This window comes from Niabella hirudinis (genome assembly GCF_051201075.1).
Lineage (GTDB): Bacteria > Bacteroidota > Bacteroidia > Chitinophagales > Chitinophagaceae > Niabella > Niabella hirudinis.
In genome coordinates this window covers 403,701-461,371 of the sequence record NZ_JBPEHJ010000004.1, presented here as the reverse complement: position 1 = coordinate 461,371, position 57,671 = coordinate 403,701, and the positions used below count along the sequence as shown (strand labels likewise).

General features: G+C 48.0%; 52 protein-coding genes (2 of these 52 cut by a window edge). 23 read left to right on the top strand and 29 right to left on the bottom strand.

What is annotated here, in order from left to right; translation table 11 throughout:
• The 4 genes from GGU45_RS10855 to GGU45_RS10840 form a co-directional block, all read left to right on the top strand.
• On the top strand, window positions 1-840 hold the 3' end of the coding sequence (locus GGU45_RS10855) for a RagB/SusD family nutrient uptake outer membrane protein (protein ID WP_435224629.1). It extends 927 nt beyond the left edge of the window; 840 of the gene's 1,767 nt are visible here — the last part of the coding sequence; its start codon lies off the left edge, out of view; its stop codon occupies window positions 838-840.
• 29 nt (window positions 841-869) lie between these two features.
• On the top strand, window positions 870-1,880 hold the full coding sequence (locus GGU45_RS10850; RefSeq protein WP_435224628.1) for a nucleoside hydrolase: 1,011 nt from the start codon (window positions 870-872) through the stop codon (window positions 1,878-1,880).
• A gap of 98 nt (window positions 1,881-1,978) precedes the next feature.
• Window positions 1,979-3,523 (top strand): alpha-N-arabinofuranosidase, encoded by a 1,545-nt coding sequence (locus tag GGU45_RS10845; RefSeq protein WP_435224626.1) that lies wholly within the window; start codon window positions 1,979-1,981, stop codon window positions 3,521-3,523.
• A 51-nt stretch (window positions 3,524-3,574) separates the two neighbouring features.
• Window positions 3,575-5,947, top strand: coding sequence for a beta-L-arabinofuranosidase domain-containing protein (locus GGU45_RS10840; protein ID WP_435224624.1), 2,373 nt, complete (start codon window positions 3,575-3,577; stop codon window positions 5,945-5,947).
• A 111-nt stretch (window positions 5,948-6,058) separates the two neighbouring features.
• On the opposite strand, the gene GGU45_RS10835 is transcribed toward GGU45_RS10840, so the two are convergent.
• Complete coding sequence (locus GGU45_RS10835; RefSeq protein ID WP_435224622.1) at window positions 6,059-7,147, bottom strand: acyltransferase family protein; 1,089 nt, start codon at window positions 7,145-7,147, stop codon at window positions 6,059-6,061.
• Window positions 7,148-7,421: 274 nt separating this feature from the next.
• On the opposite strand from GGU45_RS10835, the gene GGU45_RS10830 reads away from it, so the two are divergent.
• Window positions 7,422-9,878 (top strand): glycoside hydrolase family 2 TIM barrel-domain containing protein, encoded by a 2,457-nt coding sequence (locus GGU45_RS10830; protein WP_435224620.1) that lies wholly within the window; start codon window positions 7,422-7,424, stop codon window positions 9,876-9,878.
• Window positions 9,879-9,892: 14 nt separating this feature from the next.
• Here GGU45_RS10830 and GGU45_RS10825 read toward each other — a convergent pair whose 3' ends face one another.
• The 4 genes from GGU45_RS10825 to GGU45_RS10810 form a co-directional block, all read right to left on the bottom strand.
• Window positions 9,893-10,264, bottom strand: a complete 372-nt coding sequence (locus tag GGU45_RS10825; protein ID WP_435224618.1) for a co-chaperone GroES — start codon at window positions 10,262-10,264, stop codon at window positions 9,893-9,895.
• Between the two features lie 31 nt (window positions 10,265-10,295).
• On the bottom strand, window positions 10,296-11,984 hold the full coding sequence (locus tag GGU45_RS10820) for a M56 family metallopeptidase (RefSeq protein ID WP_435224617.1): 1,689 nt from the start codon (window positions 11,982-11,984) through the stop codon (window positions 10,296-10,298).
• A 3-nt stretch (window positions 11,985-11,987) separates the two neighbouring features.
• The gene (locus GGU45_RS10815) at window positions 11,988-12,392 is read right to left on the bottom strand and encodes a BlaI/MecI/CopY family transcriptional regulator (RefSeq protein WP_435224615.1); all 405 of its coding nucleotides are present in this window, start codon (window positions 12,390-12,392) and stop codon (window positions 11,988-11,990) included.
• Window positions 12,393-12,460: 68 nt separating this feature from the next.
• Window positions 12,461-12,820, bottom strand: coding sequence for a hypothetical protein (locus GGU45_RS10810; RefSeq protein ID WP_435224613.1), 360 nt, complete (start codon window positions 12,818-12,820; stop codon window positions 12,461-12,463).
• A 442-nt stretch (window positions 12,821-13,262) separates the two neighbouring features.
• Here GGU45_RS10810 and GGU45_RS10805 point away from each other — a divergent pair, with 442 nt between their 5' ends.
• Entirely contained in the window at window positions 13,263-13,898 is a 636-nt protein-coding gene (locus GGU45_RS10805; protein ID WP_435224611.1) for a hypothetical protein, read from the top strand.
• 16 nt (window positions 13,899-13,914) lie between these two features.
• Window positions 13,915-14,280, top strand: a complete 366-nt coding sequence (locus tag GGU45_RS10800; RefSeq protein ID WP_435224609.1) for a hypothetical protein — start codon at window positions 13,915-13,917, stop codon at window positions 14,278-14,280.
• Window positions 14,281-15,304: 1,024 nt separating this feature from the next.
• Here GGU45_RS10800 and GGU45_RS10795 read toward each other — a convergent pair.
• Window positions 15,305-16,162 (bottom strand): transglutaminase family protein, encoded by an 858-nt coding sequence (locus tag GGU45_RS10795; RefSeq protein ID WP_435224607.1) that lies wholly within the window; start codon window positions 16,160-16,162, stop codon window positions 15,305-15,307.
• Between the two features lie 406 nt (window positions 16,163-16,568).
• On the opposite strand from GGU45_RS10795, the gene GGU45_RS10790 reads away from it, so the two are divergent.
• The 3 genes from GGU45_RS10790 (at window position 16,569) to GGU45_RS10780 (ending at window position 20,063) form a co-directional block, all read left to right on the top strand.
• Window positions 16,569-17,438: a mechanosensitive ion channel family protein gene (locus GGU45_RS10790; protein WP_435224606.1), complete on the top strand. Its 870-nt coding sequence runs from the start codon at window positions 16,569-16,571 to the stop codon at window positions 17,436-17,438.
• A gap of 51 nt (window positions 17,439-17,489) precedes the next feature.
• Window positions 17,490-18,845, top strand: coding sequence for a sulfatase-like hydrolase/transferase (locus GGU45_RS10785; RefSeq protein WP_435224604.1), 1,356 nt, complete (start codon window positions 17,490-17,492; stop codon window positions 18,843-18,845).
• A 240-nt stretch (window positions 18,846-19,085) separates the two neighbouring features.
• Complete coding sequence (locus GGU45_RS10780; protein WP_435224602.1) at window positions 19,086-20,063, top strand: 3-keto-disaccharide hydrolase; 978 nt, start codon at window positions 19,086-19,088, stop codon at window positions 20,061-20,063.
• 35 nt (window positions 20,064-20,098) lie between these two features.
• Here GGU45_RS10780 and GGU45_RS10775 read toward each other — a convergent pair whose 3' ends face one another.
• The 3 genes from GGU45_RS10775 to GGU45_RS10765 all read right to left on the bottom strand — a co-directional run bounded on the left by GGU45_RS10775 (window position 20,099) and on the right by GGU45_RS10765 (window position 23,781).
• Window positions 20,099-21,571, bottom strand: coding sequence for a sulfatase family protein (locus GGU45_RS10775; RefSeq protein WP_435224600.1), 1,473 nt, complete (start codon window positions 21,569-21,571; stop codon window positions 20,099-20,101).
• A gap of 244 nt (window positions 21,572-21,815) precedes the next feature.
• Complete coding sequence (locus GGU45_RS10770) at window positions 21,816-23,216, bottom strand: carboxypeptidase regulatory-like domain-containing protein (protein WP_435224598.1); 1,401 nt, start codon at window positions 23,214-23,216, stop codon at window positions 21,816-21,818.
• Window positions 23,206-23,781: an RNA polymerase sigma factor gene (locus GGU45_RS10765; RefSeq protein WP_435224597.1), complete on the bottom strand. Its 576-nt coding sequence runs from the start codon at window positions 23,779-23,781 to the stop codon at window positions 23,206-23,208. The genes GGU45_RS10770 and GGU45_RS10765 overlap by 11 nt, the downstream gene beginning before the upstream one ends.
• A gap of 235 nt (window positions 23,782-24,016) precedes the next feature.
• Here GGU45_RS10765 and GGU45_RS10760 point away from each other — a divergent pair, with 235 nt between their 5' ends.
• A complete protein-coding gene (locus tag GGU45_RS10760; protein ID WP_435224596.1) occupies window positions 24,017-24,430 on the top strand; it encodes a hypothetical protein in 414 nt (137 codons plus the stop codon).
• A gap of 79 nt (window positions 24,431-24,509) precedes the next feature.
• Here GGU45_RS10760 and GGU45_RS10755 read toward each other — a convergent pair whose 3' ends face one another.
• The 6 genes from GGU45_RS10755 to GGU45_RS10730 all read right to left on the bottom strand — a co-directional run bounded on the left by GGU45_RS10755 (window position 24,510) and on the right by GGU45_RS10730 (window position 30,821).
• Complete coding sequence (locus tag GGU45_RS10755) at window positions 24,510-25,109, bottom strand: VIT1/CCC1 transporter family protein (RefSeq protein WP_435224595.1); 600 nt, start codon at window positions 25,107-25,109, stop codon at window positions 24,510-24,512.
• The gene (gene rocD, locus GGU45_RS10750) at window positions 25,102-26,334 is read right to left on the bottom strand and encodes an ornithine--oxo-acid transaminase (RefSeq protein WP_435224593.1); all 1,233 of its coding nucleotides are present in this window, start codon (window positions 26,332-26,334) and stop codon (window positions 25,102-25,104) included. The genes GGU45_RS10755 and rocD overlap by 8 nt, the downstream gene beginning before the upstream one ends.
• Before the next feature lie 283 nt (window positions 26,335-26,617).
• Entirely contained in the window at window positions 26,618-27,454 is an 837-nt protein-coding gene (gene ispE / locus GGU45_RS10745; RefSeq protein WP_435224591.1) for a 4-(cytidine 5'-diphospho)-2-C-methyl-D-erythritol kinase, read from the bottom strand.
• Between the two features lie 38 nt (window positions 27,455-27,492).
• Window positions 27,493-28,089, bottom strand: a complete 597-nt coding sequence (locus tag GGU45_RS10740; RefSeq protein ID WP_435224589.1) for a bifunctional nuclease family protein — start codon at window positions 28,087-28,089, stop codon at window positions 27,493-27,495.
• A 51-nt stretch (window positions 28,090-28,140) separates the two neighbouring features.
• Complete coding sequence (gene pgi / locus GGU45_RS10735; protein ID WP_435224587.1) at window positions 28,141-29,790, bottom strand: glucose-6-phosphate isomerase; 1,650 nt, start codon at window positions 29,788-29,790, stop codon at window positions 28,141-28,143.
• Between the two features lie 20 nt (window positions 29,791-29,810).
• The gene (locus tag GGU45_RS10730) at window positions 29,811-30,821 is read right to left on the bottom strand and encodes a threonine aldolase family protein (RefSeq protein WP_435224586.1); all 1,011 of its coding nucleotides are present in this window, start codon (window positions 30,819-30,821) and stop codon (window positions 29,811-29,813) included.
• Between the two features lie 261 nt (window positions 30,822-31,082).
• Between GGU45_RS10730 and GGU45_RS10725 the strand changes: the two genes are divergently transcribed.
• On the top strand, window positions 31,083-32,282 hold the full coding sequence (locus GGU45_RS10725) for a L,D-transpeptidase family protein (RefSeq protein WP_435224584.1): 1,200 nt from the start codon (window positions 31,083-31,085) through the stop codon (window positions 32,280-32,282).
• Window positions 32,283-32,286: 4 nt separating this feature from the next.
• On the opposite strand, the gene GGU45_RS10720 is transcribed toward GGU45_RS10725, so the two are convergent.
• Complete coding sequence (locus GGU45_RS10720; protein ID WP_435224582.1) at window positions 32,287-33,549, bottom strand: aspartate kinase; 1,263 nt, start codon at window positions 33,547-33,549, stop codon at window positions 32,287-32,289.
• A 60-nt stretch (window positions 33,550-33,609) separates the two neighbouring features.
• Here GGU45_RS10720 and GGU45_RS10715 point away from each other — a divergent pair, with 60 nt between their 5' ends.
• The gene (locus tag GGU45_RS10715; protein ID WP_435224581.1) at window positions 33,610-34,371 is read left to right on the top strand and encodes an ABC transporter ATP-binding protein; all 762 of its coding nucleotides are present in this window, start codon (window positions 33,610-33,612) and stop codon (window positions 34,369-34,371) included.
• Here GGU45_RS10715 and GGU45_RS10710 read toward each other — a convergent pair.
• Both GGU45_RS10710 and GGU45_RS10705 read right to left on the bottom strand, forming a co-directional pair.
• Window positions 34,368-34,586: a hypothetical protein gene (locus GGU45_RS10710; RefSeq protein ID WP_435224579.1), complete on the bottom strand. Its 219-nt coding sequence runs from the start codon at window positions 34,584-34,586 to the stop codon at window positions 34,368-34,370. The two genes, GGU45_RS10715 and GGU45_RS10710, sit on opposite strands and share 4 nt — an antisense overlap.
• A gap of 134 nt (window positions 34,587-34,720) precedes the next feature.
• Window positions 34,721-35,326 carry an AAA family ATPase gene (locus tag GGU45_RS10705; protein ID WP_435224577.1) on the bottom strand — a complete coding sequence of 202 codons (606 nt, stop codon included), beginning with the start codon at window positions 35,324-35,326 and terminating at the stop codon, window positions 34,721-34,723.
• Window positions 35,327-35,502: 176 nt separating this feature from the next.
• Here GGU45_RS10705 and GGU45_RS10700 point away from each other — a divergent pair, with 176 nt between their 5' ends.
• The 3 genes from GGU45_RS10700 to GGU45_RS10690 all read left to right on the top strand — a co-directional run bounded on the left by GGU45_RS10700 (window position 35,503) and on the right by GGU45_RS10690 (window position 37,344).
• Window positions 35,503-35,814: a hypothetical protein gene (locus GGU45_RS10700; RefSeq protein WP_435224575.1), complete on the top strand. Its 312-nt coding sequence runs from the start codon at window positions 35,503-35,505 to the stop codon at window positions 35,812-35,814.
• A gap of 524 nt (window positions 35,815-36,338) precedes the next feature.
• The gene (gene bamJ, locus GGU45_RS10695) at window positions 36,339-36,773 is read left to right on the top strand and encodes a BamJ family beta-barrel-assembly machinery protein (RefSeq protein WP_435224573.1); all 435 of its coding nucleotides are present in this window, start codon (window positions 36,339-36,341) and stop codon (window positions 36,771-36,773) included.
• A 22-nt stretch (window positions 36,774-36,795) separates the two neighbouring features.
• Entirely contained in the window at window positions 36,796-37,344 is a 549-nt protein-coding gene (locus tag GGU45_RS10690; protein WP_435224571.1) for an NUDIX hydrolase, read from the top strand.
• Here GGU45_RS10690 and carA read toward each other — a convergent pair.
• The 3 genes from carA to GGU45_RS10675 all read right to left on the bottom strand — a co-directional run bounded on the left by carA (window position 37,341) and on the right by GGU45_RS10675 (window position 39,747).
• Entirely contained in the window at window positions 37,341-38,450 is a 1,110-nt protein-coding gene (gene carA, locus GGU45_RS10685; protein WP_435224569.1) for a glutamine-hydrolyzing carbamoyl-phosphate synthase small subunit, read from the bottom strand. The genes GGU45_RS10690 and carA overlap by 4 nt on opposite strands.
• 222 nt (window positions 38,451-38,672) lie before the next feature.
• On the bottom strand, window positions 38,673-39,464 hold the full coding sequence (locus GGU45_RS10680; protein ID WP_435224567.1) for a queuosine precursor transporter: 792 nt from the start codon (window positions 39,462-39,464) through the stop codon (window positions 38,673-38,675).
• Window positions 39,439-39,747, bottom strand: coding sequence for a hypothetical protein (locus GGU45_RS10675; RefSeq protein ID WP_435224566.1), 309 nt, complete (start codon window positions 39,745-39,747; stop codon window positions 39,439-39,441). The genes GGU45_RS10680 and GGU45_RS10675 overlap by 26 nt, the downstream gene beginning before the upstream one ends.
• Before the next feature lie 219 nt (window positions 39,748-39,966).
• On the opposite strand from GGU45_RS10675, the gene GGU45_RS10670 reads away from it, so the two are divergent.
• The 5 genes from GGU45_RS10670 (at window position 39,967) to GGU45_RS10650 (ending at window position 46,429) form a co-directional block, all read left to right on the top strand.
• Entirely contained in the window at window positions 39,967-42,471 is a 2,505-nt protein-coding gene (locus GGU45_RS10670; protein ID WP_435224564.1) for a YfhO family protein, read from the top strand.
• On the top strand, window positions 42,468-43,604 hold the full coding sequence (locus tag GGU45_RS10665; RefSeq protein WP_435224562.1) for a glycosyltransferase family 4 protein: 1,137 nt from the start codon (window positions 42,468-42,470) through the stop codon (window positions 43,602-43,604). Before GGU45_RS10670 ends, GGU45_RS10665 begins: the two co-directional genes overlap by 4 nt.
• The gene (locus GGU45_RS10660) at window positions 43,601-44,287 is read left to right on the top strand and encodes an NAD-dependent epimerase/dehydratase family protein (RefSeq protein ID WP_435224561.1); all 687 of its coding nucleotides are present in this window, start codon (window positions 43,601-43,603) and stop codon (window positions 44,285-44,287) included. The genes GGU45_RS10665 and GGU45_RS10660 overlap by 4 nt, the downstream gene beginning before the upstream one ends.
• The gene (locus GGU45_RS10655; protein ID WP_435224559.1) at window positions 44,284-45,462 is read left to right on the top strand and encodes a glycosyltransferase family 4 protein; all 1,179 of its coding nucleotides are present in this window, start codon (window positions 44,284-44,286) and stop codon (window positions 45,460-45,462) included. The genes GGU45_RS10660 and GGU45_RS10655 overlap by 4 nt, the downstream gene beginning before the upstream one ends.
• Before the next feature lie 232 nt (window positions 45,463-45,694).
• A complete protein-coding gene (locus tag GGU45_RS10650; protein WP_435224558.1) occupies window positions 45,695-46,429 on the top strand; it encodes a class I SAM-dependent methyltransferase in 735 nt (244 codons plus the stop codon).
• Between the two features lie 3 nt (window positions 46,430-46,432).
• Here GGU45_RS10650 and GGU45_RS10645 read toward each other — a convergent pair whose 3' ends face one another.
• Genes GGU45_RS10645 through rfbF form a run of 8 tightly spaced genes read right to left on the bottom strand, consistent with a single transcriptional unit; the run spans window position 46,433 to window position 53,639 of the window.
• A complete protein-coding gene (locus GGU45_RS10645) occupies window positions 46,433-47,371 on the bottom strand; it encodes a glycosyltransferase family 2 protein (RefSeq protein WP_435224556.1) in 939 nt (312 codons plus the stop codon).
• 17 nt (window positions 47,372-47,388) lie between these two features.
• Window positions 47,389-48,402 carry a glycosyltransferase family 2 protein gene (locus GGU45_RS10640; RefSeq protein ID WP_435224554.1) on the bottom strand — a complete coding sequence of 338 codons (1,014 nt, stop codon included), beginning with the start codon at window positions 48,400-48,402 and terminating at the stop codon, window positions 47,389-47,391.
• 11 nt (window positions 48,403-48,413) lie between these two features.
• Complete coding sequence (locus GGU45_RS10635; RefSeq protein WP_435224553.1) at window positions 48,414-49,154, bottom strand: cephalosporin hydroxylase family protein; 741 nt, start codon at window positions 49,152-49,154, stop codon at window positions 48,414-48,416.
• Between the two features lie 5 nt (window positions 49,155-49,159).
• The gene (locus tag GGU45_RS10630) at window positions 49,160-50,005 is read right to left on the bottom strand and encodes an NAD-dependent epimerase/dehydratase family protein (RefSeq protein ID WP_435224551.1); all 846 of its coding nucleotides are present in this window, start codon (window positions 50,003-50,005) and stop codon (window positions 49,160-49,162) included.
• Window positions 50,002-51,228: a methyltransferase domain-containing protein gene (locus tag GGU45_RS10625; RefSeq protein ID WP_435224549.1), complete on the bottom strand. Its 1,227-nt coding sequence runs from the start codon at window positions 51,226-51,228 to the stop codon at window positions 50,002-50,004. The genes GGU45_RS10630 and GGU45_RS10625 overlap by 4 nt, the downstream gene beginning before the upstream one ends.
• 46 nt (window positions 51,229-51,274) lie before the next feature.
• A complete protein-coding gene (rfbC, locus tag GGU45_RS10620; RefSeq protein ID WP_435224548.1) occupies window positions 51,275-51,799 on the bottom strand; it encodes a dTDP-4-dehydrorhamnose 3,5-epimerase in 525 nt (174 codons plus the stop codon).
• On the bottom strand, window positions 51,796-52,878 hold the full coding sequence (rfbG, locus tag GGU45_RS10615; protein WP_435224546.1) for a CDP-glucose 4,6-dehydratase: 1,083 nt from the start codon (window positions 52,876-52,878) through the stop codon (window positions 51,796-51,798). The genes rfbC and rfbG overlap by 4 nt, the downstream gene beginning before the upstream one ends.
• Window positions 52,863-53,639, bottom strand: a complete 777-nt coding sequence (gene rfbF, locus GGU45_RS10610; protein ID WP_435224544.1) for a glucose-1-phosphate cytidylyltransferase — start codon at window positions 53,637-53,639, stop codon at window positions 52,863-52,865. Before rfbF ends, rfbG begins: the two co-directional genes overlap by 16 nt.
• Window positions 53,640-54,000: 361 nt before the next feature.
• On the opposite strand from rfbF, the gene GGU45_RS10605 reads away from it, so the two are divergent.
• On the top strand, window positions 54,001-56,721 hold the full coding sequence (locus tag GGU45_RS10605) for a DUF8487 domain-containing protein (protein ID WP_435224543.1): 2,721 nt from the start codon (window positions 54,001-54,003) through the stop codon (window positions 56,719-56,721).
• A 364-nt stretch (window positions 56,722-57,085) separates the two neighbouring features.
• A protein-coding gene (locus GGU45_RS10600) for an AraC family transcriptional regulator (protein WP_435224541.1) crosses the window boundary here: on the top strand, window positions 57,086-57,671 show its 5' portion. The gene runs 302 nt beyond the window's last position; only the first 586 of its 888 coding nucleotides appear in the window; it begins with the start codon at window positions 57,086-57,088; the stop codon falls past the right edge of the window.

Here is a 57,671-nt window from a genome sequence, read left to right as displayed (position 1 = left end):
GATGGAACACCTTACACCAGCCGTGCCGGCTATAAAACGGAAACCTTTTACCAGGAATGCCAGGACCGGGATTTTCGGTTGAGCCAGCTGATCCGCACCCCCGGATATACCCGCAACGGCAGTGCGGCGCCTCCTAACTTTGCCAGCTATTCCTACACCGGATACCAGCCCATAAAGTATACATTGGATGACGGTTATTATGATAACGGCGGATATAATACCAATAGCCTCCCATTGATGCGATATGCCGAAGTACTGTTGAATTTTGCCGAAGCAAAGGCAGAGCTTGGCACGCTTACCAATGAGGATTGGAGCAAGTCTATAGGTGAACTGAGAAAGCGTGCAGGTGTTACCGGTGGTTTAACGGAGAAGCCTACAGTGGCAGATACATATTTGCAGCAAACATTTTTTCCGGGTATCACAGATCCGGTAATATTGGAGATCCGCCGGGAGCGCCAGGTAGAACTGGCATTGGAAGGCTTTCGGTTTGACGATCTGAAGCGTTGGAAAAGAGGTGAACTGATGGCTACACTGGAATGGAGCGGCATCTACGTACCGGCTTTAAACGCCTTGATGGATTTAGACCAGGACGGTGTTTTTGATGTTGTTTTTTACGATGGAGCGCAAAGCGGCCCTACGATTGAAGTACCCAAAGGATGCGCCAAAATACCCATCGGCGGCAAGAGCACAAATTACCTTACGCTTACGGCCGATAAGCACCTGGAGTGGTTCAAATCACAAACCCGCACCTGGTATCCGGATGGCCGCCAGTATTACTACCCCATACCGGCACCGGCCATTGTGAAAAATAAGAACCTGACACAAAACCCGGGATGGTGATCTGGGTTGGAGACTAAAATAAATGAACGATGAACATACGAAAGATGACCATTTATCCGCTGCTGTGCCTGTTGCTTTATAGCGTTCCGGCGCACAGCTTTGCGGAAGAAGCGGCCCGGAACAGCCAGAAGCTGCGGGTTATTTTTGATACCGACATGGGGCCCGATTATGATGATGTAGGCGCCATTGCCATGCTGCACGCTTTTGCGGATAGCGGTTATGTAACTATTTTAGGAACCATTGCCTGTACAAAGTACGAGGGGGTGGCAAGTGTGTTGAATATTTTCAATACCTATTTTAAGAGGCCCGGTATTCCGGTGGGCGTACCAAAGCAATGGGCTTATCCGGAAAAAGACCAGCAGCACTGGACCGACTCGTTAAGGGCTTACTATCCGCATACGATAAAAAAGAATGCCGAGGCTCCGGATGCCGTAAGTCTGTACCGGAAAATACTGGCGGGGCAGCCGGATAACAGTGTAACCATTATTACCGTAGGATTTTTTACCAACCTGAACAATCTGCTAAAGACGGGTCCTGACCAATATTCGCGGTTAAGCGGATTAGCGCTGGTAAAAAAGAAAGTAAAGAACCTGGTGAGTATGGCCGGAAAATTTCCGGAAGGAAAGGAATTTAATGTATATAAAGATGCTGCTGCCGCATACGAGCTTTTTAAAGTATGGCCCAAACCCGTATTGTTCACTGGTTGGGAGATCGGTCAGCAGATCCGGACGGGGCTGAAACTAATCAATGATGCATCCATAAGGAACAGCCCGGTAAAAGATGCATACCGGATATCCATACCCCAGGCCGCATCTGATCATAATGGGCGCATGAGCTGGGATCAGACAGCTGTATTGATAGCGGTTAAAGGCTATCGCGATTTTTTTGAGATCCGGAAAGGAGCTATTCAGGTAGCGAAGGACGGTAGCAATAAATGGGAGCATAAGCCTGATGGATCAGCGGCCTATGTTACCCCGCGGATGCCTTATGAACGGCTTGCTGCATATATAGAACGATGGATGATGCACCGGCCTATGTGACCTGCAAAAAGTATTTGGAGTAATCCGGGGGAAGCTGTATTTTTAGTTTCTTTATAATTGTTTTTTTGACAATTAATAGAGGAGTTAAAAACGATAAAATGAAACGAAGCCTGCTTTTTTTTGTATGCCTGCCGGTTGTTATGCTTTTGAATGCACAGCGGGAGGCCACAGTTACCCTTCAGCTAAAAGATACGCAAACCACCATCAGCCGCCATATTTACGGCCATTTTTCGGAACATCTGGGTCGCTGTATTTATGACGGTTTTTGGGTAGATCCGGCTATGAATGTCCCCAAAAAAGACCGGATCCGGTTGGATGTAGTGGAGGCGCTTAAACGTATCCGGATTCCTAACCTGCGCTGGCCGGGTGGCTGCTTTGCCGATGAATACCACTGGCGCGATGGTATAGGAGAGCGCAGCAAACGGCCCAAAATGATCAACACGCATTGGGGCGGCGTTACGGAAGATAATAGTTTCGGCACCCATGAGTTCCTGGAGCTTTGTGCCTTGCTGGGCACCGAACCCTATATAGCGGGGAATGTAGGCAGCGGCACGGTAGAGGAAATGTCGAAATGGGTGGAATATTTAAATGCGGACGGCGATACGCCCCTGACCAGGCTGCGGAAAGAGAACGGCCGGGATCAGCCCTGGAAAGTAGGCTTCTGGGGCGTAGGCAATGAAAGCTGGGGTTGCGGTGGCAATATGACTCCGGAATATTATGCAGGCGAATTCAGGCGCTATGCCACTTTTGCAAGAAATTACCCCGGCGCCCCCCTGAAGAAAATTGCGGGCGGAGCCAATTCGGCGGATTATAACTGGACGGAAGTACTGATGAAAAGCATACCCCGCAATATGATGTGGGGACTTAGTTTGCACCATTATACCGTACCCACCGGCAAATGGAACCAGAAAGGATCTGCCACCAGCTTTGATGAAAAGGAGTATTTCAATACCATGAAGAACTGTCTCTTTATGGAGGAACTGGTAACAAAACATGCGGCCATCATGGACCGGTATGATCCGGAAAAAAAGGTGGCTCTGGTTGTGGATGAATGGGGTATCTGGACCGATGTAGAACCCGGAACCAATCCCGGTTTTTTGTATCAGCAAAACAGCCTCCGGGATGCGCTGATTGCCGCTACCACGCTGAATATTTTTAATAACCATGCAGACCGTGTTCGAATGGCGAATCTTGCACAAACGGTCAATGTGCTGCAGGCATTGATCCTGACAAAGGGCGCCGATATGCTGCTGACGCCCACTTATTATGTATTTGATATGTACCAGCAGCATAAGGATGCGCGGCTGGTGCCGCTAAAGATCACAACCCCGGATTATGCAAATGGTACCCAACGGATCCCGGCGGTGAATGCTTCGGCCTCTCTGGATGCAAAAGGAAGGCTGTATATTACACTGGTGAACATTGATCCGGAAAACGATATTACGATACATACCGCATTGCCCGGGGCGGGTTACAAAAACGCCGTAGGCAAGCTGCTCCGCTCCGCGGCATTTACCGATGTAAACAGTTTTGAGAATAAAACCAAAGTGGTTCCTGTTGCGTTTAAAGGGGCACAGCTAAAACCAGGTGAGCTGATGGTAAAGCTTCCCCGGCTTTCAATAGTCAGTCTTTTACTGAATTAAAGGGCTTCTGTTGCCTGAGAAGCTTTTTGTTAAAATATCCTGTTCCCTATTATGAAGATCTTTTGGTTATACAAGCGCTTTCTAATCCTTATACCGCTGCTTTTGTCCGTGGGCGGCGTGCAGGGACAAGTTCGCCAGGCCAGTTTTCCTTTATCGGCCGTTCAGCTGTCGGAAAGCTTCTTTAAAGCAGCGCAGCAAACGGACCTGAACTATATTTTATCCCTGGAGCCGGATCGGCTGCTGGCGCCGTTTTTAAAGGAGGCGGGTCTGAAGCCCAGGGCGAAAAATTATGGCAACTGGGAAAGCTCGGGTTTGGACGGGCATATTGGCGGGCATTACCTGTCAGCGCTTTCCAATATGTTTGCGGCAACAAAAGATACCGGTATATGGCGCCGGCTCAACTATATGATTGATGAGCTGGAACGCTGCCAGCAGCAGCATGGAAATGGATATCTTGGTGGTATACCGGGCGGCGATACCCTGTGGAAGGATATTGCCGCAGGAAAGATAACGGCGGGCAGCTTTTCTCTAAATGGGAAATGGGTGCCCTGGTATAACCTGCATAAGTTGTTTTCGGGTCTTATAGATGCTTATCGCATTGCCGGTATTGCAAAAGCAAAGCCCATGCTGGCAGCACTTTCTGGCTGGTGCCTGCAACTTGTTTCGGGCTTGTCGGATGCACAGATCCAGCGTATGTTGCAATGCGAGCATGGCGGCATGAATGAAGCGCTTGCGGACGCGGCCGCTATTACCGGCGATGACCGTTACCTGCAGCTGGCAAAAAGATTCTCACATCAACTAATACTGGAGCCGTTGCTCCGCCACCGGGATATGCTTACCGGTATGCATGCCAATACCCAAATACCAAAAGTGATCGGGTTTATGCGGATCGCAACACTAACCGGTAACAGTGATTGGGCCGATGCCGCAGACTTTTTCTGGCAGACGGTTGTAAAAAACCGGTCGGTATCTTTTGGTGGCAATAGCGTGCGCGAGCATTTTAACCCGGTAGATGATTTTTCCTCAATGCTCGAATCCAGGGAGGGCCCCGAAACCTGCAACTCCTATAACATGCTGAAATTATCAAAGCAGCTTTTCCTGCAGCATCCGTCTGCAGCTTATATGGACTATTACGAACGCACGGTTTACAATCATATCCTTTCATCTCAAAACCCCGCGGGGGGATTTGTTTACTTTACACCCATTCGCCCGGGGCATTACCGGGTATATTCAAAAGCTCAGGAAGACTTTTGGTGCTGTGTTGGGTCGGGATTGGAAAATCACGGAAAATACGGGGAAATGATCTATACTCACCGGGGCGCAGATCTGTATGTAAACCTGTTTATTCCTTCGGTTTTAAACTGGCAGGAAAAAGGCCTCCGGTTGATACAGGAAACACGCTTTCCCTATGAAGCTGCCACCCATATTAAGCTGGAGACCGGCCGGCCTCAGCGGTTCCGCCTGTACCTACGCAAACCGCACTGGGTGCGGGAAAGCGGGCTGCAGTTGCTGGTTAATGGCAGGCTACAGCAGGTAGCGGCAGACAGCAATTCTTATGTTTCAATCGATCGTGTGTGGGAGCGGGGCGATGTGGTTACCGTACAGCTTCCAATGCATACCGAAGCCGAACAGTTGCCTGATCATTCGCCCTGGGTTTCCTTTACACATGGCCCCATTGTGCTGGCTGCTGCCATAGATACGGCAGATAGTATCGGTTTCTATGCCGATGGGTCGCGCAGTGGTCATATAGCAAAAGGTCCCTTGCGGCCTTTGCAGGATGCACCGGTTTTTGTGGCACCGGCGTCTGCCCTCAGGCAGGCAATTGCACCGGTAAAGGGGCAGCAGATGCAATTTAAAATCTCCGGAACCGTGTACCCGAACCGTTACCGGGATTTGCGGCTGGTGCCTTTTTATACCCTGCACAATACACGGTATGTCCTTTATTGGCCTTTTACCACCCGGGAGGGCTTGCTGCAAAAACAAAAAGAAGTGTCCATACGTGAAGCTGCCAGGGCCCGCCTGGAGCAAAATACCATTGACCAGGTGCAGCCCGGAGAACAGCAGCCGGAGACAGACCATGGGTTTAAGGGACAGGCAACAGCATCCGGTATCCACAATGAACGGCATTGGCGGGATGCAACCGGCTGGTTTAGCTACGAACTGCGCAATGAAAAAAAAGAAGCCCGCAAACTACGCGTCACGTATTGGGGCGCCGATAAAGGGCGCCGGTTTCAGATCCGCGTCAATGGCCTGCTGCTGGCAACAGTTGTGCTTGATGGTACTGCTGGCGACCGGTTTATTGAAGTGGATTATCATCTGCCCGCATCGGTCAACACCGGGCAACCGCCTGTTTTAACGGTGAAGTTTGAGGCAGATCCGGGATCCGTTGCCGGCGGGGTCTTTGAAGTCCGGCTGATGAAGTAGCGGGGGATTGGTAAAATTGCTATTCCCGGCTGTCTTCCGCAGATCAATTGTAAAAAAACCATTAACGAAGATCCGTGGGCAACATAGTCGGTTCCTGGTGTCCTCCGCTTCTTATAATCTGAAGAATATTTTTTTCTTGTACAGGAAATAGCACATGCCCCATTCCAATGCAAAAATGCTGAGGCAGGTGATGAACTGCATTAACAGTGGAGGAATCTGTGCCAGCTCCATGAGCCCGTTGGTAACGGCTCCAACATACTCATTAAACCACCGGTGCCCCACTATCTCAAAGAAGAGATAAATAAAAATAGAATTCATACCCACCACCGTAAAAAAGAAAAGAAACCTGCGGTGGTTCTTAATGTCGATCCACCAGTAGCAGGCGGCCAGCCCCAGCAAACACCAGCCCAGCGATGCAAGCGTAAACGAAGTTGTAGCTATCCTTTTAATGATAGGAGTGATGTGCAGCCCGTCCATTCCAAAACCCAGCAAAAGACAAATGCCTGCCCATATCAGCAGTGTTTTTACTTTATCGTTACGATCGCTTAACAAAAGCTTACCAACCAATGCGCCGGCAATCGTATGTACGGCAGTGGGCAGGCAGTTGATGGCTACCCAGCCGCCGGAGTTGATCTTATTCATCAGCAGCAGGTCAACGTAATTGCCAAAATTGTGCTGATCTGTAAACGGCTGATCAAAACCAGGTATATGGGTAAAGCGGTATAGCGCTTCGGTAAGGAAAAGAATGGTAAAACATATAATTATTTGAGTACGGCTGCTGAAGCCGAAGATTAAAAATGCCAGCAGCATGGTAAAAGAAAGTTGTGTAAGCACGTCCCACAATTCGAACGACAATCCTGCTTTTCTTACAGCATAGTCCAATACCCCCCAAAAGAATAACCACCCGCTTCTTTTCAACGCCTTTTTAAAAGATCCGGACCATGGGATGCCATTTTGTTTTTGCCGGTGCAGCGAATAAGCCATGGCAGTACCGGCAATAAACATAAAACCCGGTTGGATCAGGTCCCAGAAACGGAGCCCGTTCCATGGATGGTGATCCAATTGGGTGGCCATATTGTAAAACCAGGTACCTTCAGAGCTATGTATCAGCAGGCGGTGGATGCCGGCACTCTCCAATGCCAGGAGTACCATAATGAAACCGCGCAAAAAATCGAGCGATAAAAGCCTTTTTGGGAGCATTGTAACAAGGGATTAAAGGTGAAACAAGATAATTACCGAAAAACTAAATAAAATTTTTGAAAAACAACCGGTCCCAGTTCAAAAATAGGGCATCGAAACATTACCGGGTCCTGCTTTATTGGAAGATTATGTGATGAACCGGTACATAGAAATAAAAATTACCGGCTTCCGGCCCCATGCTCCAAAATATTAGCCTCCGATAATAAATTGCAGCAAAATGAAGAATATCAATAAACAGGAGCTTATTTTGCAAACAGATTATAAAACTATGCGGATGAAAAAAATGAAAGCAGTCTTTTTGATGGGCATCGCAATATTATTGCTATGCAGCACTATTGCCTATTCCCAGCCCGGATTTGGCAAGGCAAAAAAAATAAATGAGGACTGGAATTTTGTGTTGAGCAACGATACTGCAGCATTACGGCCCGCCGCCGATCTACATTGGCAGCAGGTATCGCTTCCCCACGACTGGAGCGTGAGACAGCCGCTCAACCCAAAAAATGCCAGCAGTATGGGGTATTTGCCAGGTGGCATCGGCTGGTATAAAAAGTCCCTGGTCATTCCCAAACAAAATAACAGGATCTATATTTATTTTGAAGGGGTGTACAATCGCAGTGAAGTGTTCATTAATGGACGATTGATTGGTGAAAGGCCCAATGGGTACATCTCTTTTATGTACGATGTTACCCCCTATATTCGTTTTGATAAGGAAAATGAAATACTGGTACGCGTAGATCATCACCGCGCGGCAGATTCCCGCTGGTACACGGGTGCGGGCATTTACAGGGATGTGTGGCTGGTATCTGCACCTCCTGTGCATATTGCGCAGTGGGGCGTGTATGCCTATCCGGAGGTTGATAAAAATGCGGGTATCCTGAAGGTAGAGGTCCAGGTGGAAAATAATGAAAAGCAGTCGCGTTCTGTTACGGTAATAAATGAGTTATTGAACAGTAAAGGCAGGGTGGTTGCAAAGAGCAGCGATGCATTAAAAATAGATGCGGGCAGCCCCGGCCGGGTAGCTGCAGCATTAAACGTTGCGCGTCCGCAGTTGTGGAGTGTTGATGTGCCGGTATTGTACCAGCTCCGTACCCGTATTTTTATGGAAGGTAAACTCATTGATGCCACTACCACCACTACCGGCTTCCGGCAGCTGACCTTTGATGCTGATAAGGGTTTTGCGCTCAATGGCAAATGGATGAAGGTAAAAGGTGTTTGTTTGCATCACGATGCGGGCGTACTGGGCGCGGCTATGTATAAGGACGTATGGCGCCGCCGCTTGCTGAATTTAAAAGCGATAGGTGTCAATGCGGTAAGAACCAGTCATAATCCGCAGGCAACGGTGTTTTATGATCTTTGTGATGAGCTGGGCCTTTTGGTGATGAATGAAGCGTTTGATGAATGGGAATATCCCAAGCGGAAATGGCTGGAAGGCTGGAATGTGGGCAAGCCGGGCTTTGAGGGCACTTACGATTTTTTTGATGCGTGGGGAGCGCGGGACCTGGCCGATATGGTGCGGCGCGACCGGAATCATATTTCCGTTTTTGCCTGGAGTATCGGCAATGAAGTGGATTATCCCAACGATCCTTACTCGCACCCGGTGCTTAATGGTTCTTCCGAAAGCGGGTTTACTCAGAAGATATTCGGCGGCTATAAAAAAGAGGCGCCCGATGCTATGCGGTTAGGAGTGATCGCCAAAAAGCTGGCTGCCGTTGTACGGGAGTACGACCGCTCCCGCCCGGTAACGGCGGGCCTTGCAGGCGTTGCTATGTCGAACGAAACCGGGTATCCCGATGCATTGGATATTGCCGGATATAATTATACGGAAAGCCGTTATAACATCGATCATAAAAAATATCCGCAACGGGTGATCTTTGGCAGCGAAAATCGCCACGATCTCAGCGCCTGGAAAGCCGTTACGGAGAACCCGCATATTTTTGGGCAATTTCTTTGGACGGGCATCGACTATCTCGGTGAATCCGGCAGATGGCCATCGCGCGGTTTTTACTCCGGACTGCTGGACTTTGCCGGCTTTATCAAACCCAGAGGCTATTTCAGGCAATCGCTTTGGAGCAAAGCGCCCGTGATCTATTTAGGTACCTATCCCGTAAGAACCGGCAACCGCTCCGGGGATGTTTTGTCGCAGACAGAAGAGAAAAAAGAAGTGCCACTTTCAATGGACGCATGGCCGGGATGGAATTATAAGGAAGGACAAACGGTTCGTGTGGTATGTTATACCAATGCTGCAAAAGCCAGGCTGCTGCTGAATGGAAAACAGGTGGGCGGCATAAAGAGCTATGATCTCAAAACCGGGATTATTTATTGGGATATTCCGTACCTGCCGGGCGAATTAAAGGCGGAAGGTATGGATGCAGCTGACAAGGTTTTGTCTGTTTATCATATAAAAACTGCGGGCGATCCTTATGCTATAAAGGTGATTGATTACTCCGGCAAAGGCGGAGGCCCTATAGCGCAGGTGGCTGTTCAGGTAACAGATAAAAACGGTGTGCCGGTGGTAAATACGGACCAGGAGATCACCTGTACTATAACTGGTAATGGTACCTTGTTAGGGCTGGAGGCAGGTGATAATAGCGACATGGGGGACTATACCGACAATCAACAAAAAACATTTCGCGGCCGGTTGATGGCCTATGTTAAAAAGAAAGGAGGCAAGGGGTCTCTTAAGATAGTGTTTAATGCCCCCGGTCTGAAAGAAGCGGCAGTAGTGTTATAGCAATCACGGGGTTACTATAATTCTTCTTCCCGTTCCAGCATCAGCACCGCACCCTGGGGAACAATAAAATACTTTTCGCCTTCGTACAGGATTTCTGTGGCGCCGCTCAGGAGAAAAATAGCAAGGTCCCCTTCGCGGGCCTGTAGCGGAATATATTTTACCTGGTCTTCGTCAGATTTCCAGGGCTCATCCTCAACCGGCACCGGAATGGCATAACCCGGTCCGGTTTTGATCACGTAGCCCTGCTGCACCTTTTCTTTTTCCTGTACGCCGGGAGGGAGATACAGCCCGCTTTGAGTGCGTTCATCTCCCTTTACCGGCTGAATCAAAAGACGGTCGCCGATAACAATTAACTTTCGGAAGCGATTATCTGCAGTTATTCTCATGCATGATTAAATTGATGGATAAGGAATATCCCTATAGGTCGATTGCCTTAGCCTGTTCGTGAATACGAGCTTTGGGGGCTAACGTCCGCTGGTGAAGGGAGTCGGCTTGATGGCGGATGGCCCTGGCCTGGTTAAAAATACTGTCGGCCAGCCGGCGGTAATCTGCGGCCTTCATTTGTTTTAATGTGCTATTGTACGATGCCGGTGCATTAAACAATGCATCCATGCTGGCCTTCAGCTGTTCATCGGTTTGCTGCCAGTTGATGTCCTTATAAAAAGAGCGCAGCATATTGGCATTTTGCTCCCAGTTTACCTGTGCTAACAGCCGGTTGAGCTGGTCTTTCAATACTTTTTTCTGTGCCTCTGTTACGGTTTCAGCAAGGCTGTTTTCAAGGTGCTTCCAGCTCAGTTCACCAACCAGTTGTTTAAAGGCGTCCATGGATTGCTGTACCCGTTGTTCAGCGGCGCTGTCAAGATCCGGTATAACAAGGGTCGGATGATCTGCAAACAGGATTACAGGCGCCGAAGCCGGTGCGGCCGGAGTCGGCAGCGGAGGAGGGGCCGGCGCCAGGATTTTGCCATCTGCTGCCTCGTGAAGTTTCAGGTAAACCATCTGGTCTCCCGGGCTGGTATTGGGATCATCTGTTACCGGTATCGATTGAGGCATGTATTTCTTTTGGCCGGTATCCGCCATTTTTTCGATCTGCGAGACAGGTATGATATAGGATACCGCGGCACCGGGAGTTGCTAACCGGCTAAGAGTAACCGGGTGGCTGTTGGGCACCAGGCAAAGCCCGGCAGACAACAAAAGTAAGCAGGCCAGCATTCCCATTTTTTTAAAAGAAACCAATTCTTTTTTAGGCTTCCCCATGATGGTGGCCACGCGGTTGCCCAACTGGCTTTCTTTGCCTGCAGCCTGCATGGCAAAGCCATAACCGGCGGAACGGTTCCGGGCCAGTTGCAAAAGGGTAGACGCGTACATATAACGCCCATATTCAAAACGCAATACCCAATGGTCTGCCGATCTTTCGCAATCCAGTTCCCTGGCTTTTACCAATAAGCGGACAAATGGATTGAAGTATAGAAAGGTAACAATAACCTGTGTAACCAGGTTTGCCAGGTAATCATGGTTTTTGATATGCGCCAGTTCGTGCAGGATAATGGCTTCCAGCTGCTGCGGACTAAGCTGGTTGATGAGGGCTACCGGAACCAAGATGACTGGTTTTAAAAAACCAATCGTGAGTGGTGTTGAAATAATGGAAGAAGTGTAAAACTGTATTTTTCGTTTTATATTGAGGTAGCCGGCAGCATCCAGCATAAAAATTTTCAATGCGCCCGGCACGCGGCCCAGGCCGTTCTTCCGTAGCTGGCGCAGCCGGATCGAATTGTTCAGGATACGCTTCAGCGGCAGTATCAGCAGGGCCAGGTACATGATGCCGCCATAATTGAGCAATGGCCGTACCGCATCCTGGTGAATCATCCATTTAAACAGCCCGCTTCCCGTTTGGGGAGCATTAAGTGAACAAAAAAAAGTAACCAGGAATAAAACAAAACCAGCCACCAGTCCTGTAAACCGCAACAGGCTTCCGCCCGCATCAGACAGGGAGGGGTGCAGGTAAATATAAACAGCAATCAGCGCCCAAATAATCCCCATTTGCCATATACTGCTAAACAGCGCATTTCCTAAAGCTGTAAACAGATGGTACAATCCCTCTTGCATGATTTAGTCTTTCTTTTTGAGCTGATCAAGCATTGATTGAATGGCATCCAGCTCCTCCGGCGACACTTTGCCATCGCCCAGCGCCTGCATTACCAACTGCGAGGAGGACCCGCCAAACAGGTTGCTTACAAATTTGCCCAGCATATATTTTTGGGTTACTTCCTTGTTAACCGCTGCCTTATAAATATGCGTCCTGAACGAATCATTGCGTTTTACAAGGCCCTTTTCATTCATGATCTGCATCAGCTTCAGCGTAGTTGTATATCCTACATCTTTAAAGACAAGCAGGTGTTCATGCACTTCCCTTACCGTTGCATTTCCCCTATCCCATAAGACCTGCAAAATTTCCAGTTCGCTTTCTGTGGGTTTTAATGATTTGTTATCCCGCATAATACTTCCATTTCTCACAATTTACGATTTTTTTCGTATAAGATGGGTTGCTGCCGTTTTTTAACAAAATTTTGAAGCGTAATTCTTTAGTTTTTCTTCGAAGAGGGTGTGTCTGCTATCTTTTCCAGTTCCTGCGCCAGTTTTTCGATCAGGCTGGCGGTAGAAGCGGCCAGGCTTTGAATATAGGGCTGACTGGTTTTTGCCAGCTTATCAGCTTTGTTTTCTACAATGATCTTGATCTTACCGGCTGCTTTTTCGGCAGCGGCCGCTGCTTTTGAAAGACTGGCTTCCAACTCTTTCTGGGATTTAAGACTGTCTGTTCCTGCCGGTGATGCTGCTGCAACGGGATGCTGTACCGTAGAATCTGCGGCACTCTGGGCCTGGCCGGTAATGACCGCACCCGCAGCCATCAAAAAAATAAGAACGGATTTTGTGTATTTTTTCATGATTCAACTTTTCTGAAAAGGTTAGACCCTAAAATAAAAATAAGGGTTGCGTTAAATGGCTGCCAAATCCCGTTTTATGTAAAATGGCCGGGGAATTCCCTGCACCCGTATAGTTGTTTATATAACCGATAAAATAAAAATAATTTTGACATGATGATTATTGTATATATCTTGAATGTTGAATGAAAAGTAACCATTCGCTATTCTAATCACCAGATTAATTGAAGATGAACAACGAAAAACTACCGCTTGCAACCAAAACCTATCCTATACTCTGTTTTGCGAGATAGCACGGGATCAATTTGGGTACCTGATGGAAGATGTAAAAAAGAAATGGAAAAATAATCCGCATGGGAATGGCAGAAAGTATATAGCCCCACTGCCAGAAACCTTTACCCGGAAATATGTAAAAGAAATTCTGAAAAAATTATAAAACTATTTTATGAAAACAATAACCATTTACACGGTTCTGGTGACCCTCCTCGCTCTTGCAGCCTGCTCCAAAAAAACAACCGCCGATACCGGGGCCAAATTCCCAGATGATATTGCCGGTACCTGGGCCCGCAGCGCCACCGGCAGCGCATCTGATACGGTCACCGACCAGGGAACGGGCCAAAAATGGGTAAAGGATATTGTGATACTGAGCAGCAGCGAGGCGGCCAAATTGCAGAGGATGATAGCGGCAGTACCCAAACAAAAACGGGATGATTTTGCGGAAACATTCAGGAACTTTAACGACAAAGCGTGGTCGGCGGAATTTGTGATAAAAAGCGATCTCTCTATACAAAAAACTCAGGAGTATAAGGATTTTTATAACTTCTGTGTTAATAATAGAAACGAAATTTTACCATTGGCATTTGGATATCTTTTTAATGATGTAAGTATAATAATCCGTGAAGGCGGCGTTTCGGCTGTAGAAATAGGAACAGTAGTTGGATACGAGAATTTAAAAAAGGAAGTAGTTGCCGAAATTGAGGCGCATCCTTACACTGAAGATGGTAAATATCGCATTGATTATAACTCCGGCTCCTCGCGGGAGCGCCGCCTGGCCAAAAAAATTATAAGCCAGTGGCCGTAGAATAAATACATGATTAATGAAAACGATTATCAAATATGTCGTTGTGTTGATTTTGCTGGCCCTTACCGCCTGCTCCAAAAAAACGGCCACCAATTCCAGCGCCAAATTTCCCGATGATATTGCGAGTACCTGGGCCCGCAGCGCCACCGGCAGCGCATCGGATACCGTTACCGACCAGGGAACGGGTGAGAAATGGGTAAACGATAAAGTGATACTGAGCAGCAGCGAGGCGGTGAAGCTACAGGGGATGATACAGGCTGTGCCAAGGCAAATCAAAGATGATTTTGCAGCTAAGGGGAAAAAAGTATCAGGATCTGATTTTGTCTTTCCACAATCCGGCATCAAGCTTTCAGGCTACAAGAACAGACTCGGAAGAGTATAAAGCATTATATCTACTTTATATTGATAACAGGGAGTTTGTTTTATCACTGGCAATTGCATATCTTTTTAATGAAGCAGATCTAACATTCGTTGGTATTGGCCGTCCGCCTTTTAATCTGTGTACAGAGGGCCGATTTGAAAGTTTAAGACAGGAAGTAGTTGATGAATGGAAGGCTGGTCAATACACAGAGGACGGGAAATATAGAATCGCTTTTTCCGACCTGTCACGACAACGCCGCCTGGCAAAAAAGATATTAAACCAGTAGGGGTATTCCACTTAGGACCTACCGATTAAGTAAGCGTGAGGCCATGATTTTTTTTTCACTTTTGCCCCGATCAATCGCATGGGCGTCAAGCTAATTTTGCTAACAGGAAAGCTGCAGGGCAGCGCAGACACCATTAATAAACGGGGATAAGCAGCGTAAAAGGTGCAGCGCACCGGTAATAACCCCCCCGCACGAGATTATCGCCGCGCTGCGGCTGGGAATATCCGTTGTGTTGCTTCAAGCTACAGATACTATCGGCGCCCGGCGCCTTTACCCATTCCTTTATTTAATCCGGTATAATAGAAACTGCCGGTTGCCGGGGCGTTTTATATTAAAATCGTCTTTCTTAACCTGACGCCCATGCGATTGATCGGGGTACAAAAGTGGAGCAAAAGATCTAGTCCGCCCCAAGGCGAATTCCGCCTAAGAAACATCAAGCAAGCTTGGGTATTTTCGGTTGGCGGAACCGATAAAATCTGCGTTGCAGGCCTGGTTATGACCGTCTTTCACCTACCTTATTTTTGAAGCATTTTTATAGGCGTCATAACCGCCATTCCACTTGATTTTATCTTTCGCTGTGCGGCGGACGACCCCCTCGAGGATGTAATCGTTTCTTTAGCCGATTCAAAATTATTGCTGCCACAGACGGTGGGTCGCATCGATTGAAGCATAGAAATTCTGAAGCTGAGTGTCCGCCAGCCGGCGGACCTACCACTTAGCAAGAAGGATTTCAATAAATTTGGATCCCCATCCGTATCCTTAATCCAGCAAATGGATGAGCGTTTCCAGCTCCTGGTACCGGATTTGCTGCACATCGTTATTAAAGCAGGCGCTGAAATCGATGAGCACCTGTTGAATCACTTCGCGATTGGACCTGGGGCGAAGCAATTCCGGGCTGTTTTCAATGGCAATTTTATGGAGATAATGCTGCAGGTCGGTATGCGTGAAAATTTGCCCTAAAGAAGGCTCAATAAAAAAATCGACCTCGTAATTACCGGTGGCATTGCCCAGCCCCGGTTTGCAATAGCCCAATACAAACTGGTGGGGGATGCGCATCAGCCGGATGGGGATATCCAGCATTTCCACCAGCAACAGATAAAGCGCGCCAATACCGGTCTGGTTTCCCTTTTTTGATTCCAGCACCTGTGGTATCAGGTACTCCGCGGGGCGCTCCTTGTTATTGGTGCTGCCCTTTATACCGATATAGTTATAAATAATACTGTTGATGATATGTACCTGTTCCAGGGGCGTAAGATAGTTGTTGATTTCTAACCATATATTCCGGCGCAGGCGCTCTACATTATGCAGCACTTTGGCCGCCTGCAGCTCGGGGTAAAGAAACTTGGCTGTTAAAAGCAGGGCCGGCATCAGCTCATGGTGACCCGCCTCGTTCCATTCCTTAAAATCAGTGTACAACCCCGAAAAATACAAACGATGAATAAGCAATTCAATACGATCCTGTACAACGGTATCAACCGTTGTCTCCCACAGGTGCTCCAGGTTGGGGATCATGGGCAGTCCGTAAGTAATAATGCGATTACTGACCGCCTCATAAATTTCATGATCCGGGTCGTCAATCAGATTGAGCAATGCATTTACTTCGTTTTTGTCCTCCATCTGCCCAAAGATAACAGGCGGCGCCCTGGAGAACAAAAATTAAAATCCACAACGGTGCATAAGCACCCTTTTTTATACCTACGATAAACATAGGCGGCTTTTCGCAGGATGGTGTTTTGATTTCCGCAGTGGCACAATGGAACAGCAACGCAGTGGCCTTTTGTTGCCTGGCGCCTTTGGGCCATCGAGGCATCGTTTATATGAAGCAAGGGACGAATGGATTGGCTATAAAGATATACTATACTCCGTGCCGGGTAAAAATGTCCAGTAAAAATCGTTGCGTCCTTGCTCCATAGCGTCTTTGCGCGAAAATCAATGCACAAGTCCATCCGGTAAGAAGTATAAATTGTTCCAGATAGGGCACAAATTCGGGCAAATTGATTAGTTTGGCGCTTCAATCAGCAATATGGCGGAGCAACGTAAAAAAACAATACCGGTCTCTTTTATCCTCAGAATGATCACCTGGGTACTGTTGAGTATTTCGTTCCCTTTCTTTGAAGGTTTTTATTTGCAGCATCCGTACCTGCTGAAACTGGCTTATGGATTAAACACCTTTCTGACTGCCAGCGTCATCATTTCTATCGGAAAGTTCATTATTGTTTCATTTTATAACCGGCGGCATGCGGCACATAAGGTAAGGGGTAATTTTGTGTTAGGCATCAACCGGCTTGCAGCCATTCTGAATGCCATTTTTGCCATCATTGCTGTAATGATTGCACTTGGCATTGACCCCAGAGAGTTTATTACCAGTATGACCATTGTGGCTATGGCCATTGCCGTTATTTTCAGGGAGTATATCACCAATATGATCAGCGGGCTGATTGTTATGTTTTCGGAGCAATTTTCTATCGGTGATCATATCCGTATTGGAGAGTATTCCGGTAAAATTATTGATATTACTTTTACAAATATTGTGGTATTGAACGAAGACGAGGATATGGTGCTGGTGCCCAATAACCTGGTTTTTACTGCAACGGTCATCAATAAGTCGGCCCAGATCTCCAACAAACTTACCGTTCGTTTTGAGCTGCCGCTTACGGAGAAAATGGACGTTTATACCCTGGGTGTAAAATTGGATCCGGTATTGAAAACAATGCCTGACCTTACTGCCGGCGGAGAAGTGCTGGTGAGGATTGCTGAACTGGGGAAGGATTTTGTGAAGTATAAGATCGACCTTTATGCGATTGATAGCAGTAACCGGCGACAGAAACGGATAGAAAGTGCGGTGCTGAACGCGGTATTAAATTTAAAAACTATTGGGCAGGACGGGCTTTGATAATAAACGATGGTGATTCCTTTCCAAAACATTAAAACGACCTTTATAACAATGCGACATTGCTACATTTTTTTCTTATTGCTGTTTCTGGGGTTTAAGGGGCTGGGGCAGCAGCCGCCCAATATTGTTTTTGTACTTACAGATGACCTGGGGTACTCCGATCTGGGTTGTTATGGCAACCCGTTAATACAAACGCCCTTCCTGGATAAGATGGCCGGCCAGGGCCTGCTGGCTACCAATTATGTGGTTACAAGCCCGTCCTGCACTCCTTCGCGTGCATCCCTGCTAACGGGGCGTTATGCTTCGCGCTACAATCTTCCCGACCCGATTGCACCAGGGTCCCAGCTTGGGCTTCCCGATGCGGAAGTGACCCTTGCCGAAATGCTGAAGAAAAAGGGGTATCAAACGGGGATGGTTGGAAAATGGCACCTGGGGGATCAAAAAGCGTATAACAAGCCCAATGGCCAGGGCTTCGATTTTTTTTACGGGATCCTCTACAGTCATGATTACCGCAATCCCTACGTAAACACGGATACGGTAATAAAGATCTTCCGCAATACCATACCGGAGCGGGAACGGCCGGCCGACTCGCTGCTGACGGGGTTGTACACAAAGGAGGCGATGGAGTTCATAAACCGGCAGCAACCCGGCAAACCGTTCTTTTTATACCTGGCGCATAACCTGCCCCACCTGCCGGTGGCTTTTGCGGCGGAGCGAAAGGGGCTTAAAGATAAACAGGGAGGGCCGCTGGGCAAAGTGATTGGGGAAATAGATGACGGACTGGCAGCTATATGGAAAACGCTGGAAAAGAAAAAAATGGCGGATAATACCATTTTCATTTTCTCCAGTGATAACGGCCCCTGGAGCGAATACCCCTCCCGGATGGAGAAAGATGGGGTCACAAAACGGTTTCATGCGGGCGCTGCCGGTATATTCCGGGGCTCCAAGGCGCAATCCTACGAAGGCGGTGCGCGCGTACCCTTTATTGTATACTGGAAAAACCGGGTTCCTGCCGGGTACCGTCTTACAGACGCGATCAGCAATGTAGATGTATTGCCCACTATTGCCAAATGGACCGGCGCCGGTTTGCCCGAAGGGCGGATGCTGGACGGGCAGGATATCAGCTCTTTATTAGAGCACAAAATGACCCCGGGAACGTTCAGGCATCGCCCGGTGTTTATCGTAAATCATGGTAAGCCCGAAGCAGTAAAGCTGGGCCAGTGGAAGTACCGGGAGGCCCCGGCATGGGAACACCCCGTTACCGGCCAGTTAATTCCGGCTGTAAAGGAATTGTTCAACCTGGAAGAAGACCCTTCCGAGCGGGTGAATCTTATCACGCTTTACCCCGGGAAAGCAGCGGCGCTCAAAAAGATTTTTGATGGCTTTGATGCCTATCCTGGTAAGTAGTATAAATCAATGAACATTAGCTGTATTGCCAAAGGCAATAATTTAATGGCACGAGGCTACAAGCCTCATGCAGCGGTAGGCATATCCCGGTAATTAGAGCACCTCACAACAGGATTGCCGTTTATGGAATCGGAATGGCAGAAAACAAAATAAAGCTTATCTTTCGCTCTTGTTACGCCGTGTAAATACCGGCAGGTGCCACGGTCATTAAAAAAGCATTATTCATCATTAATCATTTTTATGCGTAAACGTTTTCTTGTTTTTGGGGTGAGTTGCCTGATGGGGGCTGCTTCCGTTTATGGCAGCCCGGCTTTTATGGAAAAGTTGCCGGTTGCCCAAACTGCAGCAGCAGAAGCAAAAGACCTGATTGGCCGCTGGGATATTACCATTGATGTGGATGGCAAACCTTCGCCCTCCTGGCTGGAAGTAAAACTGTCCGGAACCCATACGCTGGTGGGGTATTTTGTAGGCATTACCGGAAGCGCCCGGCCGGTTGCCAAAGTCAATTTCAACGATGGTAAATTCAGTTTTACCATTCCGCCGCAATGGGAAGAGGGAAACCAGGATTTTGTGATTGAAGGCTCACTAACAGGCAGTGGAATTGAAGGCACCGTGGTAACCAGCGAAGGAAAAAAATATAACTGGAAGGGGGTAAAAGCGCCGCTTTTGAAGAGGACCGCTGCACCCGTTTGGGGCAAATCGCTGAATCTCTTTAACGGGAAAGACCTGGCGGGCTGGAAGGCCGTGGGGGCAGATAACCAGTGGATCGTGAAAAACGGGGTGCTCACAAGCCCGCATTCGGGTGCCAACCTGATTTCGGATCAAAAGTTTACCGACTTTAAGCTGCATGTAGAGTTCCGTTATCATAAAGGAAGCAATAGCGGTGTGTACTTAAGAGGACGTTATGAAACACAAATTGAAGACAGCCCTAAGGATGCTCACCCATCCAGCGTTTTATTTAGCGGGGTTTATGGGTTCTTAGCGCCCAGCGAAATCAATGCCAAGGGACCCGATCAATGGCAGAGCTATGATATTACTCTTGTAGGGAGAATGATAACCGTAGTGGTTAACGGAAAAACAGTGATCAGCAACCAGGAAATTCCGGGTATTACCGGCGGCGCCCTGGATAGTGATGAAGGAGCACCGGGACCTATTTATATACAAGGCGATCATGGCCCGATTGAGTTCCGGAAGATTGTTATTACGCCTGCAAAATAGGAGGGCATAAAATATCGTTTTTCAACAGAGGGCCTTTAAAAGGGCCCTTTGTTATTGTTGTGGGTGGCATCTGCAGCGGCACCGGGCATTTCGCCCCGGATATTCTTCCGGGGTAATGCCTTGCCTGAAATGCGGTGGTACCAGTCGGGTGTAAGGTGTACCGGTTGTGTATCTCCCGTCTCCAGCTGCCATTGCCGCAGTTTATTGCGCAGGGACTGTACCTGCTGCCGGTACTTTGGATTGTTGATTTCGTTTTTTACCTGCAGGGGATCCCGCTTCATTACAAAAAACTCCTCCCCGGGGCGGGGTTGCTGCAGGGCGTCCTGCTGAAGTGCCGTAAGGCTGCCGGATCGTTGTTTCAGGGAATAGGCCGCCGGGCTTTGGTTGGCATCGATGGGGCCCCCGTTATCATACTGAGGGCGGGCATTGTAAATGTAAAGGAAATCCTTTGTACGCACTGACCGTTCATAGGCCTCATAGTCGTGCCAGTTATGCTCCCCGAAAATGTATGTTCGAAAACCCTTTTTGGGCTGACTTAATAATGGCAGAAAACTGGCCCCCTGTATGGAAGATGCCGGTTTAACCCCGGCTATATCCAGCACGGTAGGCCCAATGTCAATGCTGCTGATGAGTGCCTTGCTGACCATTCCGGGCCTGATCTTTCCGGGCCAGTAAAGAAGCAATGGTTCTTTGAGCCCCCGGTCCTGCAGGCGGGTCTTGCTTCCGGGAAAGGGGCGGCCATTGTCTGCTGTAAAAATAATAATGGTATTTTCTGCCAGTCCCTCCCGTTCGAGCGCTTCCCGGAGCTTGCCCAAATAAGCGTCGATCCGGCCAATTTCATTGTAGTAGGAGGCCAGGTCTCTTCGGGTGGCGCTGTCATCGACAAGCGAGGGTGGAACCCGGATATCTTTTTGCGGATCGTGGGTGATGGTAAAATCGCTATCCGGCGACCATGGCCGGTGGGCATCAAAAGTTGCCAGCCAAAGGAAGAAAGGTTTGCCGGTTGCCTTACAGGTGGAGATCATGTTAAGCCACTGTGCTTCGCCCCCGGGGCCGTTACGGCGTGTATCGCTGATGATGCTGTCATAGGCGCGTGCAGTAGCAGGCCCTTCATGCCACTTGCCCAGCAAGGCTGTATAATATCCGGCCTTACGCAACTGCTCAGGAAAAAAGGTAAGGCCGGCCGGAAGAGGAGTATGCAATTCTGCAGCACCGGTATTATGCGGATACCGGCCGGTAAGAATGCTCGTCCGGCTGGGACTGCAGGAGCTGCTGGTTACAAAAAAATTGTCGAACCGGGCACCCTCAGCAGCCATCTTATCCAGGTTCGGGGTTTTGACGGATGGGTTGCCATAACTTCCCAGATCATCCCGGTTAATGTCATCGCCGATGATAAAAATGATATTAGGGGGCTGCATGGCAGCTGGCTGTTGTGCCCCGGCTGTTTGCTGGAACTGGATGAATGCTGAAAGAACCAGGAGGCGGAGCACGCATATCGGATGGATCATGGATAAAGGATGCTTTGGCCTGCTAATTTATATGAATTATTGCGGATTTTGAAGAGGGCGTATAACAAATTCGCTTTTAATAAACACAGCTTGAATTCAGGTGTAGCGGCCCGGCCTCTGTGTTTGTAGTACCATCGTAACAATGCAAATCGGCGCTTCCGCTTCGCGAAAATTCTCCCGGGCTGAAAAGGTCAACCTGCCTGCACCCTTTTACGATAAATATTCTCCTGGCTGCAGCTGATCATTAGTCTACCTTTATTTTCAGGTCTACTTTCTTTTTGCGTTTCCCGGTTTTCCATTTGGGCCCTTTTTTGATAATGGAAATGGCTTTTTGTGCCGTGGCATCGTCCGGTGTTTTGATAACGGTAAATTTCTCGGGTAAACCATTCTCAACAGTGAAGCGGAGATGCAGGTCTTTGCTGGCATTGCTGCTGTTTACGCCCATTTCGGTAGCAAGTTTATTGTAAAAACTATCCCAGCCGCCTTGTGGATAGGGCGATTCTTTATAAGGCAGGGTATCTACTTTATTGCTGTTGATGCTTCCAATGATGGCGCTCTTCTTTTGCCGGCCATAACCGACCACTACTACTTCATCTAAAGCGGCATCTGACAATGTAAGCCGTATTCCGGCCGTTTTGCCCGCCAGGAGTTGTTGCACTCTTGGACTATATCCCGGAGCCATAAATGCCAGGTTGCCGGCGGAATCCTGCGCAGCGGGTAAACGGAAGCTTCCATCTACACCGGAGAGTGTTGAATAGTTGCGGGGGCTGGTAACGGTTACACCCGGGATGGGAGCGCCTGCGCTGTCGGTAACCCTGCCCAAATAATAGGACTGCTCATCGTTTTTGGCCATCATAAAACCTGATTTGTCCGTTATGGCGCGCGCTTTTGCAGCAGCGCCGATGGGGCCTGCCCAACGGTTGGACAAAAGTTGCTGTCTTTTTACTGCGGAGTCCATCTTCCGGAACGTGCTAATGCCACGTATCTGCATCCTGCCATTTTCGGCTACAGCATTCGGAGGCAATGCACCCTGAAGGAGGTTGGGCACATCTTTCACGGGTATGTCGGCCGCAATGGCGATATCATCAGTATGAACCGCATTTTCTTCAGCGGCGGGGGCAATGGGGGGGGCTTCCGATACCCTGTCTTTCTTGCGGCCGGCCCGCAGATTTTCTTTTTTTTCTACAGCCGCCGTGTTTGCCAAACTTGTTTGGATGGCGGTATCCTGGGAAGGGGCTTCTGCCGGAGGTGCCGCAACTACCGGTGCCGTGGGCTCCTTAACTTTAGCGATTGGAGCTGGGGCAGGCCCTGGCTTCATAAATAGCCAGGCCCCGGTTGCCATAACGCCAATGACGGCGGCCGCGGCCAAAGCCCTCCACCATTTTGAACGGGGCGTATACAATGTTACCACGGGAGGAGCGGATGTTTTTTGCACATCCTGCCCCATAATGAGGCTCCGGATTTCGTTCAGATGGGCGGCTGTTGCGGATGGGTTTGCCTGCCGGTAGCCATCCAATGCATCTGCCAGGAAGGGGTCTGTTAACGCCGCCTTTTCCATTTCATGCATGGCTGCAGGAGACATGCTGCCGCTCAGATAGCGCCGGATATCTTCGATGGTATACTGATATGTAGGATCAGTTGGCATTTTTATCCATACAGTTTTTTAAATTCCTCCTTCCATTTTGTATCAGGCTCCGTACCCTGTTCCACTCCATACCGGTCGTTTCCGCTATTTCATTATAACATTTGCTTTCATAATAAAACAGCCGGATGGTTTGTTCCTGCTCGTCCGGAAGCAATTCCATACATTTTTCCAGTTTTTTAAAGGTCTCCTCTTTTTCAATAACACTATCCAGATGCGAAAGATCGCCTGATTGCACAACCTGTGTATCTAAATTTACCGTAATATTTTTTTTTTCCGCCCGTAAAATCATAAGGCAGTGATTCTTAGCCAGTACATAAAGCCAGCTTTTGAAATGCTGTACTTCATGCCGGGGCAGCTTTTCTCTTAACTCCTGGTAAATGTTCATTACAGCGTCTTTAGCATCCTCCGGATCTTCCAGGTATTTGAGGCATACACCGTATATTAAATCACTGTACCTCAGGTACAAACGGGCCAGGGCTTCCTGATCGTTCCTGAGTTTGAACTGATCCAGAAGCTCCGTATCACTTTCTTCCGCGGTTACCGGTATGCTGATGATTTTGCTCAAGCGGCCTTTTTACCAGTTGCAAGATAATTTTTTTTCCGGCGATTTTTGAACTTTGGCATAGTATTCGGAATAATTGAACGGGCCGTTGCTGCTTTACAGGGTCAAAAAAGATCAGTGTGGTTTTCCTCTGATTTTTATACGCGACCATTCAGCCGTTTATCCTATAAAATTTTAAGAGCGTTCTTTTTAAAGGGGCGCTCTTGTTTTATAAGGGTGATTGTTCTTTATTTGCAGGATGAAAATTTTAAGTCGCTCCCAGTGGCTGGCGCTTTTTGCCGCAATCATCCTGACAATTGCCTGTTTTATGCCCTGGGCACAGATAGGATCTATCGGACTTAGCTTATCGGGAATTGACACTACCGGTACCCGTTATGGCAAACCGGCCTATAACCACTTTATATTAACAACATTGATCCTGGTGCTTACATTTATCGCCCGGATCTGGGCTAAAAGGCTGAACCTCCTGTTTGGAGTGCTGAATCTGTCCTGGGCGATCCGGAATTTTATTCTTTTTGGCCGCTGCGAAGCGGGGGACTGTCCGGAACGGCAAATAGGCCTGTACCTCGCATTGCTGGCTTCAGTGATCCTGATGCTGACGATCCTGTTTCCGAAGATGGAGCTGAAGGAAGAAACCGGGCAGGAGGATTGAATACGGTTTCAGGTTTAATGTTCCATGTTTAATGTTCAGAATTTAACGTTGAACCTTAAACTTTAAACCTCGTCCGATGCTACAACAAGGTGCCAATCCAATAGGCTCCCAGTGCTGCAAGCATACCCCCTCCGGCAGTTAATACAACTCCTCCCCAAACCGGCCGCCCAAATAGCCGGTATTTTATAAACCCGGCAACTACCAGTATGATCGTGGGAATTAAGAAAAATAAATAGCCGGGGAGCGGGTACTTCCGGGCATTCAAAAGGACGATCAGGCCGCCCGTGAGGCAACCGGCAAAAATAAATAAGGCGTAGCTGATTGGCGGCAATGATGTATCCGGCGCCGCTTTATCATTCCATGCTGCTCCCCATTCGCTGCTTTCCCTCCGCGCATCTTCGATGAGGTCCGCTTTTATATGGTCGGCAACATCCAGGCCCTTGTATACATCCAGGATCTTTTTGTCGTGGGTGTGAGACAATTCCTCCTTTCGCGTAAAAAAGCCGCTGGCGGCCAGCAGTATGGCGGTTGTCAATGTTGCATACAGGGTAAAGTCCCAGGCATCGGATGGGGCCCGGCCCAAACCGCTAAGGAAACAAAATACTGTTAGCGGGATGATGATACCATCGATAATACCGATCAGTACCGATGAAAAGTAATGCGTTATTATTTTAGACATTGAGACAGTTTAAAGAAAGGCGGATCATTTCAACCGCCTCTTCCAGCTGCGTCTTTGTAATGCAAAGGGGAGGCGCAAACCGGATTTTATCACCATGTGTGGGTTTAGCCAGGAGCCCGTTCTTTTTCATTTCCAGGCATAGCTTCCAGGCGGCTTCCGGATCCGGCGCATGAATCTCAATGGCATTGAGCAGTCCTTTGCCTCTTACCGTGCGTATATGTGGTGAGCCCAATTCCCGGAGCTGTTTCCGGAAAAAGGCGCCGAGTTCCCGGGCGTTACCGGCCATGTCCTCATCCACTAATACCTGTAAAGAAACAATGGCCGTAACAGCTGCCAGCGGGTTGCCGCCATAAGTAGAACCATGTTCGCCTGGCTTAATCGTCAGCATGATTTCATCATTGGCCAATACGGCGCTAATGGGCATCATACCGCCGCTCAGGGCTTTTCCTAATAATACGATATCGGGTTTTACCTGCTCCGCATCACAGGCCAGCAGGTGCCCCGTGCGACAAAGGCCGGTTTGTATTTCATCGGCGATAAATAATACGCCCGCTGCTTCACAAAGCTGTTTGGCCGTGGAAAGATAACCTGCGTCCGGCACTATTACACCTGCCTCCCCCTGTATGGGCTCCACCAGGAAACCTGCCACATGCTTTTGTTGAAGTGCCGCAGCCAATGCAGCGGTATCGTTATAAGGGATTTTTATAAAGCCGCCGGTAAAGGGGCCGAAGTTCTTTTTTGAGGAATCATCACTGCTAAAGGAAATAACCGTTGTGGTTCTTCCATGAAAATTTTGTTCACAAACAATAATGAGCGCCTCGTTTTCGGGAATGCCTTTTACTTCGTAGGCCCATTTTCTGCAAAGTTTGATTCCTGTTTCCACGGCTTCCACGCCGGTATTCATCGGCAATACTTTATCATAGCCCAGCAGGCCGGTAATGTATTTTTCAAAATCGCCCAGTTTGTCATTGTAAAATGCCCGGCTCGTGAGCGTAAGGCGCTGCGCCTGCTCTGTAAACGCAGCTACAATGCGGGGATGGCAGTGGCCCTGATTTACGGCCGAATAGCCACTTAAAAAATCATAGTACCGGTTGTTATCCACATCCCATACAAATACGCCTTTTCCTTTTGATAATACAACCGGAAGCGGATGGTAATTGTGCGCGCCACAGGCTTCTTCCAGATCCATAAAATAATGTTCACTACTTTGAGTAACGGCAGACATAAACAGAAAAATTAGAAATTAGGAATAAAAAATAAAGAATCAGAAAATAAGCAATTACCGGAGCAGATCCGGCTCACCACATTACAGCATGTCAGTGGTTCAACAGATCAAGATGCTGTCGCAAAAATGGAAGTTGACGTGTAGCTGCTATAAGCATAGCTGCAAGATACAGAAAAAATGAGAAATTTGAAAATTTGGAAATGTGGCAATGGTCAATAGATCCGGGGAAACGAATTTTGGTACGGAAACAGGCGTTCAGCATTTAGCCTTCAGCGTTTGGCATTCAGCTCTCAGCATTTAGCATTCTCGTATCCAGGGAAACGCATCTGACAAAATAAGTGTCCGGAAACACTGGTATATCAGGCTGGTTTTTAAACAAACCGAATACAGTGCTCCCGGTGCCCGTCATGGCGGCAAAAACAGCGCCCATAGCCAATAATTGTGTTTTAATGGCGCTCACCTGAGGATAGGCATCAAACACCAGTTGCTCAAAGTCATTGGTGACCAGCGGTGCCCATTGTGAAAGCGGAACGGCTGGCAATTCTTCCAGGGAGCGGGCGGGTGGGGCCGGGGTAATACGGCTAAACGCCCATGGAGTGCTGATATGGATACCCGGGTTCACCACCACGATATAATAGCCGGAGAGGTTCAGTGAAATGGGTTGAAGCGCTTCGCCCCGGGCCATGGCGTAGCAGGGTGTATTCAAAATAAAGAACGGACAGTCGCTGCCCAACTGCAAAGCGTATTTTAATAATTGTTTTTGCGACAATTGCAGATTGAAGAAATGGTTCAGTGCTGTAAGGGCGGTTGCCCCATTGGCGCTTCCCGCTCCAAGGCCGGCGCCGGCCGGAATGTTTTTTAGCAGGTGAAACCGGACGGAGGGCAGTTGCGGCAGATCCTGTTTCAGCATCTGCCAGGCTTTCCATACGATGTTGGTCTCTTTGTTTCCGGGTATGGGAAGCCCATGAAGGATCAGCTCTGTTTGGGAAGCAGGCAGCAGCTCCATTACATCATAAAGGGGGAGGGGGTAAAAAACGGTTTCCAGATCATGATATCCGTCTGGCCGCCTTGCGATGATATGCAGCCCTAAGTTTATTTTGCAATTGGAAAAAAATACCACTTTTTTTGAAGGCGTAATTAAGTAATGAACCAGCGCGCTTATCCCCGCGTGCGGCTGTTAATTTCATCCCGTATGGCAATGGCCCGGATATAGTCTTCGTTCTCCAGCACTTCGCTTAGCATTACATTGAGCTCTTCGAGGCTCAGTGTTTTCAGATCGTCCCGCATGGGTTCGCCCGTGGTACCGCCTACGGCTTCTTCTTTTGTTGCCTTGGGCTCTCCTTTTTCATCCATCACAATACCCGCCGTTTCCAGTATGTTTTCATAAGTGTAAATGGGGCAGCCAAACCGTACAGCAAGGGCAATAGCATCGGAAGTACGGCTGTCGATTTCTACCGTGTCATGATCGGAGGAGCAGATGAGCTTGCTAAAAAAGATGCCTTCCTGCAGATCTGAAATAATAATTTCGTGCAGATCGATATTAAATGCTACAAAAAAATTCTTCATCAGGTCGTGGGTCAGCGGCCGGCTGGGATTCATTTTTTCCAGGGCAACTGCAATGGCCTGTGCTTCAAAGCCGCCGATAACGATCGGCAGGCGGCGCAAGCCATTTACTTCACCCAGTACTACGGCATACGAGTGCGTTTGCGTAATACTGTGCGACAGGGCCACGATTTCCAGCTCAATTTTTTTCATATATCACCAATTCTTAAATACCGGGTATTTAGCCGGCAAATATAACCTTTTTTAGCGCATCTTTTTATATGCGTTGATCAGGCCGGTGGTGCTGCTGTCGTGTCCTGTTACCGGTGCATCATCATCCAGGACCGGCAGGATTTTGTTGGCCAGCTGTTTGCCAAGCTCAACGCCCCACTGGTCAAAACTGTAAATATTCCAGATGACTCCCTGTACAAAAATCTTATGCTCATACAAAGCAATCAGCTGACCCAGTGTAAAGGGGGTGATCTTTTCTACCAGGAAGGAGTTAGTGGGTTTATTGCCCTCAAAAACCTTAAAGGGTGCCAGCCGGTCGATATCGGCTTTTGACAGCCCCGATTTTTTCAACTCTTCTTTTACTTCCCTCAGGGTTTTCCCGTTCATCAGGGCCTCTGTTTGAGCAAAAAAATTGCTAAGTAATTTTTGATGATGATCACCCACCGGGTTATGCGTTTGCGCCGGGGCTATAAAATCGCAGGGGATTAAAGGGGTGCCCTGGTGTATGAGCTGGTAAAACGCATGTTGTCCGTTGGTGCCGGGCTCGCCCCAGATCACAGGCCCCGTAGCGTAGGCGACTTTTTTGCCATTGCGGTCCACGCTTTTGCCATTGCTTTCCATATTGCCCTGCTGAAAATAGGCCGGAAAGCGGTGCAGGTACTGGTCATAGGGAAGTATGGCTTCTGTTTGTGCTCCAAAGAAATTGATATACCAAAGGCTCACAAGCGCCATAATCACCGGGATGTTCTGCTCAAACGGCGCCGTTTTAAAATGCGCATCAATATCGTAAGCTCCTTTCAAAAGCGCTTCAAAATTGCTGTATCCAATGGTTAGGGCAATGGATAAACCAATGGCGGACCAAAGGGAATAGCGGCCGCCTACCCAATCCCAAAACTCAAACATGTTTTTTGTATCGATGCCGAATTTCTTTACCTCTTTTTCATTCGTGCTCAGGGCGGCAAAATGTTTGGAAACCTGTTTAAGGTCTTTGGCTTTTTTCAGGAACCAGTCCCGGGCCGTATGCGCATTGGTCATGGTTTCCTGGGTCGTAAACGTTTTAGACGCGATCAGGAAAAGCGTTGTTTCGGGGTTTACTTTTTTGAGCACTTCCGTGATCTGGGTGCCATCAACGTTTGATACAAAATAGGCTTCAATGCCTTTAACGGTGTAGGGCTTCAGGGCCTCTGTAACCATAAAAGGTCCGAGATCGCTTCCCCCGATCCCGATATTTACAACAGACCTGATTTTTTTTCCGGTATACCCCACATGCGATCCGCTGTGTACAGCTTCACAAAAGCGCTTCATTTTCTGTTGTACTTTGCGTACAGCGGGCATTACATTTTCGCCATTGCTCATGATGGCTTCTTTACCAAAATACCGGAGCGCAGTATGTAATACCGAACGATGCTCGGTCCGGTTGATGAGTTCGCCCGAAAACATGGCGCGAATCGCATCCGGCAATTGTGTTTCCTTTGCCAGTTCCGTCAGCAATTGAAGCGTTTGACCGGTGATCCTGTTTTTTGAATAGTCAAAGAGCAGGGCTCCATGACGAATAGAATATCGTTGAAAACGCTGATCATCGGCGGCAAACAGATCCCGCATAGACACGGCTTTCATCATCTCCGAATGGGAAGCTAATTTTTTCCAGCTTTTAGTTTTGGAAGGATTTTGGGTGGGTAACATAATTTTTTCTTTAGTAGTTTTTAAATGGGCCGGATCTTTTCGATCACCTGCCGTACCATCTGCTCCGTAATATCGAGGTGGAGTACAAACCGGACGCGGTTGGGGGCAACAGCATTACAAAGAATGCCCTGTAACCGGAGCTTTGCAACCAGGTCGGACGCAGTAATGCCGACTGTTTCAAAAATAATGATATTTGTGGCTACCGGTAAAATGTTTTCAACAAAAGGGCTGTGCTGCAGTGCCCCGGCAATGGCCGCTGCATGTGTATGGTCTGTTTGCAGCCGGGTAATATGATGCTCCAGGGCGTAGGTGCCGGCGGCTGCAAGGATGCCGGCCTGGCGCATACCACCTCCCAGCACTTTGCGGAAGCGCCGTGCCTTTGCAATAAAGGCTTTATTTCCCAGCAATACGCTGCCAACGGGGCAGCCCAAACCTTTTGAAAAACAAATGGAAATGCTGTCAAACAAGGTTCCATATTGTTCAGTGGTTTCTCCGCGGGCAATAAGGGCATTAAACAACCGGGCCCCATCAAGATGAAAGCCCATGCCGTGGGTATTGCATACTTCCCGGATCTTTTTCAGTTCTTCAAAATCATAACAACTTCCGCCACCCCGGTTACTGGTGTTTTCTATGCAAACCAGTTTGCTGGGCGATTTGTGCACATCATCCGGATTGATGGCTGCAGCCACCTGCGCGGCCGTAATGCGCCCATAGTTGCCGGGCAGCAAACGAACCGATGCTCCGGAATTAAAAGCGATGCCGCCGGCTTCATACTGGTAAATATGGGCGTCTGCATCGCAGATAACCTCATCGCCGGGCTGGGTATGGCATTTAATGGCAATCTGGTTGGTTTGGGTACCACTGGCGCAAAAGATTGCGGCCTCCATCCGGAACAAGGCGGCACAACGGGCTTCCAGCTCATTCACCGCGGGATCTTCCCCAAAAACATCGTCACCGGTTGTAGCCTGCATCATCGCCTGCAGCATGCCGGGCGAAGGACGCGTTACGGTATCAGAACGTAAATCAATCATTTTAAGTTTCAAAAATAAGAAGCTTCCTGCATCCGGAACCGAAAAATAAAGCAGATTTTAAATGGGTGAAATTCAATGATCCAGGATATATTGTATATTTTTTAACACATAAAAGCTAAATTTGTAGATAATTTGTAGCGCTTAACCGAAATATGCGCCTGCTTTTTTCGTTACTATTGGAATACAGGAAAGATGGCGGCGGTTAGGGATAAAATATTTAAGCGGCGATTAATTGATCCGGCGAACTATTATTGAATTAAGATGGCTTTAAAACTGAGAGGAAAAAGGGGTTACTTTGTTATTGCAAGCATTTTTACATTTTCTATATTCAGCTCTGCACAAAATTCCTATACGCCCACTGTATCTTACGGGGCTTTTTTTGATGCGCAAACCAGTCTTCCGCGTCCCAAAGAATCTTTTCAAAGAAAAGGGGAATACCTGAAGAATCTTTTTAAACTGAAGGGGCTCGACTGGCCGGCGAAGTACGTATACCTCCGCTCGTTCAAATACGACAGCCAGCTGGAAGTATGGGTGAAGAATTCAATAAAGGAAGAATACAAACTCCTGAAAATTTATAAAGTATGCGCACTGGCCGGTTCCCTGGGGCCCAAGCGATTTGAGGGTGATTACCAGGTGCCGGAGGGCTTTTATTATATCAATGAGTTTAATCCCAATAGCGCTTATTATTTATCGCTGGGGCTGAATTATCCCAATGCATCGGACCGCATTCTTGCCGACCAGGCCAAACCCGGCGGTGATATTTTTATACACGGAGGCTGCGCTACTGTGGGGTGTATTCCTATTAAAAATGACCAGATTGATGAGCTTTACCTGTTGACCGCCGGGGCAAAAAGCGCGGGGCTGGATTATATACCGGTTCATATATTCCCGATTAACTACAGCGTAAAACGGAGCTATGAGTATCTGAATAAGCTGCTGGAAGCGGATCCTTCCTACAAGGCGCTCAACGTAAAACTGGAAGAAGCATTTGAATATTTTGAACAGCACAAGCAACTGCCGGTGGTTATGACAAAAGATAACGGGGAGTACGTGATCAGCGATGCCCCGGTGCTGACGCCGCGTTTTCAGCCCAAACAACGTCCAAAATCAAATTTTGTTCCCAGTCACCGGAAAGTAGATTTTGTAGCCGATGCAGTAGCTAAATGGCCGGAGTATCCCGGTGGCGCCGCTGCATTTTCAGAATATGTAAAAAGGGTCGGATCCGAAATGGTAAAGGAATTACCAGACAGTGTGACCCATGCCTATGTGCAGCTGGAGTTTATTATCGATAAGGATGGCAGCCCGGTCAACTTTAAGATCCTGAAAGGAGCAGTGGACGATTATTTTGATAAAGTATTGTTATCAAAACTGGAGAAGATGCCCGCCTGGACGCCTGCCATTTTGCGGGAAAAACCGGTTGCAAAAAAAATGGTGCAAACCATTACCGTAAACGGGGAATAGATGATTAATGATGCAGCACTCTGATGTTGCGTTGCGTTTGCTGTTTTACCAATATTTCTTTTTGATGGATGTACTGCTTCAGGGCTGTTTCATTATAATGCCGGATAGTGGTAAGCGTTAACCCCGGGGTTATATGCACATCAAATACTTCGGCTGCTGCCGATGAAAACCGGCTGATCTTCTCTTCCCAGTTGTCAAAGGCAAAAGTGAGGCTGATAGCGCCGTTTTGGGTAAGTGTGGGACGCAGGGAATGCTCATTAAACCATTGATACAGCTGGTAAGCATGGGCATCCCCCACAAAGGAAAAGTCCTTCGTTTTTAATTCCATCATCACCTGGTTGTCTTTAATAACAATGATCGGGGGCAGGTCCTTGCTGATGGCATCGCTGATAACGGTTCCGGGCAGATCAGCATCCAGGAAGCATTTTACGTATAGCGGAATGTTCTTATTCTGCAGCGGCTTGATGGTTTTGGGATGGATTACCTGTGCGCCATAGTATGCCATTTCGATGACTTCATTATAGCTGAGGGAATGGATAGGAAGGGCATCGGGGATCTGCCTGGGGTCCGCACTCATGATACTGGCTACATCTTTCCAGATAGTGAGGCTTTCCGCCTGAAGCATATTGGCAAGAAGGGCGGCGGAATAGTCGCTGCCTTCGCGCCCCAGCGTAGTGCTTTCGTTTTCATCAGTGGCGCCGATAAACCCCTGGGTGATGACCCATTGCTTCTGCTGAACGAGTGGAACGATCTGGCGGCTGACCTGCTGTTGTGTAAATGTCCAATCGATGTTGGCGTCTCTGAAATTATCATCGGTCCGGAAAATATCGCGCACATCCACCCACTTGTTTGGAATGCCGCGTTCGGAAAGATAAAAGCTGACAATGCAGGTAGACAGCAATTCGCCCACACTGACCACCTGGTCATAATAATAATCAAATTCCCGCACCGGGGCATCGTGCAGCATCCATTCCACCTCGGTAAAAAAATCGCGCAGCCGGGCTTCGCAGGCCAGGTAATGGGTAACCAGCAGGTATTTGGCCGTTGTAAGATGTTGTCGTTTTATTTCTTCAAAAAGCTGCAGGGCCTCATCTTTTCTTTCTGTGTAAAAAGCCTGTACTACTTTTTCAAGGGCGTTCGTGGTTTTGCCCATTGCGGAAATTACAATTACCAGGTCCTCATCGGAAAAACGCTCCAGGATAGCTGCCACATTTGAAATCCGCTCGGCACTGTTTACGGATGCTCCTCCGAATTTGTAAACCTTCATCTTCATTGTTTTGCGGCGAAGGTCGTCCTTTTTTGCCAACTTAGTTGTAGTTTTAGCCCCATGACAACTCCTATAATTTCCGTACGTGATCTGGTAAAGGATTATGATCAATTCAGGGCGGTAAAAGGCATTTCGTTTGAGGTACAGGAAGGCGAAATTTTCGGGCTGCTGGGCCCCAATGGCGCCGGCAAATCCACTACGCTGGAAATCATTGAAACACTACGCCCCAAAACGGGTGGAAAAGTAATAGTGGCGGGGTTTGATCTGGACCGGGAGCCGGACCGGATCAAAGGCGTTATTGGTGTACAACTTCAGGCCAGCGGATATTACCCGGGCTTGAACCTGGTACAGCTGATCGATCTTTTTGCCGGCCTGTATAACCAGCGGGTAAATGCGATGGAGTTATTGAAAATGGTGAACCTGGAAGAAAAGGTAAAGGCGCAGTTCAAAGATCTGAGCGGCGGACAAAAGCAACGGTTTTCGGTGGCTACAACGCTGATCAATAAGCCCCGGATCGTATTCCTTGATGAGCCTACTACCGGTCTTGACCCGCAGGCGCGCCGGAACCTGTGGGAGTTGATCCGGAAAATTAATGCCGCGGGTACCACCGTTATTCTTACCACACATTATATGGATGAGGCAGAATACCTCTGTAACCGGATCGCCATTATTGATTCGGGAACCATTGTTGCGTTGGATACCCCGGATCAGTTAATTGATAACCTGGTGGCAACCGGGTTTGAGCGCCCGAAGGAAGTAAAAAAAGCGAACCTGGAAGATGTATTTATTAACCTGACGGGGAAACACCTGCGGGAAGGTTAAAACATGAGGCCGGCAGGGCGAAACAATACGTCCATCGTAAGCTGGTGCTGGATGATGCCGGCATGATCGTCTGCATTGCTGATACCATAGGTGGTCATCATGCTGAGGAATGTTGTTTTCCGGGTTCCGGTATGTTCCATAAAAAGCTCCTGTTTGCGCAGCAGATCCGCGATGGAGGCTTTTGTTAGCGCCAGCTTGCCGGTGGTAAATTTCATTTCAAAAAGATGAATGCATCGGTCGTTGCGATCGATCACAAGATCGATCTGCGCGCCCCTTTGGCCCGGTGTTTTTGCGGCACTTCTCCAGATGCTTTCCCTGGTATAAATACCTGAAATACCCAGGGCCGTTTTTAGTTGCTCAAGGTGCTTTTTCCTGATTTTTTATTAACGGCGATAAATTTCAGGTAAAACAGCGAGTATTCATCCGCTAATTTGTAGATACTGTTTTTGAGGGTTTTCCCAAAAGGAATATAGGAACTGATGAACCCCGATTCTGTAAGCTCATCGAGGGTTTGCGTAATGCCGCCGCCGGATGATAACCGCAGGGTACGGATGATCTCATTTCTTGTAAGTCCTGTTGGTTTGCCGGCCAATGCTTTTACGATGGTGATATGATGCTGGGCGCTGTCGAAAAGCGAACGGTAAAGATTATCGAACTCGTTGGACAGGTAGCTGTCTTTTGAAAAGCAGATCCGGTTAATGGCCTGTACGGCGCTTTCGCCACGCTTTACCTGTTTGAGGTACTGGGGCACGCCCCCCATCGCCATATAGAGTTGCAGCACCTGGTGCCGGTCCAGCTCAACATGATGCGCCCGGAAGAGGGCTTCGGTTTCGGCCAAGGGAAATGGCGGCAGGCGGATCTGGCGGGTGATCCGGTTGTGCAAGCCGCCTTCCGTAAATGGCTGCCAATTCTGCTTCTGGTGTACTTGCAATGTCTGTGAGGATCCGGGTTTCATCTGTTCTTCCTATGATTGTTCCCATATTTTAGATTTCGCCAAAAGTGATAAAAAAAGTAAGTTTTGGCGAAATATAAAATTTATCATGAAAGGTTGTTGTGCCGGTGTTTTGCCCCTTTTTATATATTTGGCTAGCCTTTTTGTTTGCCCAAAAATCCCGATCGCCATCCTATCGTGTGGACACATTTTTTGGGGTTGTACCGGGCGATCATTCTGTAGTTGTGCCCGCAGGGTGCTATATGCAAAGCCGGGGGAAGAGAAGCGTAGCCGATGCGGCCCCGGAGGGGTCGAATGTAATGAACCAGATTGGATCTTCGAAAATTAAATGTAAATCAGAGCGGACAGAACAATATTTTATAACCTATGATATCATCATCAACTATGTCAGGAATCAAAAAGAGCATCATAAGAATGAAATGTTTTACGATGAATATAAGCGGTTGCTAATTGAGAATGGCGTTGAATTTGACGAAAAATATTTATTATGAGACCCTATTCGACCCCTCCGGGGCCGCGTCCTATACACCATCTGTTACCCCTGGCGCAGCCAGGGGCTATGCACATTGGACCCTTTGGGCCACACCCGCTTTATTTCGATAAGTATTCGTTATTCAGTTGTTGTAAATTTGCCTTTTATGAAACTCCAGGTTCTTTGACCATCTTTAAGAAATGTGTCCACACGATAGGATTCGAATCGGGAGGTTATCCCGCTCCGCGGGAATTCCAGATGGGTGTTTCTATCGGCTTTAATGCAAAGTGGTAGGTCCGCCGCGGCGGACACCCGGCTTTAGAATTTCTATGCTTTAATCGATGCAGGTTGCATTGTTTGTTGCAGCGATAACCTCGATCCTGCTAAAGAAGTGGCTACATCCTCGAGGGTGCCGATCTTATCTAAAACAGCAGGCTCTAATTTAGATGCGTTCGCCCTGGCGGGGTAGTGAATGCGCCGGTCTTTTTGAACCGGATTTGTTATCTTTGGGGCTATTTAATTTTGATAGTATAAAAACATATCATGGGGTTACAGGATAAACTGAAAGCATTTATGAATAATAAACTTGAGGTGCAAAAAGAAGAAGGCCGGAAATTTCTTGAGACAAATAAAGATAAGGAAAGCGTGCAAACACTTCCGGAAGGGATCCAGTACGAGGTGATCAAAGAGGGCGCCGGAAAGCAGCCAACCGTTAATCAGTCGGTAACGGCACACTACCGGGGTGCCTTGCTGGATGGTACCGAGTTTGACAGCTCTTTTAAACGGAACCAGCCTTTTACGGCTCCTTTGAAGGCGCTCATCAAAGGATGGCAGATTGCTATACCCCTGATGAAGGAAGGCAGCCACTGGCGGCTGTGGATCCCGTCCGACCTGGCTTATGGCGACAGGGGCGCGGGTCGTGATATTCCCGGTGGTGCTACCCTGTTGTTTGAAGTGGAACTGTTGCAGGTGCATTAAGAGAAAAATAAAAATGGCCGTAATGAACTGGAAAACGCTTTCATCCGAATACCTGTTTAAAGACCTCTGGTTTACCGTGCGCAGAGACCGGTGCGAAACACCTGAGGGGAAAATAGTAGATCCCTATTATGTATATGAATTTCCTACCTGGGTTACGGCCTTTGCGCTTACGGAGGATAACCAGGTATTGCTGGAAACCCAGTACCGGCATGGGATAGGCGAAACGCATTATGAGATTCCCGGCGGCTGTGTAGATGATACCGATGCCAGTTTGGAAGCGGCGATCAGCAGGGAGCTAAAGGAGGAAACGGGTTACGAGTTTTCGAAGTATGAATACCTGGGCAAAACCTGTGCAAATCCTTCTACCAATAACAACTGGATGTATATGTTCCTGGCAACCGGGGGGCGCAAAACAGGGGCGCAGGAACTGGATGCCAACGAAGAAATCGGGATAGAGCTGGTGTCCATGGAACAGTTTAAGGAAATGTTCCGGGATAATGCGTTTATCCAGTCGATGCATGTTACCTGTATGCTGTATGCACTACAGCGGTTGGGCGAACTGAAGATCTAATTATGTTTCGACTGTTTGATGAGGTTGATAAAATCGTCGAACAGGTATCTTGAGTCGTAGGGGCCGGGGGTGCTCTCGGGGTGGTATTGAACGGAGAACGCCGGTTTCCCTTTGATCCGGATACCTTCGATGGATTGATCGTTCAGGTTTACATGGGTGATTTCTACCAGCTCTGAGTTTTTTACGGAATCCGGGTCTACCCCAAATCCATGATTCTGTGTGGTGATTTCGGAGCGGCCTGTAACCAGGTTCTTTACAGGATGGTTCAATCCGCGATGGCCGTGGTGCATTTTAAAAGTGGCAATACCATTGGCCAGCGCCAGTAACTGGTGCCCCAGGCAGATGCCAAACATCGGTTTGCCTTCGTCCAGAATCTGTTTCAACTGCGCTACGGCATATTCCATCGCTGCCGGATCACCGGGTCCGTTGGATATAAAGTACCCATCGGGGTTAAAGGCTTTTACTTCCTCAAAAGATGTTTTTGCCGGAAATACTTTTACAAAGGCGCCGCGGTCGGTCATGCATTTGATAATATTGCGTTTGATCCCGTAATCCATCACCGCAATGCGGATGCCGGCCTGCGGATCACCAGACTCATATATTTCTTTTGTACTTACTTTGGAGGCCAGTTCCAGGCCGTCCATTGAAGGCACTTCTGCCAGGCGTTTTTTAAGTTCCTCCACATCAAAGATCTCTGATGAAATGATACAGTTCATAGCACCTTTGGTGCGGACATGTGCTACAAGCGCTCTTGTATCTACATCGTGTATGGAAACGATATTGTTTTTTTTCAGGTATTCATCCAGCGAACCATTGGCTCTCTTGCGGGAATAGTTCTCATTCAGGTTTTTGGCGATCACTCCCAGGATCTTTACACTGTCAGACTCCACATCCTCATCGATCACCCCATAATTTCCTACATGCACAGCGTTCATGATCACGATCTGGCCATAGTAACTGGGATCCGTAAATACCTCCTGGTAGCCGGTCATGCCGGTATTGAAACAGATTTCACCGGTAGTAGTACCAATGGCGCCAAAGGCTTTTCCTGAACAAACGGTTCCGTCTTCTAAAAGTAAAATTGCGGGTGATTGATTATCAGACATTTATATTAGTTGGAGATTAAAAAAACCACGCAAAGATAGGTTGATTTCTTTAAAAATACTAAGATTTATTGGTTGGGCAGAGACGTTTTAAGTTCAATGTTCAACGTTTAATGTTTGAGATTTGACGTTGTCCGTCATTAGCACTCCGCGAGGCATTTCAAATTGTTCCAGATAGGGTAGCCATCGGTACAAATCTGAGTTCTCAGGTCTCAAATCTCAAGTCTATTTCATTGCATCCTTTTTTATAGACGCTGCCAGTTCTGTTCCCAGGTATTTTTCGATAGCATTGTGCACCCAGTAGATCACGGGGGTCATGATAATAGCCACGATGAATTTATAAATATAATTTCCAACACAGATACTGAGCACCAATACAAGGCTCCAGGGCTCCCCCTGGTTGGCGGAAACCCTTGGCCCGATATAAAAAGCTATGAAGAGTACCAGGAAGCTGTCTATCAGCTGGGACACCAGGGTTGAGCCCGTGGCCCGCAACCAGATAGCTTTTTCGCCGGTAACTTTTTTGATGCGGTGAAAAACGGCTACATCCAGGATCTGCCCCAGTAAAAAAGCGCTCAGTGATCCGATGATGATCCAGGAACCCTGGCCCAGCATTACCCGGTAGGCGTGGTCGGCATTGGGAACGTTGTTTTTAGTAAAATTAGATACCCAGAAGTCGGCGGGGGAAAGCGATATGGCACCCTGAAACATAAGGAAGGTATATCCGATGAGTGCTGCCGCCAGGTAGGAGAGGAACCGGACCCCCTTCATGCCGTAATATTCGTTGATGATATCCGTCATGATAAAGACCACCGGCCACAAAAGCACGCCGGCCGTAAGGTTGAAGGAAAAGGCATTGCCAAAGAGGTTCAGGTTAAAGGGCGTAATCCCGATCGTTTTTTCGAGTGAAAATATTTTAACCCCGATTACTTCGGCTACGATGGCATTGGCAACAAAAAAACAGCCCAGCAGGATAAACAGCTTTGTGGGCTTATTTTTGGTGATAGTATGGATCATTAATATAAAATGTGTATGCAAAAATAAGGAGGAGGCAGATGATATTAAAAAAGATCAGCCACCGGGGTACAATGCTTCCCGGCTTCTTCCCGGTGATCCAGCAGATAAGATAGATTATGTTGATGAGGGGGATCAGGATCAGCCCCAGCGCGTATCCGGAGGTAATAATAGAGGAGCTGACCGTTTCGCCTTTATTCCATTCATTAAACAGGAGAGAGAAGGCCAGGATCACCGTAACGCCACACAAAAAAGCAACTTTTGATAAAAATATTAACCAGCGCATCAACTAATTTCTTGTAAAATAGCATTATTTTGCTCACTTTAGAAAATGGATATTGGGTATTGGATTCTGGATGCTCGATTCTGGATGTTGGATTTAAGCATCAAAGCATCGAACATCGAGCATCAAATATCGAGTATCGAGTATCAAGTATCGAGTATCAAGCATCGAGTATCAAGCATCAAGTAGTATCAAGCATCCAGGCACATTAATAAATAACGCATGAAAAGTAATTGGGTTAAAAAAATAGTTCCGCATGTTATTGCTGTTGTCATTTTCGTAGTGGTATCGCTGGTGTTTTGTAAACCAGTACTGGAGGGCAATGTTTTGAGCCAGCATGACATTATTGGTTGGAAGGGTGCGGCACAGAATGCATTGGAGATAAAAGAAAAAACAGGGGAAGCACCGCTTTGGAATACCGCTCTTTTTAGCGGGATGCCCAATTACCAGATCTATTTAGTGGGAAAATCGGTATTACCCGATCTTACAAAAATTTTTGGTTTGGGATTACCGAACCCGGCCAACTTCCTGTTTATTGCCTGTATTTGTTTTTATATCCTGGCGCTGGCGATGGGGTTGAATCCCCTGACCGCTGTTTTAGGGGCATTGGCCTACGGCTTTGCCACCTATAACCCGGTGATCCTTCAGGCGGGGCATGAAACCAAAATGTATGCGATCGGCTTTATGCCGCTGTTGCTGGCAGGGTTGCTGCTGATCTATAATAAGCGGTACTGGATAGGGCTGGCGGTGGCTACATTGGGGGCCTACCAGGAGCTGATGTCGAATCACCCGCAGATCAACTATTACTTCTTTATTATAGCCGGGTTCATTACTGTTTTTTATATTGCCCGGTGGATCCGTGAAAAGGACTTTAAACAAATCGGCATCGCCGTTGTGCTGAGTGGCGTAGCCGCCCTGGTGGGGCTGGGGTCCTATTACCTGAGTTATGCAGCCACTAAAGAGTATACGGAGTTTACCATGCGTGGTGGAAAATCGGTGGAGATAAAAGGAGACCAGGTTACCAATACGAAAACCACCGGGCTGGATGAGGATTATGCTTTTTCTTATAGTATGCGGATGCAGGAGCCATTGGTGTTATTAATGCCAAAAGCAGTGGGCGGCGCCAGTATCGGGGATGGTACAACAGTGATTGGCGAAGATTCTAAAGTAATTGAAAAATTGTCGGAGCAGGGCGTTCCGGCGCAGGCCACCGCACAGCTTGCCAATTTGCCTATTTATTGGGGCGGCATGATCAAAGCCAGTGAAGTAGGCACCAATGGCCCTCCTTATGTAGGAGCGCTTATATGTTTATTGGCATTGATCGGTTTTGTGATCATAAAAGGACCGTTAAAATGGGGGCTCTTATCGGCTACGGCGTTGAGCATTGTTATGAGCTGGGGAAGCTTTTTTCCGGGAATAAACCTGTTCCTGCTGCATAACCTGCCTTTATATAATAAATTCCGGGCGCCCTCTATGGCCCTTGTTATACCCCAGCTGGCATTGGTGGTGATGGCTGCTGTTACCGTGCAAAAGCTCTTCTTTTCGGCAGAAGGAAAGGACCTGTTAAAACAGCATTTTAAACAGATCCTGTATGTATTGGGCGGACTGATTGCTTTGATTGTGTTAGTATACCTGGGGCAAAGCTATACGCCGGGGCTGGCAGAAACCATGCTGACCGGTGGCGGCTTTGATAAAGCCAATCCAAGCCTGTATCCTGCTGTGGTAGCGGGTTTGAAGGCCGACCGGCAAGCTTTGTTTGGTGGCCAGCTGTTGCGTACCCTGGCTTTTGTGGCCCTGTTGCTGGGCGTTCTTTATTTCTATTTGAAAAATGCATTAAAGCCGGCCATAGCAACGGTTATTTTGGGACTTGTTCTTTTTGTGGACCTGTGGTCCGTTGATAAAAAATATTTGCCGGATGAGGTATACGTTCCCAAAGACAGCGGTGATGCCATGGCTTTTGCTAAAACGCCGGCGGATGAGCAGATTCTCCAGGATAAGGACCCGCATTTCCGGGTGCTGAATTTTGTGGAGGCCATGAACGGGAACCATACGGCCTATTATCACCGTTCGGTACTGGGGTATCATGCGGCCAAGCTGCGTATTTATCAGGATATCATTGAGCGGTATTTTGGTGCCGGACAACCTCCGCAAGAGCTGTTGAATGCGCTGGATACAAGGTATATTATTACGCAGAACCAGCAGGGGCAACTGGTAACCATTCCCAATGCCGGAGCTTATGGTGCTGCATGGTTTGTAAAAGGATTGAAGCCGGAGGCAGATGCGGCCAGTGAACTACAGGCAATCGGCACCACGCAATTGCGGGATACGGCGGTTGTGCCGCAAGCGGCAATGGCTGCTATAGGCAGTGTTCAGGCTGATACTGCATCCCGGATCCTGCTTACAAAGTACACCAACGATGAAATTGAGTATAGCAGTACCAGCAATGTGCCCCAGTTTGCCGTTTTTAGTGAAGTGTATTACCCGGCGGGCTGGAAAGCAACCATCGATGGTAAGGAAGCTCCCATTGTTAAGACGAACTACTTTATGAGAGGGCTTGTTGTGCCGGCAGGAAAACACGCCGTTAAATTTGTATTTGAACCGCAAACCATTCAGAAGGGACTGACCATTTCCTATGTCAGCTCCATCCTGGTTGTTATATTGGTGTTGGGAGGTGGTGCCCTGCAATGGTGGTCGGATCGAAGGAAAAGCAATAAAGCAGTGGTTTGATAAAGATCGCATCCCTGGTTCCGTATAAGATCGTTCCGCCTGTTACAGGCGGGGAAAAGGCTGTTTACTATTTTTCGAAACACCTGGCGGTATATGGTGCGCTAACCTGCCTCACCGTTGTGGAAAATGAACCGTTAAGTACATTGTATAGCACACCCCCTGTTTTGGGGAGCAGCCGGAATAAATTCCGGTACCTGAACCCCCTGCTGTTCTTCAGGCTGCGGCGTTTATTGAAGGATCGGGGGATCCGTTACCTGGTACTGGAACATCCTTATTTTGGCTGGCTGGGTATATTGCTGCAGCGGTTTGCAGGAAAAAAGCTTATCGTCCGCTCTCATAATATTGAAGGCCTCCGGTTCCGGGATCTGAAAAAATGGTGGTGGAAGCTCTTATTCCGCTATGAAAAGCAGGTACACCGGCTTGCGGATCTGAGCTTTTTTATTACCCCGGAGGACCGGGATTTTGCGCTGCAACATTACTCCTTAATGCCAGAAAAATGTGTGGTGGTGCCCTATGGCATTGAATTGGCTCCTGTTTCTGCGGAGGCAAAGCAGGAAGCAAAGCGTGTTTTATGCAACGCGCTGGGTATTGATACCGGCACGCGCCTGGTACTTTTTAATGGTACGCTCAGTTATGGCCCCAACCTGGATGCCGTAGTGGCCATTTTAAGATCGATCAACCCGCTGCTGCGGCAGCAGTTTTCAGGGGCTTACAAGATCCTGATCTGCGGGAGAGGGCTTCCCGATGCGCTTGTACAGGAAATGAAAGCGCAGGAGGAAAAGGACATCCTGTACCGGGGGTTTGTAGAAGACATCCAGCTTTATTTTTTGGCGGCAGACCTGTTTATTAACCCGGTTGCAGAAGGGGGCGGCATCAAAACAAAGCTGGTAGAGGCATTGGGCAGCAATACCCCGGCCGTGTCGTATAAAAAAGGCGCTTTTGGGGTGCCGCAGGAGGTGGCCGGTACGCAGCTCCGGGTTGTTGCCGACAGGGATGACCGGCAATTTGCAGCCGAAATGGCGGCGGTGCTGCAACAGGAAAACGGTGTGATGCCGGCCGTATTTTATGATTATTTTCGCTGGGATAAAATTGCCCGGCGGGCGATGGATGCAATAGAAAAGATAAACACATGATTGTAGGAAATGGTATGATCGCAAAACGGTTTTCGGTTTATCAGCAGCAGGACGATTTTGTTGTGTTCGCTTCGGGTGTGTCTAATTCAAAAAGTCATCGCGAAGCCGATTATGCCCGTGAGATGGAATTGTTGCAGACGACGCTCGCAGCGCATCCGGAAAAACAGTTGGTGTATTTCAGCACCTGCGGCATCTATGACCCAACGGAGCAGGCCGGGTATTATGTGCAGCATAAGCTCCGGGTGGAGGATTATATCTGCCGTAATGCTGCCAGGTTTCATATTTTCAGGGTTTCGAACGTGGTAGGCAGCTCCGGAAATCCCAATACGATCTTCAACTATTATATCAATCATATACGTACCAGTACCAATTTTGACGTGTGGGCGCATGCCTCCCGCAACCTGATCGATCTGGATGATGTATTTGCCGTGGCAGACCATATCCTGAAGCAAGGTCTGTATCAGAACCAGATTACGAATATTGCCAACAACGAAAGCTATCATGTGCTAACTGTTGTAAAGGCCATTGAACAGTTTTTGCAGCAGGAGGGAAGTTATACGCTGGTAGAAAGGGGTAGCTCGTTTGATATTGATGTGTCTGCCATCGCCGGTATTTTAGATGAGTTGCAAATTGGCTTTGGTCAGGGTTACCTGGCCCGGTTACTACAAAAATATTCCGGATGAGCAGGTATCAAGCGGCCGTACGGAAAAAGCAGCTGGAACTGGTACTGATGTACCCGTTTGTACTGCTGGGAAAGATCGCCGGTTATTTTTTCGGGCTGAAGACCCGGCACCGGCATTTTTTGTTTTTCCCGAGCGCTGATATCGGCGGCTCTATAAAAGTAAATGCGGACATAACAGCGTGCATCGCAAATGAGCGGCCGCTGATCATCTTCAGCAAGAAACCAAAGAATAATAAGTTCCTGCCGCTGTTTCAACAGGAAGGCGTACGGATCATTGACCTGCATAAATATATTGACAATAAGCTATATCATTTTGTAAACTTTTTTTTCAGAGGGGTGCTGGCATCCTGGATCAACAGGGTGGAAAACCCGGTAGTGTTTGGCGGCGAGTCGCTTTTTTTTTATAAGATCATTCCGCATGTAAAAAAAGGCACAAAGCGTATAGAACTTTGCCATTTGAATACCTGGTTTCCTTTTTCATTGGGCTTTGTTAATGATATGGACCAGCGTATTTTTAGTACGCCGAAAATTAAGCGGGATGTGGAGCAGCAGTATGCCGCCAGCCAGTTGCCCCCAAAGTATTATGAGCGGCTGCTTTTTATTGATAATAAGATTGATATCCCTCCCTTACAGCCGATGAATGACCGTCTTCCGCTACAGGTATTATTTGTGGGGAGGGGCGCTCCCCAAAAAAGGGTGCACCTGATCGCTGCTATTGCAGGAGAACTGCACCGGAAGGAAGCGGCCGTACATTTTTCTTTTGTAGGGGATGTGGAAGCCATCATTCCGCCGGAAGTAGCCGTCTACTGTACCCTGCATGGACAGATCACCGATCCGGCTGCACTGCACAGGGAATACCAGCTGGCAGATGTGCTGATCCTTACTTCGGCCTACGAAGGGCTCCCCCTGGTAGTGATGGATATGATGGCCCGGGGCAAAGTGGTATTGTCGACAAATGTGGACGGCATACCGGATTATATAACCGATAAGGAGAACGGGTTGCTGATTACAGCAACAGCGGAGCCGGGCATTGTGGCAGAGGGCGTGCAGCTGCTGGAATGGCTGATCCGCCATCCGGAAGAACGCAGGCGTATGGGGAACAATGCCTATACTTATACACAATCTCATTTCAGCAAAGAAGTATTTGATAACGCGTACAGGAAGTTGTTGCTGTAAATTTTGAAAGCTGTTTAAATTTTGATTAACAAAAGACTTATAGTAAACTAAGCCAACCTGAAAAACCATTAAGAAATGAAATTTCATTAAGAATTAAGTATACTTAGTGGCTCTTAATGCCTCAATGGTTTTTAATAAATCTATTTTTAAACAGCTTCTCCGAAGTAGCTTAAAAGGGGATTGTCCAGTGTTAATATTAAATTTGCACCTGTTTGTTTAAGAACAAAGTACTATGAAGCAGTATAATAAGGAGCTTGTATATAAAGAATTCAGACCGGTGTTTCCCTGGTTCCCGAATGTGGATGGGTTCATCCCAAGAACCAATATCCTGGAGCATATCACGCATGCCATGGGGGCATTCAGCGGGATCCTGCTGGACGTAGGCTGCGGCTATATGCCGTACCGCAGGTATATAGAAGCCAGCGCCGCTATCGACCGGTATGTAGGCATGGACCTGGAAGATGCCACCACTTATAAATCCATAAAGCCCGATATTACCTGGGACGGCTATACCATACCCTTGCCAGACAACAGTGTTCATTCTGTATTATTAACCGAAGTACTGGAACATTGCCCGTATCCGGAAAAAGTTTTGTCGGAAATACACCGGGTTCTGCGTCCCGGCGGAAAAGTTGTTTTTACCGTTCCGTTTGTATGGTACCTGCATGAGGCGCCGTTTGACTTTTACCGGTACACGCCCTATGCGATCCATAAAATGATGAAGGGTGGTCATTTGTCAGTAGAGGAATTATACGCTTATGGGGTAAACACCCAGGCATTGATGCATGCTTATGCTATTTGGCTGAAACGGAGCTCGTGGCCCAAGGCAATCCGTTTTTTACTTTATTTGTTTTCCCTGCCTCTCATAATGCTGGCCTGGTATTCCGGTAAAAATAAAAAGATCCGTGATTTTAAGAACAATCAGATGTTTTCCGGGTTGTGTGGTATCGCCTTTAAACAGGAATGATTGTTACCGGATCCTGTTTCTATTCCGGATGTAGTGCAGGAACATCAGCGCTTTTGACGCAAAGCTGTTGTTCAGCAACGCACGTGGTATTTTTGATTGTGTGCGGATCATTGCATTGATAACGGGATGTATTGGCCCATTATAACCATATTGCGCTATACGATCCTGGTTGCTGATATTAAAGTTGCGGATAAACCGCCAGTTGTAATCGTATACCAGCAGGTTTCTCAGTTTGGCGATGCCTGTTTTTTCAAGAAAATAGAAATGCTCAGGAATTTCAACCTTTCCCACATTTTTTGTGTAGGCGGTTACCTGGGTATGGCTGACGTAAAATTTTATAAGCGGTTTGTTGATGTAAACAAGCCGGTCGGTTTGCATTCTCCGCTGGTACATATCAATATCTACCAGCCATTTTAGTTTAGGATCGTACCAGTGCCTGCCGTCATTCCGGTGGAGGGTGGTGCTGGGAGGGCCAATGAAGTTATGGGCTAAAATTACAGTGGGCTCTTTTATGGTTTGACGGATCCTTGATTTTTGTGGCAGCATTTCCTTCTCCGGGCCGTTATGCTCATATACATTGGAATATGCCGAAAAGATAAAGGCGTCATCATTCGCTTTTGCACAGGCGGCAAATTGCTGTAAGGCATCGCTGCCGGCAAACCAGTCATCATCGTGCATCAATTTGATCCATGCTCCTTTGGCCTGTTTGATAGCCGCATTCCAGTTGGACGGTGTACCCAGTGGTGTTGGGTTTTTATGGTAAGTCAAATGCCTGATCCCGTCAAACGATGCACAAAGATCCCTGACCGTATCATCCGGGCTGTCATCCGTAACGATCACCTCATAATCCTCAAAATCCTGTATAACGATGCTATCCAGTAATCTTTTCAGATAGAGGGGACGCTGATAGGCGGGTACGCAAATGGATATGAACGGCTGCATGGAATAATGGGGTACTGCTATTTTTTTAAGGACAACAGGAACTTAAAGAGGCCCGGGTACCGGTATTTGATAAAAAATTTATACTTCCATTTGCGGATGTTCTTATTGGAAAATCCTTTATTCAGCAATTTTCTGAACGCCTTTTGCTGGGCGGGCTCCTTCATGGCACGGGCGATCTGCAAGCTATACTCAACCCACGACCGGCCGGAAAAATCCCATATTTTAGGTTTTAGGCCTTCCCAGCCCTCCAGGTTATTGAGCTGCCCCTCAAGATAGTTGTAAAACCATTGGGGCGTGTGGATGTATTTCTGCTCCAATCTGAAAATGTCGTACCCGAAATTATTGCCATGAACAACCTGCCCACCCATCGTTTTGTTGATGAAGACCATTCCTTTTTTTGAACCTGCTGCAATCACAAAAGCGTGATCGGTTAACAGCTCGCTCCCGTAATCGGGCATTCCTTTTATCTGGAGCATGACCGAACGTTCTACCATTAAACAGCTCCATAAAAGAAAAGTACCCGAGAAAAAGCCGTCCAGGTAGGCATTGGCGAAATCCTTTCCGGGTATGGTCTTTACCGTATTTTCTTCCATGGTGCTCAGCAGGTGCGAGGTAACGCCCACCGGCAGTGCAAGCGTTTGGGCCGCAAATTCATTTTCGATCAGCCAGTCGCCACAGCCGCCGTAAACCCCAAACCCCGGATGGGCATTCATGAGGGCTACCAGGTCTTCGAGCATGTGCGGATAAACGGGGTCATCATCCGTGATCATTACAATAAAAGCTCCTTTTGAACGCTGCACGCTGGCATTGAAGCTGGCCACCATGCCCAGGTTGATCTCATTGGGAAAATAGCGGATACGGGGATCATTTACGGATGCTGCAGCTGCCTGCCCGGAGCGGTCGGTATCGTTATCTGAAATAACGATCTCGAAGTGCGGGTAGGTTTGCCGGAGGATGCCCTTCAGTTGCTCCGTCAATAGGTCCGGACGCTTATAAGTGCTCATGCAAAAACTAATCAGCGGCTGTTCCATTCCTTTCACGGTTATTTAACCCTTTTTAAGTACCCGCGTGGTGCCACGCTGATCTGGATCTTATTGTCGATAGCATTGTTGATCTCAAACTGATCGTTTTCTGCTAGGAAGGCATCTACAGCGGTCATGGGGTTGTTGCCGGTGCTCCAGGGGCGGGTGATGCCCGGGATATAATTGTCGGGCAGGTTTTCAACGATGGTGTCAAAAACGACAATATAGGAGTTGGGGGACACTAATGGCGCATAAAGGCGCAGCTCCTCCAGTACATGCTCATGGGTATGGTTGGAGTCCAGCACCACCAGCACTTTTTCCTTGCCGGCGGCGGCTTCATATACAAGGTTGGCGGTTGCCTGGTCCACGGATGAACCCTGGATCATTTTGATCCGCTTGTACATCGGGTGTGCTTCAATTTCCTTACGGTTATGTTCGCGGATATCGATGTCGATGCCCAATATTTCGCCTTTGCCGATCAGTTCCAGCAGGGAGGCATAAAAAACCAGTGATCCGCCATGGGCGATACCGGTTTCAATGATGAGGTCCGGCTGAATTTCCCAGATCAGTTCCTGCATGGCGATCATGTCCTGCGGATACTGGATGATGGGGCGCCCCATCCATTTAAAGTTATAGGAATACTGTGCCTTGTTCGATTCCGTGTTAAAGGCAGCGGCAGCATTTTTTAATGCTTCGTTCTGCCCGTAGCTGTCTACTCTGTCCTTACATTCCTGTATAAATTCCTGTACCGGGTTGCTCATCGATTTTATTTGATTGATTTTAATTTACTGTTGTCGCCCCAAAAATGCATCGGCTCAAAATCGGGATATGGGTAAAAGCCCAAATTTAGCTGAATCTTCTGGTTTTTGGATCGCAGGTGATCCAAAACGAATTGTTTTACCGTTATGGGGTTGTTGCCGGATATATTGATAATGCCCGTAACCTCCTGTTGCAAAGCCAGTTTTACAATGGCGTCTGCTACTGCTGCTACCGGCATAAAGTCTCTTGTTTGTTCTCCACCGCTCATGTTGAATACGGGGTCACCCCGTTCCAGCGCCGCATCCAGCTGCGGGAGCAGGGATTTTGGCCCCTGGCCCTCACCATACATGTAAAACAGGCGCGCCCATTTAAGATTATACGGTTTTTGGGTTTGCAGTGTTTCGAGCTCTTTCCTTAACTGATCCTTTGCTATTGCATAGGAATTACCTGGTTGAGCTGGCATGGTTTCATCAAGGCTCCCTTCCTGCATCCCGTATTCGAAGCAGGTACCGGTAACCGTAAGGTCGGTCAGGCCCTGTTTAACAAGGTTGGAGAGAAACTGCTTGTGAGCAGGAAGATTTTCTTCCAAATGAAAGGCTTCTTTATAATGGGGCAGTCCTTCCCAGGCCAGGTGAATAACTGCGTCTGGTTGTTCAAAGTAACTATAAAGATCACCTTCCCCGTTTTGCTGATGCAGGTCAAAGCGTTTTACCTTGATGCGGGAATGATCAAATAGACCGGCCGGGCTGATGTTCCGGGACGTGGCTATAATATCCAGGTCCTGTTTCAGCAGGGACTGGACAACGTATTTGCCGATGAACCCGGTGGCGCCTGTAACGAGTACCTTTCTCATGCGAATTGCAATGCAGGGATGGCCGTTACAAATTGGCCGCCCCATTCTTTAATGTAAGCCAGCTGTTGCGTGATTTCTTCCTTAAGGTTCCAGGGAAGGATCAGTACAAAGTCGGGCCGGGCCTTTTTTAGCTGCGCTTCATTTACTACGGGGATATGACTGGCCGGGAGCCATTTATCCTGCTTATGCGGATTGGCATCTACCACAAAATCGATCAGGTCGTTTTTTACACCACAATAATTCAGCAAGGTGTTGCCTTTGGCAGCTGCACCATAAGCGGCAACGGTTTTGCCCGATCGTTTCTGGTCCAGCAGGAACTGCAGCAATTGCTGTTTGATCGTAAATGCTTTTTTCTGAAAACCGGAGTAGTAGGCCATTTCCTGTAAACCGGCTGCTTGTTCTTTTTCTATCAATGCCGCTACCCGGCTGCTAATCGCCTTGGTTGGGTCTTCCTGGTGTTTGGCGTAAATCCGCAACGATCCGCCGTGCGTGGGTAGTTCTTCTACATCGAAGAGTTCCAGACCGGCGGCTTCAAATATCTTCTTCACCGTATAAAAGGAAAGGTAGGAAAAGTGCTCGTGGTAGATAGTGTCAAACTGGTTATTGTCTACCAGCTGCATCAGGTGCGGAAATTCCATGGTGATCACCCCGTTTTCTTTTAACAGGATTTTCATTCCCTCAATAAAGTCCACAATATCCGGTACATGAGCCAGCACATTGTTGCCCAGCAGGAGGTCCGCTTGCTTACCTTCTGTGGCCAGCTGTTGGGCCAAACGTACACCAAAGAAATCCACGACCGAGGGGACGCCTTTTTCCGCGGCCGCCGCGGCGGTATTGGCAGTAGGTTCCACACCCAATACGGGGATGCTTTTCTCTTTAAAATATTGTAAGAGGTAGCCATCATTGCTGGCAATTTCAATAACAAGGGATTGGGCGGTATATCCAAAACGCTCTTGCATTTTTTCTACATAGGCCCTTGCATGCGCCAGCCAGCTGGTAGAGTAGGAGGAGAAGTAGACGTAGCCGCTGTCAAAAATGGCATCTGATTTTTTATACTCATCCACCTGTACCAGGAAGCATTCCGGGCAGGTATATACTTTGAGGGGGTAAAATGTTTCAGGCTCATTCAGGGCTTCCTTTGTTAAAAAAGAGTTAGAAGCCGGTGAGTTACCCAAATCAATAAATACGTTATTAAGTGCTGTTTTGCAAAATCTGCAATTCATCTGTTTATTTTTATAATTTCTTTTTTTTAAATATTCCGGTTCCTTCCTATAACAGGGGATGCTGCCGGTCACGGTCCGATAGTTCAACCACCTCCAGCGGCCATTGTATGCCGATCCTGGGGTCGTTATGCCGCAGGCCCGATTCGGCCGCCTGTGTATAAAATTCCGAATGGCAATAAACGAGCTCTACGTCATCCGTAAGCGCCTGGAAGCCATGTGCAAATCCTTCCGGGATATACATCATCTGCTTGTTTAACGCGGAGATCTCGGCCCCAAACCATTGCAAATGAGTTGGCGAGTTTTCCCGGAGATCCACTATTACATCATAGACAGCGCCTGCAATACAACGTACCAGCTTTATCTCCGCATGGGGCGGTTGCTGAAAATGCAGGCCCCGTACTGTTCCCTTTAAGGCCGTATAAGAGTGATTCATCTGTACCCATTCTTTATGATGACCGATCTCTGCAAAGCTGTTTTTACAGAAGGTGCGCATGAACCATCCGCGGGTATCTCCCAAAACCCTGGGCGTAACCAGGAAACTGCCCGATAAAGGAGTGGAGGTAAATATCATAATGCCATATACCGGTTGATCTGGTTAACGGTAAAGGATGCTGCTGCCGCGGCTGGTTGCCGGTACCAGTCGATGGTCCAGTTAACAGCGTCTTTCGCCGTTAATTTTGGATGCCAGTTTAACTGTTGTTTCGCCTTTTCTATATTCAACTGTAGCAGGTGCGCTTCATGTACGGCCTGCGGGTTGCTGCCATCCTTCCAGCTGCCGCTGCCCCATGCGGCAATTGCTTGTTCGGCGAGCTCTTTTACAGTAAGATGATCGGAAGGCTCTGGTCCAAAATTATAAGCACCGCTGTAAGCAGGATCCTGGTGCAGTGTTGAAGCCAGCAGCAGGTAACCACCCAGTGGTTCCAATACATGCTGCCAGGGACGTACTGCCGCGGGGTTGCGTACAAGGATCGCCTGCTGGTTTTTTAATGCGGTTACAATATCCGGCAGGATCCGGTCTTTGCTAAAGTCGCCGCCACCAATCACATTGCCCGCCCTTACGGAAGCCAATGCCTTTTGATGGTGAACATAGTCTGCCGTATTAAAAAAAGAATTCCGGAAGGAGGCTACAACCAGCTCAGCACAGGCTTTGCTGGCGCTGTAAGGGTCATAACCGCCTAAAGGATCCTCTTCTTTATAAAGGATGTCCTGTTCTTTATTTTCGTATACCTTGTCTGTGGTAATGACCAGTGTTGTACACTTCCCGGTTACTTTTTGCAGGGACTCCAGCAGGTTGGCGGTGCCCGCTACGTTCACTTCAAATGTTTCTGCAGGAATGTCATAGCTCCGGCGCACCAGGGGCTGTGCCGCCAGGTGAAAAATATAATCGGGCTGAAAGGCCGCTATTTCACCGGCCAGTCTTGTTTTGTTGCGGATGTCGGCAATAACAGTTTCGCCGGGGGCAAAGGGTTGTGTTACATTAAAGATACAGGCCGCGTTTTCCGGGGCAAGGGCGTATCCTTTTACCCGGGCGCCCAGTTCCTTTAACCACAACGCCAGCCAGGTGCCTTTAAATCCTGTATGCCCGGTGATGAATACTTTTTTTCCGGAGTAAGCGGTCGTGAGCGCTGCTTTGTTTACCACAGTTTCCATTTTGCGTTGTTGTTTTGCCAGAGCGTTTCCAGTTCGATCTTATCTCTCAATGCATCCATCGGTTTCCAGAACCCGGTATGTTTGAAAGCGGCCAGTTGCCCGGCGTCTGCCAGCTGTTCCAGTGGTTCATCTTCCCACATCATATTGCTCATGTCGCCCTGCAGATAACTGAATACTTCCGGTTTCAATGCAAAAAAGCCTCCGTTGATCCATTTGCTTTCGTCCTTGGCCTTTTCGCGAAAGGCGGATACATTATTGTCCGCGTCCAGCTCCAGTCCGCCAAAACGGGAGTCCATCTGGACGGCGGTAACGGTTGCAATTTTGTTATGCTGCTGATGATAGTTGAGCAACTGCCGGATATTGACATCGCTGACCCCATCCCCATAGGTGAGCATGAAGTCCTCATTGCCGATATATTTTTGTACCTGTTGTAAACGGCCGGCTGTTTTGGTGAGGGTGCCGGTTTCGACCAGGGTTACCTTAAAATTTTCGCTGGCGCTGGCATGGTAGTCGATAGAATTGTTGGCAAGGTCCACCGTGAGGTCTGCGTTGTGTAAAAAGTACTGTGTAAAATATTCTTTTATAACATAGCCTTTGTACCCGAGGCATACAACAAATTCGTTGAACCCGTAGTGGCTGTAGAGTTTCATAATATGCCAGAGGATCGGTTTTCCCCCGATCTCGACCATTGGTTTGGGCCGTACATCGGTTTCTTCTGACAAACGGGTGCCCAATCCCCCTGCAAAAATGACTACTTTCATATCAAATCCTCCGTTTTCTTGTGAGATCAGCAAAAATAGGCCTTATCCCCAGGATTCCGGCTGCCTTAGGGGGCTTAAATCGAATGATTGCTTCAAAAACTGTGCGAAGGTGTTTTTTTGATGTGTAAATGCCATGTTTGCTCTGCAAAAAATAGTAGTGCTAATTATTGCCCGTAGCCGCAACGCGGCGATAATTTCAGGTAAATCCTGTTTCTAAACAGTCTCTGCGCGTAGCTTGGTATATAGTGTGATTGTTGTAATAAAATCGTCCATCCTATTCATAATATCTGCTATGGATGTGTGGCTGCCGTTAATCGCTTTTTTACGAACTTGCCCCTGTCTTATTCAGATTTTATATATTATGAGGAAAAAAGTATATCGTATCGCTTTTTTTATCGCAGCAACGGCCTGCACTGCAGTTCAGGGACAACAAAAAATAGATCTTGCCGGCAATTGGCTGGTAGCGCTTGATTCGGCCAGGGTTTCCTCACCTGCGTTGCCCGAAACAAAAGCATTTAGCCTGCAGGTAGCATTACCCGGCACGCTCGATGATGCAGGCATCGGTTACCCGCCGCGGGTAACTACCGATGTAATGAACAAGGAGGTGATGCGCAACCTGTGGAGAAAGAATCGGTTTGTGGGCACGGCCTGGTACCGGCGGGTGATAGAGGTACCAAAGAGTTTCGGGCAAAAAAAACTGAAGCTGCTGCTGGAACGTGTAATCTGGAAAACCACAGTGTTTATTGATGGTAAAGAACTGGGATCAGCTGCCAGCCTCAGCGCACCGCAGGAGTTTGCGTTGCCGGCTCTTGCTCCTGGCAAACATTCCATTGTACTTAGAGTAAACAACCGTCAGCAATTTTCCATCGGGGATGCCACGCATGCGTATACCGATGGAACACAGATTATATGGAATGGCGTAATTGGAAAAATGGAAATCACCGCGCAGGAACAATCGATCGACGGGGTAATGATCATCCCGGATATAGAGCAAAACAAGGTGTTGTTACAGGTGAAACTGAACGCGGTACAGCACCAGGAGGAAACAAATCATTTGAAGGCTGTTGTTGCTTATAAAGGCAAACCGGTCATATCAAAGAGCATAGTGATGAGCGGAAGCAGCGCCGTTATAGAGCTTCCCATCACGCAGGCAAAACTATGGGATGAGTTTTCGCCCAACCTGTACACGGCCACCGTAAAGCTGCTAAAAGGAACCAGGGTAGCCGATAGCTATACGGGTAATTTTGGTATGCGCCGGCTCAGCAACCGGCATGGTCTTTTGCAAATTAATGAGCACCGCATGTTTTTGCGCGGTACGCTGGAGTGTGCTGTTTTTCCGCTGACCGGTCATCCGCCCATGCAGAAAGCGGGCTGGTTAAAGTTGATGAAAACTGCAAAAAGCTATGGCCTCAATCACCTGCGCTTTCATAGCTGGTGCCCGCCCGAGGCGGCATTTGCTGTAGCGGACTCCCTTGGATTATACCTGCAGGTAGAATTGCCTTTTTGGGCCGGCGTTCCGGAAAAGGAGGATCCCACCCTCCGGTTCCTGAAGCAGGAGGCCGCACGGATCATCAAGAATTATGGCAACCATCCGTCCTTTTGCTTTTTTAGTATGGGCAATGAGCTGGAAGGGAACTTTAACTGGCTGAACGCGCTGGTGCAGGAGCTGAAGAGCCAGGATGCGCGTCATCTTTATACAACCACTTCTTTTTCCTTTGGAAAAGGGAGCTGGCCTCAGCCCGAAGATCAATACTATATTACACAGTGGACCCGCAAGGGCTGGGTGCGCGGGCAAGGTATTTTTAATACCCGGCCGCCCCGCTTTGATGAAGACTACAGGCGTTCCATCGACAGTGTTCCTGTTCCTGTGGTGACCCATGAAATTGGCCAGTATTCGGTATACCCAAATATGAAGGAGATCAGGAAATATACCGGGGTATTGGAGCCGCTTAATTTTATTACGATAAAGAAAGATCTGGAGAAGAAAGGCCTGCTTCCGCTTGCCGGTGATTTTTTAAAGGCCAGCGGAAAACTGGCGGCTGATTTGTATAAGGAGGAGATAGAACGGGCGCTGAAAACGCCCCGCATGAGCGGATTTCAGCTGCTGGACCTGCATGATTTCCCGGGACAAAGCACGGCGCTGGTTGGATTGCTGGATGCTTTCTGGGATAATAAGGGGATCATTGGTGCAAAAGATTTTTCGAAATTCTGCGGGCCTGTAGTGCCGCTGCTGCGGTTTGAAAAAGCGGTATATACCAGTGATGAGACTTTTTCCGGGATTGTCGAAATGGCCAATTTTACAAATGCGCCCTTAAAAAATACAACGGTGATATGGTCTGTAGCCGATGCGGCCGGAAAAAAGCTCGGTGGTGGCGAATGGCAGGCAGGGGATATTCCCGTGGGCAATGGAAACCATGTGGGCAAGCTGGAATATGCATTGAAAAACGTTACCGTTGCAAAAAAGCTCATTGTAAAACTGCAGGTAAAAAATGCGGGATACAGTAACGAATGGCCGGTTTGGGTATATCCTCCAACACCCGTGGTGAAAGCTGATAATGTCTGTTTTACGACCCTGCCCGATGAAGCCTTGCGTCTTTTAGATCAGGGCAAAAATGTCGTCCTCAATCCTGATACGGCAGCTGTGAAGGGTGTAGCAGGACGCTATACCACCGTGTTCTGGAGCCCGGTGCATTTTCCGGATCAGCCGGGAGCGATGGGCTTGCTGATCGATAGTTCCAGCAAGGCGTTTTCCCGATTTCCTACAGAAACCTATTCCACCTGGCAGTGGTGGGATATGGTCCTGCATTCCAAGTCGATGATATTGGATGGCCTGCCGGTAAAAATCAAACCGCTGGTGCGGGTGGTAGATAACTTTTTCAAAAACCGCAGCATGGCCGCACTAATAGAAGTGAAAGCAGGTAAAGGAAAGCTGATCATTTGTTCCATGGATCTTCATACCAACCTGGAGCAGCGCCCTGCTGCCCGGCAACTGCGTTATAGCCTGATGCAATATGCAGGAAGTGATCAATTCAATCCATCGGATGCATTAAGTAACCAGACTATCAAAGGACTGTTTCGATAAGCATGCTTCTGTATTTCAGTGGCAAAGCATAGAATCTCTCCGTTAAAAAACAATGCAAGAAATGTTATGTTTACAAATTTTCCGGGTGCATTCCAAATTGTCGCTGTCATGCTAAATTTATTTCAGCATCTATACATATTGCCGCTCAATAGACCTTGAAACAAGAATAGATCCCGGATCAAGCCCGGGATGACATCTTCGGGGTGACATTACGTTTATGGGAGTGCGACAATTTGGAATGCGCTCAAATTTTCCTTACAGGATATAAATATTTCTTTTTTTGCTAATTTTGCGGGTAAATTAACGATTCGTGCATAGGATAACAGGGGTGCTGAAAAGTTGTTGGCTTAATAAATAAAACATCATGAACCAACATAGAAAAAAAGACGGGTTTAATGCGCAGCGTGCCGTTGTACTGCCCAATATTGTGATAAAGCAATGTGAGCAGCATCCCATTATATCAAACCTGCATATTACGGATATTGGCTACTATCCCAATGCTGAAGGGCATTACCGGTACCGCGAACATGGGTCGCCGCAAAATATCCTTATATATTGCACCAGCGGAAAGGGGTGGGCGAAGATAGGAGGGCGGGAGCTAATCGTTGAACCAGGCGACTACCTGATCCTGCCAAAACAGTGCAAACATATTTACGGCGCCGATGAAGCAACGCCCTGGTCCATTTTTTGGGTCCATTTTAAAGGCAGCAGTGCTGCTCATTTTGTACAGGAGCTTAAAAAAGTCCGCAATGATTTTACCGGGTTTGTTTCCTATGACGAGCGAAGGTTTCAGTTGTTTGACGATATCTATCATACACTTGAAGCGGGCTATAGCATCGACAACCTGAACTATGTAAACATGCAGTTTGGCTATTTTCTTGCAACATTTTGTTACCCGCATATTTTCAAACCGAAAATTGCCCAGGAAGAAAACGAAATTGAAAAGGTTA

Excerpts from the sequence above, each read along its gene's own strand:
- GGU45_RS10850 (WP_435224628.1), top strand. The coding sequence starts at position 870 with ATGAACATACGAAAGATGACCATTTATCCGCTGCTGTGCCTGTTGCTT.
- GGU45_RS10845 (WP_435224626.1), top strand. The coding sequence starts at position 1,979 with ATGAAACGAAGCCTGCTTTTTTTTGTATGCCTGCCGGTTGTTATGCTT.
- GGU45_RS10840 (WP_435224624.1), top strand. The coding sequence starts at position 3,575 with ATGAAGATCTTTTGGTTATACAAGCGCTTTCTAATCCTTATACCGCTG.
- GGU45_RS10835 (WP_435224622.1), bottom strand. The coding sequence starts at position 7,147 with ATGCTCCCAAAAAGGCTTTTATCGCTCGATTTTTTGCGCGGTTTCATT.
- GGU45_RS10830 (WP_435224620.1), top strand. The coding sequence starts at position 7,422 with ATGAAAAAAATGAAAGCAGTCTTTTTGATGGGCATCGCAATATTATTG.
- GGU45_RS10825 (WP_435224618.1), bottom strand. The coding sequence starts at position 10,264 with ATGAGAATAACTGCAGATAATCGCTTCCGAAAGTTAATTGTTATCGGC.
- GGU45_RS10820 (WP_435224617.1), bottom strand. The coding sequence starts at position 11,984 with ATGCAAGAGGGATTGTACCATCTGTTTACAGCTTTAGGAAATGCGCTG.
- GGU45_RS10810 (WP_435224613.1), bottom strand. The coding sequence starts at position 12,820 with ATGAAAAAATACACAAAATCCGTTCTTATTTTTTTGATGGCTGCGGGT.
- GGU45_RS10805 (WP_435224611.1), top strand. The coding sequence starts at position 13,263 with ATGAAAACAATAACCATTTACACGGTTCTGGTGACCCTCCTCGCTCTT.
- GGU45_RS10800 (WP_435224609.1), top strand. The coding sequence starts at position 13,915 with ATGAAAACGATTATCAAATATGTCGTTGTGTTGATTTTGCTGGCCCTT.
- GGU45_RS10795 (WP_435224607.1), bottom strand. The coding sequence starts at position 16,162 with ATGGAGGACAAAAACGAAGTAAATGCATTGCTCAATCTGATTGACGAC.
- GGU45_RS10790 (WP_435224606.1), top strand. The coding sequence starts at position 16,569 with ATGGCGGAGCAACGTAAAAAAACAATACCGGTCTCTTTTATCCTCAGA.
- GGU45_RS10785 (WP_435224604.1), top strand. The coding sequence starts at position 17,490 with ATGCGACATTGCTACATTTTTTTCTTATTGCTGTTTCTGGGGTTTAAG.
- GGU45_RS10780 (WP_435224602.1), top strand. The coding sequence starts at position 19,086 with ATGCGTAAACGTTTTCTTGTTTTTGGGGTGAGTTGCCTGATGGGGGCT.
- GGU45_RS10775 (WP_435224600.1), bottom strand. The coding sequence starts at position 21,571 with ATGATCCATCCGATATGCGTGCTCCGCCTCCTGGTTCTTTCAGCATTC.
- GGU45_RS10770 (WP_435224598.1), bottom strand. The coding sequence starts at position 23,216 with ATGCCAACTGATCCTACATATCAGTATACCATCGAAGATATCCGGCGC.
- GGU45_RS10760 (WP_435224596.1), top strand. The coding sequence starts at position 24,017 with ATGAAAATTTTAAGTCGCTCCCAGTGGCTGGCGCTTTTTGCCGCAATC.
- GGU45_RS10755 (WP_435224595.1), bottom strand. The coding sequence starts at position 25,109 with ATGTCTAAAATAATAACGCATTACTTTTCATCGGTACTGATCGGTATT.
- rocD (WP_435224593.1), bottom strand. The coding sequence starts at position 26,334 with ATGTCTGCCGTTACTCAAAGTAGTGAACATTATTTTATGGATCTGGAA.
- GGU45_RS10740 (WP_435224589.1), bottom strand. The coding sequence starts at position 28,089 with ATGAAAAAAATTGAGCTGGAAATCGTGGCCCTGTCGCACAGTATTACG.
- pgi (WP_435224587.1), bottom strand. The coding sequence starts at position 29,790 with ATGTTACCCACCCAAAATCCTTCCAAAACTAAAAGCTGGAAAAAATTA.
- GGU45_RS10730 (WP_435224586.1), bottom strand. The coding sequence starts at position 30,821 with ATGATTGATTTACGTTCTGATACCGTAACGCGTCCTTCGCCCGGCATG.
- GGU45_RS10725 (WP_435224584.1), top strand. The coding sequence starts at position 31,083 with ATGGCTTTAAAACTGAGAGGAAAAAGGGGTTACTTTGTTATTGCAAGC.
- GGU45_RS10720 (WP_435224582.1), bottom strand. The coding sequence starts at position 33,549 with ATGAAGGTTTACAAATTCGGAGGAGCATCCGTAAACAGTGCCGAGCGG.
- GGU45_RS10715 (WP_435224581.1), top strand. The coding sequence starts at position 33,610 with ATGACAACTCCTATAATTTCCGTACGTGATCTGGTAAAGGATTATGAT.
- GGU45_RS10710 (WP_435224579.1), bottom strand. The coding sequence starts at position 34,586 with ATGAAATTTACCACCGGCAAGCTGGCGCTAACAAAAGCCTCCATCGCG.
- GGU45_RS10705 (WP_435224577.1), bottom strand. The coding sequence starts at position 35,326 with ATGAAACCCGGATCCTCACAGACATTGCAAGTACACCAGAAGCAGAAT.
- bamJ (WP_435224573.1), top strand. The coding sequence starts at position 36,339 with ATGGGGTTACAGGATAAACTGAAAGCATTTATGAATAATAAACTTGAG.
- GGU45_RS10690 (WP_435224571.1), top strand. The coding sequence starts at position 36,796 with ATGAACTGGAAAACGCTTTCATCCGAATACCTGTTTAAAGACCTCTGG.
- carA (WP_435224569.1), bottom strand. The coding sequence starts at position 38,450 with ATGTCTGATAATCAATCACCCGCAATTTTACTTTTAGAAGACGGAACC.
- GGU45_RS10680 (WP_435224567.1), bottom strand. The coding sequence starts at position 39,464 with ATGATCCATACTATCACCAAAAATAAGCCCACAAAGCTGTTTATCCTG.
- GGU45_RS10675 (WP_435224566.1), bottom strand. The coding sequence starts at position 39,747 with ATGCGCTGGTTAATATTTTTATCAAAAGTTGCTTTTTTGTGTGGCGTT.
- GGU45_RS10670 (WP_435224564.1), top strand. The coding sequence starts at position 39,967 with ATGAAAAGTAATTGGGTTAAAAAAATAGTTCCGCATGTTATTGCTGTT.
- GGU45_RS10660 (WP_435224561.1), top strand. The coding sequence starts at position 43,601 with ATGATTGTAGGAAATGGTATGATCGCAAAACGGTTTTCGGTTTATCAG.
- GGU45_RS10655 (WP_435224559.1), top strand. The coding sequence starts at position 44,284 with ATGAGCAGGTATCAAGCGGCCGTACGGAAAAAGCAGCTGGAACTGGTA.
- GGU45_RS10650 (WP_435224558.1), top strand. The coding sequence starts at position 45,695 with ATGAAGCAGTATAATAAGGAGCTTGTATATAAAGAATTCAGACCGGTG.
- GGU45_RS10645 (WP_435224556.1), bottom strand. The coding sequence starts at position 47,371 with ATGCAGCCGTTCATATCCATTTGCGTACCCGCCTATCAGCGTCCCCTC.
- GGU45_RS10640 (WP_435224554.1), bottom strand. The coding sequence starts at position 48,402 with ATGGAACAGCCGCTGATTAGTTTTTGCATGAGCACTTATAAGCGTCCG.
- GGU45_RS10635 (WP_435224553.1), bottom strand. The coding sequence starts at position 49,154 with ATGAGCAACCCGGTACAGGAATTTATACAGGAATGTAAGGACAGAGTA.
- GGU45_RS10630 (WP_435224551.1), bottom strand. The coding sequence starts at position 50,005 with ATGAGAAAGGTACTCGTTACAGGCGCCACCGGGTTCATCGGCAAATAC.
- GGU45_RS10625 (WP_435224549.1), bottom strand. The coding sequence starts at position 51,228 with ATGAATTGCAGATTTTGCAAAACAGCACTTAATAACGTATTTATTGAT.
- rfbC (WP_435224548.1), bottom strand. The coding sequence starts at position 51,799 with ATGATATTTACCTCCACTCCTTTATCGGGCAGTTTCCTGGTTACGCCC.
- rfbG (WP_435224546.1), bottom strand. The coding sequence starts at position 52,878 with ATGGAAACTGTGGTAAACAAAGCAGCGCTCACGACCGCTTACTCCGGA.
- rfbF (WP_435224544.1), bottom strand. The coding sequence starts at position 53,639 with ATGAAAGTAGTCATTTTTGCAGGGGGATTGGGCACCCGTTTGTCAGAA.
- GGU45_RS10605 (WP_435224543.1), top strand. The coding sequence starts at position 54,001 with ATGAGGAAAAAAGTATATCGTATCGCTTTTTTTATCGCAGCAACGGCC.